The 57,671-nt window shown below is 62.6% G+C and carries 48 protein-coding genes and 1 pseudogene (2 of these 49 running past the window's edge); 21 read left to right on the top strand and 28 right to left on the bottom strand.

Annotated features, from left to right (window positions below; translation table 11 throughout):
• The 4 genes from JMY24_RS24980 to JMY24_RS24965 all read right to left on the bottom strand — a co-directional run.
• Window positions 1-752 carry the 5' portion of an OmpA family protein gene (locus JMY24_RS24980; RefSeq protein ID WP_201703114.1) on the bottom strand. Its footprint begins 214 nt before the window's first position, so only the first 752 of its 966 coding nucleotides appear in the window; it begins with the start codon at window positions 750-752; the stop codon falls past the left edge of the window.
• A 4-nt stretch (window positions 753-756) separates the two neighbouring features.
• On the bottom strand, window positions 757-1,749 hold the full coding sequence (tagF, locus tag JMY24_RS24975) for a type VI secretion system-associated protein TagF (protein ID WP_201703113.1): 993 nt from the start codon (window positions 1,747-1,749) through the stop codon (window positions 757-759).
• Window positions 1,746-5,612, bottom strand: a complete 3,867-nt coding sequence (tssM, locus tag JMY24_RS24970; protein WP_201703111.1) for a type VI secretion system membrane subunit TssM — start codon at window positions 5,610-5,612, stop codon at window positions 1,746-1,748. Before tssM ends, tagF begins: the two co-directional genes overlap by 4 nt.
• 272 nt (window positions 5,613-5,884) lie before the next feature.
• Window positions 5,885-6,730: a M15 family metallopeptidase gene (locus JMY24_RS24965; RefSeq protein ID WP_164853696.1), complete on the bottom strand. Its 846-nt coding sequence runs from the start codon at window positions 6,728-6,730 to the stop codon at window positions 5,885-5,887.
• A gap of 125 nt (window positions 6,731-6,855) precedes the next feature.
• Between JMY24_RS24965 and JMY24_RS24960 the strand changes: the two genes are divergently transcribed.
• Both JMY24_RS24960 and JMY24_RS24955 read left to right on the top strand, forming a co-directional pair.
• Window positions 6,856-7,851: a hypothetical protein gene (locus JMY24_RS24960; protein WP_201703109.1), complete on the top strand. Its 996-nt coding sequence runs from the start codon at window positions 6,856-6,858 to the stop codon at window positions 7,849-7,851.
• Between the two features lie 154 nt (window positions 7,852-8,005).
• Window positions 8,006-9,142 carry a nucleoside hydrolase gene (locus JMY24_RS24955; protein ID WP_201703108.1) on the top strand — a complete coding sequence of 379 codons (1,137 nt, stop codon included), beginning with the start codon at window positions 8,006-8,008 and terminating at the stop codon, window positions 9,140-9,142.
• A 46-nt stretch (window positions 9,143-9,188) separates the two neighbouring features.
• Here JMY24_RS24955 and JMY24_RS24950 read toward each other — a convergent pair whose 3' ends face one another.
• Both JMY24_RS24950 and JMY24_RS24945 read right to left on the bottom strand, forming a co-directional pair.
• On the bottom strand, window positions 9,189-10,145 hold the full coding sequence (locus JMY24_RS24950) for a LysR family transcriptional regulator (protein WP_128596688.1): 957 nt from the start codon (window positions 10,143-10,145) through the stop codon (window positions 9,189-9,191).
• Between the two features lie 839 nt (window positions 10,146-10,984).
• Window positions 10,985-12,037 (bottom strand): NAD(P)-dependent alcohol dehydrogenase, encoded by a 1,053-nt coding sequence (locus JMY24_RS24945; protein WP_201703107.1) that lies wholly within the window; start codon window positions 12,035-12,037, stop codon window positions 10,985-10,987.
• A 342-nt stretch (window positions 12,038-12,379) separates the two neighbouring features.
• Between JMY24_RS24945 and JMY24_RS24940 the strand changes: the two genes are divergently transcribed.
• On the top strand, window positions 12,380-13,369 hold the full coding sequence (locus JMY24_RS24940) for an AraC family transcriptional regulator (protein WP_128592164.1): 990 nt from the start codon (window positions 12,380-12,382) through the stop codon (window positions 13,367-13,369).
• Between the two features lie 10 nt (window positions 13,370-13,379).
• Here JMY24_RS24940 and JMY24_RS24935 read toward each other — a convergent pair whose 3' ends face one another.
• Together JMY24_RS24935 and JMY24_RS24930 are read right to left on the bottom strand one after the other, a co-directional pair.
• On the bottom strand, window positions 13,380-13,721 hold the full coding sequence (locus JMY24_RS24935) for a zinc ribbon domain-containing protein YjdM (RefSeq protein ID WP_128596689.1): 342 nt from the start codon (window positions 13,719-13,721) through the stop codon (window positions 13,380-13,382).
• A gap of 74 nt (window positions 13,722-13,795) precedes the next feature.
• On the bottom strand, window positions 13,796-15,286 hold the full coding sequence (locus tag JMY24_RS24930) for a sensor domain-containing diguanylate cyclase (RefSeq protein WP_201703106.1): 1,491 nt from the start codon (window positions 15,284-15,286) through the stop codon (window positions 13,796-13,798).
• A gap of 181 nt (window positions 15,287-15,467) precedes the next feature.
• On the opposite strand from JMY24_RS24930, the gene JMY24_RS24925 reads away from it, so the two are divergent.
• The 3 genes from JMY24_RS24925 to JMY24_RS24915 all read left to right on the top strand — a co-directional run bounded on the left by JMY24_RS24925 (window position 15,468) and on the right by JMY24_RS24915 (window position 19,477).
• Window positions 15,468-16,400: a 2-hydroxyacid dehydrogenase gene (locus JMY24_RS24925; protein ID WP_201703105.1), complete on the top strand. Its 933-nt coding sequence runs from the start codon at window positions 15,468-15,470 to the stop codon at window positions 16,398-16,400.
• Window positions 16,401-16,622: 222 nt separating this feature from the next.
• Window positions 16,623-17,642, top strand: coding sequence for an ABC transporter substrate-binding protein (locus JMY24_RS24920; protein ID WP_236597499.1), 1,020 nt, complete (start codon window positions 16,623-16,625; stop codon window positions 17,640-17,642).
• Window positions 17,642-19,477, top strand: a complete 1,836-nt coding sequence (locus JMY24_RS24915) for a sensor histidine kinase (RefSeq protein WP_201703103.1) — start codon at window positions 17,642-17,644, stop codon at window positions 19,475-19,477. The genes JMY24_RS24920 and JMY24_RS24915 overlap by 1 nt, the downstream gene beginning before the upstream one ends.
• 54 nt (window positions 19,478-19,531) lie before the next feature.
• On the opposite strand, the gene JMY24_RS24910 is transcribed toward JMY24_RS24915, so the two are convergent.
• Window positions 19,532-22,117: an adenosylcobalamin-dependent ribonucleoside-diphosphate reductase gene (locus JMY24_RS24910; protein ID WP_201703101.1), complete on the bottom strand. Its 2,586-nt coding sequence runs from the start codon at window positions 22,115-22,117 to the stop codon at window positions 19,532-19,534.
• A 214-nt stretch (window positions 22,118-22,331) separates the two neighbouring features.
• Complete coding sequence (locus JMY24_RS24905; protein WP_128586112.1) at window positions 22,332-22,619, bottom strand: DUF3331 domain-containing protein; 288 nt, start codon at window positions 22,617-22,619, stop codon at window positions 22,332-22,334.
• A gap of 362 nt (window positions 22,620-22,981) precedes the next feature.
• Between JMY24_RS24905 and JMY24_RS24900 the strand changes: the two genes are divergently transcribed.
• Window positions 22,982-24,082, top strand: coding sequence for an AI-2E family transporter (locus JMY24_RS24900; RefSeq protein ID WP_128586102.1), 1,101 nt, complete (start codon window positions 22,982-22,984; stop codon window positions 24,080-24,082).
• A gap of 52 nt (window positions 24,083-24,134) precedes the next feature.
• Here the strand turns inward: JMY24_RS24900 and JMY24_RS24895 are convergent, their stop codons facing one another.
• Together JMY24_RS24895 and JMY24_RS24890 are read right to left on the bottom strand one after the other, a co-directional pair.
• Entirely contained in the window at window positions 24,135-25,007 is an 873-nt protein-coding gene (locus JMY24_RS24895; RefSeq protein ID WP_128596691.1) for an alpha/beta hydrolase, read from the bottom strand.
• A gap of 178 nt (window positions 25,008-25,185) precedes the next feature.
• The gene (locus JMY24_RS24890; protein WP_128586104.1) at window positions 25,186-26,295 is read right to left on the bottom strand and encodes an OpgC domain-containing protein; all 1,110 of its coding nucleotides are present in this window, start codon (window positions 26,293-26,295) and stop codon (window positions 25,186-25,188) included.
• Window positions 26,296-26,770: 475 nt separating this feature from the next.
• On the opposite strand from JMY24_RS24890, the gene JMY24_RS24885 reads away from it, so the two are divergent.
• Window positions 26,771-27,931, top strand: a complete 1,161-nt coding sequence (locus JMY24_RS24885; protein WP_128596693.1) for a porin — start codon at window positions 26,771-26,773, stop codon at window positions 27,929-27,931.
• Between the two features lie 115 nt (window positions 27,932-28,046).
• Here the strand turns inward: JMY24_RS24885 and JMY24_RS24880 are convergent, their stop codons facing one another.
• Window positions 28,047-28,376: a hypothetical protein gene (locus JMY24_RS24880; RefSeq protein ID WP_164853697.1), complete on the bottom strand. Its 330-nt coding sequence runs from the start codon at window positions 28,374-28,376 to the stop codon at window positions 28,047-28,049.
• A 270-nt stretch (window positions 28,377-28,646) separates the two neighbouring features.
• Between JMY24_RS24880 and JMY24_RS24875 the strand changes: the two genes are divergently transcribed.
• Both JMY24_RS24875 and JMY24_RS24870 read left to right on the top strand, forming a co-directional pair.
• A complete protein-coding gene (locus JMY24_RS24875; RefSeq protein ID WP_128596695.1) occupies window positions 28,647-29,063 on the top strand; it encodes a hypothetical protein in 417 nt (138 codons plus the stop codon).
• Between the two features lie 483 nt (window positions 29,064-29,546).
• Entirely contained in the window at window positions 29,547-30,482 is a 936-nt protein-coding gene (locus JMY24_RS24870) for a peptidoglycan DD-metalloendopeptidase family protein (protein ID WP_201703099.1), read from the top strand.
• Between the two features lie 15 nt (window positions 30,483-30,497).
• Here JMY24_RS24870 and JMY24_RS24865 read toward each other — a convergent pair whose 3' ends face one another.
• A complete protein-coding gene (locus tag JMY24_RS24865) occupies window positions 30,498-31,316 on the bottom strand; it encodes an alpha/beta fold hydrolase (protein WP_128596696.1) in 819 nt (272 codons plus the stop codon).
• A 440-nt stretch (window positions 31,317-31,756) separates the two neighbouring features.
• Window positions 31,757-32,155, bottom strand: coding sequence for a hypothetical protein (locus JMY24_RS24860; protein WP_128596697.1), 399 nt, complete (start codon window positions 32,153-32,155; stop codon window positions 31,757-31,759).
• 318 nt (window positions 32,156-32,473) lie between these two features.
• Between JMY24_RS24860 and JMY24_RS24855 the strand changes: the two genes are divergently transcribed.
• Genes JMY24_RS24855 through JMY24_RS24845 form a run of 3 tightly spaced genes read left to right on the top strand, consistent with a single transcriptional unit; the run spans window position 32,474 to window position 36,491 of the window.
• Window positions 32,474-32,929: a (2Fe-2S)-binding protein gene (locus JMY24_RS24855; protein WP_128586109.1), complete on the top strand. Its 456-nt coding sequence runs from the start codon at window positions 32,474-32,476 to the stop codon at window positions 32,927-32,929.
• A 1-nt stretch (window position 32,930) separates the two neighbouring features.
• Complete coding sequence (locus tag JMY24_RS24850; RefSeq protein WP_128596698.1) at window positions 32,931-35,183, top strand: xanthine dehydrogenase family protein molybdopterin-binding subunit; 2,253 nt, start codon at window positions 32,931-32,933, stop codon at window positions 35,181-35,183.
• Between the two features lie 12 nt (window positions 35,184-35,195).
• Entirely contained in the window at window positions 35,196-36,491 is a 1,296-nt protein-coding gene (locus JMY24_RS24845; RefSeq protein WP_128596699.1) for a cytochrome c, read from the top strand.
• Window positions 36,492-36,584: 93 nt separating this feature from the next.
• Here JMY24_RS24845 and JMY24_RS24840 read toward each other — a convergent pair whose 3' ends face one another.
• The 7 genes from JMY24_RS24840 to JMY24_RS24810 all read right to left on the bottom strand — a co-directional run bounded on the left by JMY24_RS24840 (window position 36,585) and on the right by JMY24_RS24810 (window position 43,010).
• Complete coding sequence (locus tag JMY24_RS24840) at window positions 36,585-37,241, bottom strand: amino acid ABC transporter permease (protein ID WP_027779333.1); 657 nt, start codon at window positions 37,239-37,241, stop codon at window positions 36,585-36,587.
• A gap of 2 nt (window positions 37,242-37,243) precedes the next feature.
• Window positions 37,244-37,990, bottom strand: a complete 747-nt coding sequence (locus JMY24_RS24835) for an amino acid ABC transporter permease (RefSeq protein WP_201703097.1) — start codon at window positions 37,988-37,990, stop codon at window positions 37,244-37,246.
• Between the two features lie 41 nt (window positions 37,991-38,031).
• Window positions 38,032-38,856 (bottom strand): transporter substrate-binding domain-containing protein, encoded by an 825-nt coding sequence (locus tag JMY24_RS24830; protein WP_128596700.1) that lies wholly within the window; start codon window positions 38,854-38,856, stop codon window positions 38,032-38,034.
• A gap of 66 nt (window positions 38,857-38,922) precedes the next feature.
• Window positions 38,923-39,999: an ABC transporter ATP-binding protein gene (locus JMY24_RS24825; protein ID WP_128592322.1), complete on the bottom strand. Its 1,077-nt coding sequence runs from the start codon at window positions 39,997-39,999 to the stop codon at window positions 38,923-38,925.
• 40 nt (window positions 40,000-40,039) lie between these two features.
• Entirely contained in the window at window positions 40,040-40,930 is an 891-nt protein-coding gene (locus JMY24_RS24820; RefSeq protein ID WP_128592323.1) for an ABC transporter permease, read from the bottom strand.
• Window positions 40,927-41,907 carry an ABC transporter permease gene (locus tag JMY24_RS24815; protein ID WP_413231268.1) on the bottom strand — a complete coding sequence of 327 codons (981 nt, stop codon included), beginning with the start codon at window positions 41,905-41,907 and terminating at the stop codon, window positions 40,927-40,929. The genes JMY24_RS24820 and JMY24_RS24815 overlap by 4 nt, the downstream gene beginning before the upstream one ends.
• A gap of 5 nt (window positions 41,908-41,912) precedes the next feature.
• Complete coding sequence (locus JMY24_RS24810) at window positions 41,913-43,010, bottom strand: ABC transporter substrate-binding protein (RefSeq protein WP_128596702.1); 1,098 nt, start codon at window positions 43,008-43,010, stop codon at window positions 41,913-41,915.
• A gap of 516 nt (window positions 43,011-43,526) precedes the next feature.
• Between JMY24_RS24810 and JMY24_RS24805 the strand changes: the two genes are divergently transcribed.
• Window positions 43,527-44,420: a LysR substrate-binding domain-containing protein gene (locus JMY24_RS24805; protein WP_128591953.1), complete on the top strand. Its 894-nt coding sequence runs from the start codon at window positions 43,527-43,529 to the stop codon at window positions 44,418-44,420.
• A 46-nt stretch (window positions 44,421-44,466) separates the two neighbouring features.
• Here the strand turns inward: JMY24_RS24805 and JMY24_RS24800 are convergent, their stop codons facing one another.
• Window positions 44,467-45,549: a calcium:cation antiporter gene (locus JMY24_RS24800; protein ID WP_128596703.1), complete on the bottom strand. Its 1,083-nt coding sequence runs from the start codon at window positions 45,547-45,549 to the stop codon at window positions 44,467-44,469.
• 484 nt (window positions 45,550-46,033) lie between these two features.
• Window positions 46,034-46,399, bottom strand: coding sequence for a BON domain-containing protein (locus JMY24_RS24795; RefSeq protein ID WP_128592580.1), 366 nt, complete (start codon window positions 46,397-46,399; stop codon window positions 46,034-46,036).
• A gap of 442 nt (window positions 46,400-46,841) precedes the next feature.
• Here JMY24_RS24795 and JMY24_RS24785 point away from each other — a divergent pair, with 442 nt between their 5' ends.
• Both JMY24_RS24785 and JMY24_RS24780 read left to right on the top strand, forming a co-directional pair.
• Entirely contained in the window at window positions 46,842-47,489 is a 648-nt protein-coding gene (locus JMY24_RS24785; protein WP_128596704.1) for a DNA-3-methyladenine glycosylase, read from the top strand.
• A 262-nt stretch (window positions 47,490-47,751) separates the two neighbouring features.
• Window positions 47,752-48,096 (top strand): DUF4148 domain-containing protein, encoded by a 345-nt coding sequence (locus JMY24_RS24780; protein WP_128596705.1) that lies wholly within the window; start codon window positions 47,752-47,754, stop codon window positions 48,094-48,096.
• A 468-nt stretch (window positions 48,097-48,564) separates the two neighbouring features.
• Here the strand turns inward: JMY24_RS24780 and JMY24_RS24775 are convergent, their stop codons facing one another.
• Window positions 48,565-49,008, bottom strand: a complete 444-nt coding sequence (locus tag JMY24_RS24775; RefSeq protein ID WP_027779322.1) for a CBS domain-containing protein — start codon at window positions 49,006-49,008, stop codon at window positions 48,565-48,567.
• A gap of 300 nt (window positions 49,009-49,308) precedes the next feature.
• Here JMY24_RS24775 and ribA point away from each other — a divergent pair, with 300 nt between their 5' ends.
• From ribA to JMY24_RS24755, 5 genes and pseudogenes are all read left to right on the top strand, one after another.
• Window positions 49,309-49,959 (top strand): GTP cyclohydrolase II, encoded by a 651-nt coding sequence (ribA, locus tag JMY24_RS24770; RefSeq protein ID WP_128589968.1) that lies wholly within the window; start codon window positions 49,309-49,311, stop codon window positions 49,957-49,959.
• Between the two features lie 214 nt (window positions 49,960-50,173).
• Window positions 50,174-51,104 (top strand): annotated as a pseudogene (locus tag JMY24_RS39620) (tyrosine-type recombinase/integrase).
• Window positions 51,105-51,532: 428 nt separating this feature from the next.
• Window positions 51,533-52,666 carry an acyl-CoA dehydrogenase family protein gene (locus tag JMY24_RS24765; protein WP_193425271.1) on the top strand — a complete coding sequence of 378 codons (1,134 nt, stop codon included), beginning with the start codon at window positions 51,533-51,535 and terminating at the stop codon, window positions 52,664-52,666.
• A 2-nt stretch (window positions 52,667-52,668) separates the two neighbouring features.
• A complete protein-coding gene (locus tag JMY24_RS24760) occupies window positions 52,669-53,436 on the top strand; it encodes a 3-ketoacyl-ACP reductase (protein ID WP_128596706.1) in 768 nt (255 codons plus the stop codon).
• Between the two features lie 8 nt (window positions 53,437-53,444).
• Window positions 53,445-54,290 (top strand): sugar phosphate isomerase/epimerase family protein, encoded by an 846-nt coding sequence (locus JMY24_RS24755; RefSeq protein WP_201703094.1) that lies wholly within the window; start codon window positions 53,445-53,447, stop codon window positions 54,288-54,290.
• 13 nt (window positions 54,291-54,303) lie between these two features.
• On the opposite strand, the gene JMY24_RS24750 is transcribed toward JMY24_RS24755, so the two are convergent.
• The 3 genes in view from JMY24_RS24750 to JMY24_RS24740 are tightly spaced (at most 14 nt apart) and all read right to left on the bottom strand, a layout consistent with a single transcriptional unit that may run on beyond the window.
• A complete protein-coding gene (locus JMY24_RS24750) occupies window positions 54,304-55,083 on the bottom strand; it encodes an enoyl-CoA hydratase/isomerase family protein (RefSeq protein ID WP_201703092.1) in 780 nt (259 codons plus the stop codon).
• Entirely contained in the window at window positions 55,076-56,671 is a 1,596-nt protein-coding gene (locus JMY24_RS24745) for an acyl CoA:acetate/3-ketoacid CoA transferase (RefSeq protein ID WP_201703090.1), read from the bottom strand. Before JMY24_RS24745 ends, JMY24_RS24750 begins: the two co-directional genes overlap by 8 nt.
• A 14-nt stretch (window positions 56,672-56,685) precedes the next feature.
• Window positions 56,686-57,671 carry the 3' portion of an acyl-CoA dehydrogenase family protein gene (locus tag JMY24_RS24740; RefSeq protein ID WP_128596259.1) on the bottom strand. The gene runs 175 nt beyond the window's last position, so only the last 986 of its 1,161 coding nucleotides appear in the window; its start codon lies beyond the right edge, outside the window; its stop codon occupies window positions 56,686-56,688.

The following is a 57,671-nucleotide window of genomic DNA, read 5'->3' as shown; positions in this document are numbered from 1 at the left end:
ATCGCCACCGTCTTCGTCGCCATTTTCAGCATTGCTGCAGCCATCTGATCGAGAATTGCGCGGCCTTGCGGCGTGAGCGTCGCGCTGCCGGTCTCGAATTCGATCGTACGATTCGCAAGCGTCTGGTCCAGCAGGCCCTGCTCGGATGCGCTGACGCGCAGACCGTTCTTGATCGTATAGGTCGGATTCAGCGCATTCGCCATATCGCTCGCAAGTTGCTGACGCTGCGATTCGTTGCGCACTTCTCCCTTTACGTCGATCTGCGTGCCGTCGATTTTCAATTGCCCCTTGCTGATCTGCTTCAATTGCGGGCCGATCAGCTTTTGCACGTTGGCGGACCAGTTAGGCGGCGTCGCGACATCCGCGACTTCGATCTGATCGACCACGCTGGCGGCGCCGTACGTGTCGCGCAAACGTGCGAGTACGGCCGCTTTTGTCGCTTCGTCCGGCACTTTGCCGCCCACCACGACCTGACCCGGCGCCGCGTTAGCGGGCGGCGGTGAAGCCGTGACCGCGCCGGTGCCCGCGCCGGTCGTGCCGCTCGCAAGGCCTGCCGTGTTCACCGCGGGCCCCGCATTGCCCGCGGCAGCAGACGGGCTGACCGAAGGCGCGGGCAGCGTCGTGGTGCGAATCGAAATGCCGCTGTTGTCGACCGGCGTGACGCGGGCAGGGCCGTCGTTGTCGGCGTGCGCCGAAGCGCTGAGCATCAAGCCCGCGAGCAGTGCGGCGATGCCGGTGCGTGAATTCAGCATTGCATTACGCTCCCGTGAAGGCTTCGCGGAACGTGTCGATGCTGACGCGCAAGGACAGTTGCGGTTGGTCGAGGTAGCTGACAAGCTTGCTGATGCCATGGTCGTTTTGTGCGTGTTCGTCGATCCACTCGGGATCGTCGATATCGATGTTATGTGCTGCATAGGCTTGCGGATCGACCACGCTATGCAGCGTTTTCGCCGACGCGCCGTTAAAGCCGACGATGAGCCGCTCCCGCTCGGCGATCGTGCCGATGAAAATCGCCAGTTCGAAATCCGCCTGCGCGACGAACGGCGCGATCAGTTCGAGCCAGAATGCCGCAACGAGACTGCGATAGAACGGATCGTTGGGCAGCGGCAGTGTGAGTCCGCGTTCCAGATGCGACGAGCCGCTTTGCATCACGGGACGCAGCAGAGAACCGAGCGCGAGCATCGCGCCGCGCAAGCGCACCGGATGGCCGCTTGCTAGCAGCATCTGTTCGAGCCCGGCGAGCGTCTGGTGCTCGACGAAGTCGTTGAAGGTGCCGTCATGCGGATTGCCCGGACCGCCGCCAATCTCGATCGGCACCTGCGTTTCGCCCAGCGCCTGCAATGCGCCGGCCGGCTCGCTTGCGCCGAGCAAGGGCTTCATCTGCGCCGACACGCGCGACCACAAACGCGCGAAAGCGAGTGGGCTATGTGCGAGGAACGTCAGCGGCTTTTCGACTTCGAGTGCGGTTGCCGCAAGAAACGGAAAGCGGCGCGACGACTGATCGTGACTCGCCACCATGTGGCCGGCAATTGCGAGCTTGCTGCGCGAACCGAGGAACGCGAAGTGCATTGGCTTGGCATTTTCATAGACGATCTTCCAGCGCGGATCGTCGGTGAGCAATTCCATGGCCTCGGCGATCCAGCGGTCGAGCGTGGAGAGCAACTGCGGGTTGTGCGCGCTTTTTACGAAGTCGCCTCGCGACGGAATCTTGCCGAAGTACGCGATCTGCGCCTGCACGGTCTGCGTCATTGCGCACTCCCTGGGTTTGACACCGCGGTGGCGGCCGTGGCAGGCCGCGCTGTGGGCGAGGCGGGCGCCGCCGTGTTCGTGGCCGTTGCGGTGACCGAGTTGGCCGCCGCACTCACGTCCGCCACCGACGACGGCAGGCGCGAACCGCGCAGGCTCTGCTGTTGCGGCGCGTCGCTGCTGCCCGATGCTTGCGACGTGCTGATGATGCGCATGCTTACCGCCACCGTCACATTGCCTTGGGTCCATGACAGATCGAAGGTCCCGTCCGGACGACGCTTGCGTTGCGCCGAATTGATCAGCTTCTCCAGACCGTAGCGGCCCGGCTCGTTGACGAGTTGCAGCGTGCGGCCGTCGAAGGTGGTCGCGTTCAACGTAGCGCCCGGCGAGCCCGACGGATTCGGCCACACGAAGTTGGTCCACTGCGGCGGCGTGTTGCGGTAGCGCATCTGCTGACCGTCGATCGCGAGCGTGTACTCGGTCGTGCCGCTGCTCGGTTGCGGCAGAATCTGGAACACGGTCTGCGGTTCGGCCGAGCTTTGGCCCGCCGAGGCACCCGCTGCGCCGCCGGCAAGCGGCGCGACCCAACGCGCGAAGCCGCTGGTGAAGTCGGGCGTAAGCGCGAGGCCCATGTCGCCCCATGTGCGGGCGGTGAGCGTGTCGCCGCGGCGCACCGCGAGCGGCCCGAGCGTGGTGCCGACGAACTTCGCAATCGAACCGTCGGGTCCGAACACCTGCGCAATCTCGCCCGCGCCGGCTTCGACCTTCGCATCGCCGGCAAACGGATACTTGTTCGCAAGCGAACCCTGGAACGTCTGATACACCTGCGCATTCCACACCTTGTTCACTTCGACGCTCGCCGGTTGAATCACCACGGCATACGCAGCCATTAGCGGACGCACGAGCAGCGGTCGCAAGGCCTTGCGTTGTGAATCGGTGAGACCCGTCAACATCTGCTCGTCGACATACTTCAGCGAATCGGCCAACTCGGAGCCGCTGCCGTCGAGCGTCTGCTGCATGAGCTGGCGCGCGCCCGGCCCCGGATCGCCCTGATTCTTGATGACGTTAAAGCGCGTACGGACCTTCGACAGCGTGTCCATATAGCCCTTGAGCATCGAGCCGTTGTCGCCCGTCACGACAATGCGCCCGAGCGCGGAGAACTCCTGCCCGATCGGGCCCATCGGCATCTCAACGGGATTGCCGTTGATGTCGATGTTCGCGTTCAACTGGCCGGTCGGCGCGCGCGCGAACCATTGCTTGAACCAGCTCGTCACGCCGCTTTGCGCGCGTTTCAGGTTCGCGTTGAAAAGCGACGGGTTATCCCACGAGGTCTGGTCGTAAGCAGTTTCGAGTACTTTGCGAATCGGCGAATCCTGCGGATCGCCGAGACGGTTCATTGCGTCCACTGCTTGTCCGAAACTGCCGAAGCTCTGCACCGCAATACCTTGCATGAACTTCTGCCAGTGCATTGCGTACTCGGTCTTATACATTGTGACGAGTGCTTTCTGAATCTGCTCGGGGCTGCCCTCGAGCGTGAGGTCGTCGTGAGCGGAGGTGTTGAGAACCCAGTCTTTCGCCTGTAGTTCTTTCGTCGCGGCGTCGCGGATCGCGGGCTGCACGTACTGGAACCACGCTTCACGCGTGAAAGTGCCGGGAATCGCGTAGCTGCCCGCCACGAGCGCCGTATTGTTTTCACCGACAATGCGCGCAATGGTCATCGGCGCGAAACGGGTCGACGCGCGCGCCTTGATTTCTTCATAGACACGCTGACGCGCCGGCATGCCGCGCACCACGCGGCGCAGGTTTTCGCGCGTCTGGTCGACGAGGCCGAGGTTCTGGTCGATCATCGGCCAGTCGTCGTCGGATACGCGTGACAGGTAGAACGTGATCATGCGCTCCGCGCTGCGGATCATCTCGTCCCGGGGCATGTTGCCGCGATTCGTTTCGAGCCAGCCACGCCAGAAGCGCGCAACCTGGTCGGTCAGGTGAGCCGTTTCCACGTGACGCTTGTCGCTTAGCATCAGGTACGTCTTGAGCGCGTTGTACGCGTCTTCGACGTTAGTTGGCGATGCGTCGCTATAAAGCCCGCCCTGGCTGTTCGCTGCCATGGCAGTGTGAGCCGACACGGGAATTGCGGCGGCGTCCGGTGTGCGATTGAGCGGCGCAAGCCGATCGGGATGCGCGTTGACTTCCTTCAGGAACGACGCGAGGTTCTGCGAAACCGGATCGAGCAGGATCTGGCGTACGCCGTTGTAGTACTCGGTAAGCAGGCGCTCTTCGAGACGATCGCCCTGGTACAGACCGAATGAAACAGCGAGCGGCTTGTCGCGGCGGAACTGTTCCAATTGGTCGATGCGGTCTTCGAGAACGTCCATGGCCTGCAGACGCGATTGCAGGTCGTTGCGGTTCTGCTGCAGGCGCACCACATTGTCGAGGTCGGCCTTCACGTTCTCGGCGAGTTGCTGGTTGCCGATAGTCGACCAGGTCCAGCCGCCAAGCGCGAGCGCCAGCGCGGCGACGAAGCCGAAGAACGTTGCATAGCGCATGCGCGTTTTCGCGGGGCTTGCGAACTGCTTGACCGTTTGCCGGTCCGCGAAAATTACCTTCGAAAAAAGATCCCGCAGAAAGAAGCCGTTCTTCGAGAAGGCGCTATGCGGCTTCGGCAGGCTGTCGGCGCTCAGGCCGAAGCGGTTTGCGATGCGCGTGGCCGCGGAGCTATTGGTTTCGCCTTCCTGCAATGCACTCGTGAAATAGAAGCCGCGGAAGATCGGCTTGTACTGGAACGGGTTCGTTTCAAAGAGCGTAGCGAGGAAAGCACGCAATGCCGGCTTGATCGTCGAGAATTCGAGTGGAAAGCTCAGTTGGCCGGGCGAGAGCTTATTGCCGCGATTGATCGACATTTGCGCGACGCTGATTTCTTTCAGGCCGTCGTACAGTTCTTCGAAGTGCTCGTCGAAAAGCCCCACTACGTCGCGCTTCTCGTCCGGCTCGTAGGGCAGGGTGGCCCCCCACACCCGGTCGTATTCATGACGGTCGCTGCCGCTGAAAAATTCGGTGAAGCCGGTAATCAGGTCGGCTTTCGTGAACATCACGTAGACCGGCGCGAAAACTTCGAGCTTCTCGGTCAATTCCTGCACACGCTGGCGCAGGTTCTTCGCGAGATTGATTGCGAATTCCGGCTTGCTGCTGGTGAGTTCCGCAATGCTCGCCGTCACGATGATCCCGTTGATCGGTGCTTTCGGCCGGAAGCGTTTGAGCAGGCCGAGAAAGCCGAGCCATTCGGTGCGGTCTTCCTCATGCACCGAATAACGGCCGGCGGTGTCCAGCAGAATGCCTTCGGTCGTGAAGAACCAGTCGCAGTTGCGCGTGCCGCCAATGCCGTGAATTACCGCGTTGTTTTTGTCGGCGAAGGGAAATTGCAAGCCCGAGTTCAACACCGCGCTACTCTTGCCGGCGGCGGGGTTGCCGATCACGATGTACCACGGCAACTCATACAGTGCGGAGCCGCCCGAGACCTGACCGATCTTTGAGGTCTTGATGGTTTTGACCGCATCGACGAGGCGCGTGCGCAGCACGTCGAGCTCCGCCTGGCGCGCGGGCGTGGGCGCGGGGCCGGCCTCGGTGCTCTGTTTCTCGGCCTGCTGCTCAAGCATCTCGCCGAGCTTGCGGTTCGCGCGCCGCGCGCGCAAGCGGCGCACCGCCCACACGAGCAGCCATAGCGCGACTACCGCGCCGAGTGCGATGGCCGGCCACATCAGGTCGATCTGCAATGTATCGGCGCCGACGAATAACACAGCAGCGAGCGCGAGCAGGCCGATGATCGAGAGCGTGCGTGGATGGGTCAACACGTTGAGGAAGCGTCGCATAAGCCGTTCAGGTCTTGATGATTGGTGTTGTGGCGCGTGCTGTGGCAAACGGCATCACGCGCGTGCGGCGTTTGAAACTGGAGCGAAAGAAAATGAAAGCCGGTTCGGGTCGAACATGAAAACGGCTGAATTGTTAAATGCGCGAGTGTTGTCGTTGCAAATAGCGGCCGGACGAATGCGCCGATGTGTGGCCGATTGCGGTGCGCATTGCCGCTTTTTGCCAGAAATAATGATTGAACGCCCCATTTCCAACCTCTTGTACCCGTTACGCCTTAATGACCCCGCCCGAGGACGAAGCCGGGTTTGTGATATTCAACGTGCCCGAGATCCATCATTTTCCAGCGGCCACCCCATGTCAGGCCGACCTGTTCGGCTGTTTGCCCATATAACTGATAGCCTCGCATCGCCCAGGGATCTTTTTCTGAAATGACGAGCTTGCCGTCGCGTAGAAACGCATTGTCCGCCGCAAGACCGTATTGGTGATAGCTTTGAAACGCAGCGGCATTGGTGACGTTGCTCCCCATTTGCGCGAGCCGGTTTTGCCGCTCCGGACTGCGATAACCTTCAAGCAAAGCCATTTCGTACCCGTGCTGCTCGTGCATGATTTTGTAGACGAGCAATAAACGCGTTCTGAAATCGGCATCGAGCAGATTCCAGTCGCGGCTCGCATCTTTTAGCGCGGGCCGGATCTGCTCGACTTCCCGCGTGGCAAACACCTCCGGTGGCAGAGGCGGCGGGGGTACGAGCTGTTCCCCGTTCAATAAGGCAGCAATTTTCTCGTCGGGTACCCGTGCAGTTTCATCGAATTGGAATAACTGCCGGCCGCGTAATGCCAATGCCACCAATGGCGGCGTCGCAAGAATACCTGTGGTGGTAAAAATCAGCAAGCGCCGGCGCGCCAGTAATTTCTTCATATCCACCGCAGTAGATTGCGAAATTCTTGCCGAGCGCGCTAATTGACCGCGCGCGACAGATGCGCTACGCGATGCCCTGCGCATAACGCGACCATGAATGGTCAGTGCCGCGCCTAATAAAGAAGCGCGGACCGCCGGCAAAAGCAGCATTGCGGCGATCACAACCGCGACGGCGAAATAGGCAAGAAGTACTACGGCAATCAATGGCGACCCCGGAAATTGGAAACAATTGTATTTTGTAATGCTTGCTCTTAGAATCAGGCCTGCTCGGCGAGGAGCCGGAGCAGTATTATCACGGCGAAATAATCCAGGATTCAATGAGACAGTGAATGAGTGCGCCGGAAAATTCAAATTCCAAAGCCCCGCCTAGCCTGTTATCCGATAAGGCTAAAGGCGCAGATGGCAATGGTTCGCGAATTCTTGCGAATCTGGAAGGCCGCGTCGCGCCGCCTGGCGATAAAACACGCCGGTCAAGAACGCCCTTTGCGCTCGTCGCTCTGCTCGTGATCGCGGCCGGCGGCTGGGGCGCGTGGCACATGCAACAACGTGTGCCAGCGGAACCGCTCGCCGCCGCCGCGCCTGCGAGTGGGGCCCACGTCGCAAGGGCTGCCGTACCGGCCTCCGTTGCGAGCGCAACCGTGCAGGTCGCCGCGAATGCGCAAGCGCCGGCGCCGGCATCGTCGCAAGCGGCGACGATCATCGCCGATGACAGCGACAGCAAAGCCGCGGCTTCTTCTACGTCCGCATCCGCGGGTCTCGCGGAAAGCCGCTTGTCGCGGGCGCTTGCAGACGGCGCGGTGCCGAGCGGCGCTTCGGCGCCGGTTTCGTCGGTCGCATCGGTCGCTTCGGTCGCTTCGGTTTCCTCCGTCGCGTCGGAAACGGCGCCTGCGGTTGCGCCGGCGGCGAAGCACGACAAGAGTTCGACGGCTGTCGCGAGCAGGAACAAGCACGAGGCCGCGGCGCGCGGCAAGAAGGAAACCGTAACGGCAAGCGCAAACAGCCATCATTCAGGCACAACGACCGCCGCTACGCAGACGAAGAAAGCGAAGCCGGGCGCGACGTCGAAAGATGATTCGGACGCCGATCTATTGGCCGCGCTCGTTGCACGCACCAAGCCGGCGGATAGCAAGGCAGGCGGCAGCAATCCGGCTACCAAGGTGCCTACCTCGGCGGTGCCGGGCAATGCGAAGCTTGCCGAACGCGTGAAAGAGTGCGGGCAGCGTGGCTTTTTCGAAGACCAGTTATGCCGCTGGCGCGTGTGCGACGGTCATTGGGGCAAAGACCCCGCATGCCCAGGCTCTGCGCAGCAAGCGCGTCAGCCCTGACTCGTTGCCAGGACAACCGTTCTGTTGGCGAGACGCCTGGCGAGGTTCGCATTATTCGCGGGCCTCGTCGACGCTCCGGTTTGATTTCGGCGTCTATGAGGCTATGATGACTCTCCTTTAGTCGCACACTGATGCGATAGAACAGGAGACATCAATGAAGCGGTTTTTCGTGGCATTGAGCTATGTAGCAAGCGTCGTGACTGCTCTGGTCATTGCGGCATGCGGCGGCAGCGAACTGAATCCCCCCAATCCCCCCAAAGTCATTATCGACAGCGACTACAACACGCTGAGCGACGACGGCCAGCTCGGCGTCATGGCGGCGCAACTACAGGCGCAGGGATCGCTGAAAGTACTCGGCATTACCGTGGTGTCCGGTAATCAATGGTTGAAGCAAGGCGTGGCGGATGCATTGAAATCCGTCGAGCGGCTCGGCGTTGAAAAGCAGATCGGCGTCTATGCGGGCGCAAACTATGCGCTGTCGCATGACTTCGCAACGATCCAGGCAGAAATGGCGCAATTCCCAGGCGGCGACGGCTATCTCGGCGCATGGGGCACACCGGAGCCTAAGTCGGATAGCGACCTCGTGGCACCGCCCGACGGGTTCGCGACCCATACGAAAGTGCAGAGCAAAAGCGCGGTGGATTTCATCGTCGATTCAGTGAAGCAGAATCCCGGAGAAGTGACGATTCTTGCAATCGGACCATTGACCAATATCGCACTCGCCGCGCGTCAGCATCCCGAGATCGTGCCGTTGATCAAGCAGATCATTTATATGGGAGGCGCGATCGACGTGCCGGGCAATACCACGCCAACGGCCGAGTTCAACTGGTGGTTCGATCCGCAAGCAGCGAAAGAGGTGCTGCGTCTGCCGATAAAGCAGGTCGTCGTGCCGCTCGACGTGACAGACACCGTGAAGATGGATAAGGCGCTTTACGACCGTATTGCGCACGATCCGGCGAAGCAGACCATCATTACTCAATTGTTCAAGACATTGAACGGCTATGGTTTCGACGGCAAGAACGGCTTCGAGACGAACCCGAACTACACCACGAACATATGGGACACACTGACACTCGGGTATCTGATGCATCCTTCGTATGCAACCCAGACCGTGGACGAATGGGTGGACGTGGATACGAGTTTCGGCGCAAATGACGGTAAAGCTACTGGCTATGCAAGCTCACCGCCGGCTGGCTTGCAGAAGATGACAATCGTCAAACGCTTCGACAACCAGAACTTCTTCAATTTCTATGTGGACCTGCTGACCCGGCCGGTGCCGCTGCCAGGCTGATCGGATTGTGACTCGTGTACTGCTGCGAGGCTGCATCGAATCCGCTTCACGCGGGATGCAAGCCACGCAGCAATTGACGCACGCGCGAAAGGTCCTGATCGACATGCTCGGCGTTTTCGAACAACTCCGCGAGCCAATCCACGAATGCGCGCACGCGCGGCGACACACGGCGATTCTTCAGATAGGCGACCGAGACAGGCATTGGCACAGGCTTCCATTGCGGAAGTACTTCGCGCAATAGCCCGGAGTCGAGGTACGGTTGCGCGGCGATCCGCGCGGGTTGAATGAGTCCGTGGCCTTGCAGTCCGCAGGTGAGATACGCCTGCTCGTCGCTGACCTTTACGAAGCCATTGACCTTGACGCTTTGTGCTTCGCCGTTCACTTCGAAATCGAAAGCGACTTCGCGGCCGTTATGCGGCGACATGCAATTAACCGCGACGTGCCCGCGGAGGTCGTCGAGGTCGGTGGGCGTGCCGTATCGCGCGAGATAATCCGGGCTTGCGCAGGTCACATGTTCGAGCGTGCCGAGATGTCGCGCGACGAGATTCGAGTCGGGCAATTCACCGAGCTGGATGCTGCAGTCGATCGCTTCGGACACCAGATCCACCGTACGGTTGCTGACGCCCACGGCGAGGTCCAGGTTGGGATAGCGCGTATGGAAGTCGTCGAGCGCAGGCAGCACGATCGCGCTTGCCACCGAGCCGGGCATTTCGATGCGCAGGCGGCCGGTGAGGTTATCGGTGGCGTGCCGGATGCTGGCTTCCATTTCGTCGATATCGGCGAGGATTTGCGCACAGCGTTCGTAATAGGCGGCGCCTTCCGGAGTGACGCTGAGCCGGCGCGTGGTGCGTGCGAGCAACTGCGTGCCGAGCAGGGCTTCCAGATTCTGGACGATGGTAGTCGCCGTCGCGCGCGGAATGTTCAGCGATTCCGCTGCGCGGGTGAAGCTGTTCGTGTCCACGATCCGGATGAATGTGCGCATGGCGGTTATTCTGTCTATCATTCGGTGCCTCTCGTTTGGGTTGGCTTTTTTGCCTCTGCGGCCGGCTTGTTTGGGTGCTGGATTAACTTCGTAGGGGCTCTGTTTTTTTGTTGTTTTCGGCGCAGAGGTTCTGTTTTGGGACCTTTGGCCTTTCCTTGATTTCACGGCGGTCTATTAGCGTTGCCCCTGTGCGGGGCGGCACTTACTTTCTTTGCCGCCGCAAAGAAAGTAAGCAAAGAAAGCGGGCTCACACCGCTAGCTCATAAGTGGGCGCCGTGGCTTGCAACCGGTAGTGGTGCATCTGGAATCCGTGCCCTCGCACATTCCACGCTCGTGACAAAGCAGTCATTCTTCCGGCAGCGCTTCGCGCGCCGTGGCGGCAGTTCGTAAAAACCGTTGGTACATTTGTGCTTCAGGCAATCAAGCCGCGCCGAGAGTTTCGTCCGGAAGCACCGCCTATGGGGCACCCGCCGCAACAACGAAGCACGGTGTTCGGTTTACCTTTCCGGCGAGCGCGCCGCGCGAGGCGGGAAGCATGACTGCCTTGTCACGAGTGCGGAATGTGCGGGAGCACGGATTCCAGATGCACCACTGCCCCCTCTGAGCCGAGGGACCCACTTATGAGCTAGCGGTGTGAGCCGCTTTCTTTGCTTACTTTCTTTGCGGCCGCAAAGAAAGTAAGTGCCGCCCCGCACAGGGGCAACGCCAATAGACCACCGTGAAATCAAGGAAAGGCCAAAGGTCCCAGCCAGAGACCGACCAAATCCAGAAAAAAAACCCAACTACAGAAGCGACAAAAAAAACAGCGCACCGCCCGCAGGCGCGAAAAAAAACCGCGCCGCAGGCAGAAAACAGCAAAATCACTTCCGCAAAGAATCCAGATCAATCACAAACCGATACTTAACGTCGCTCTTCAACATCCGCTCATAAGCCTCATTAATCTTCTGCATCGGAATAACTTCGATATCCGAAGTGATTCCATGCTCACCGCAGAAGTCCAGCATCTCCTGCGTCTCGGCAATCCCGCCGATCAGCGAACCGGCCAGCCGGCGGCGCTTCATAATGAGGTTGAACACTTGCGGCGACGGATGATCGTGCTCCGGCGCGCCTACCAGCGTCATCGTTCCATCGCGCTTGAGCAGGTTAAGGAACGGGTTCAGGTCGTGCGGCGCAGCCACCGTATTCACAATCAGATCGAAGCTGTTCGCATGCGCTTCCATTTCTTGCGCGTTCTTCGAGATCACCACCTCGTGCGCGCCCAGCCGCTTCGCGTCCTCGATCTTCGACGGCGACGTCGTGAACAGCACGACATGCGCGCCCATCGCACGCGCCAGCTTCACGCCCATGTGACCCAAACCGCCGAGGCCGACAATGCCGACCTTCTTGCCGGGGCCGGCGCCCCATGTGCGCAGCGGCGAATACGTCGTGATGCCCGCGCACAGCAACGGCGCGACGCCGGCAGGATCGAGATTTTCGGGCACACGCAGCGTGAATTCCTCGTCGACGACGAGTTGCGTCGAATAACCGCCGTACGTAATCTGTCCGTCGACTCGGTCCACGCCGTTATAGGTACCGACGAAACCGTTCTCGCAATACTGCTCGAGCCCTTCGGCGCAACTTGCGCAAGTGCGGCACGAGTCGACCAGGCATCCGACGCCTACGAGATCACCCGTCTTGTACTTCGTGACGTCCGGTCCCACTGCGGTGACGCGGCCGACGATCTCATGGCCGGGCACCACTGGGAATACGGTGTTCTTCCATTCGTTGCGGGCCTGATGCAGGTCGGAGTGACACACGCCGCAATACAGCACTTCCATCTGCACGTCATGCGCGCGCAGTTCGCGGCGCTGGATTTCAAACGGGGCGAGCGGCGCGCTGGCGTCGGTCGCGGCATAGGCATATGTCGTGCTCATGGGTAGCTCCAGCAAAAGAGGGTGAATGTTGCAAGGTGCCGGCGATGGCGATACATGTCGCCGATGCGGCCAGGTCTTGCGAATGTTTCGGATCAGAGCGTCAAACCACCGCGCGGATCGCAACGCCCGCATGGGTGGCGGGTTCATCAACGTGAACGGCCGACCAGACCGGGGCGCAGCGCGGAAAGGATGATCCGGCAGGGTTCTCATAGTAGGAGCCCGAGGCCAGTCAGTGAATACCTGAATGTCTTGAAGATTTGCCTAAAACTCCTGGAGAAGAGCGCAGCAGGCTGATTGGTGCTAAATTTCAAGCATTATTCTCTTGCGCGTCACTATATCGTCATGTCGCAGCACTCGTCCGAACTGTCGTCACCTATAGCCGAACTTGCAGCGGCCGATGCCGCGCAGCAGCGCCTGATCGAAGTATTCGACAAGCTCGCGCCGAAGCCGGGCATGACGCGTTCGAGCCTGGAAGGCGTGAATCTGATGCGCGCCAACAACCCGCTGCCGCGCATGCCGGTCATGTACGAGCCGAGCATCGTAATCGTGTGCCAGGGGCGCAAGCGCGGCTATCTCGGCGACCAGGTGTTCCAGTACGACGCGCAGCAGTACCTCGTGCTGTCCGTGCCGCTGCCGTTCGAATGCGAGACCGAGGCGAGCGTTGATGAGCCGTTCCTCGGCATCTCTATCCGGGTCGATCTGACCATGGTGGCCGAGTTGCTGATGGCGCTCAACGAAACCCAGGGCGCCGCGAAGAACGAACCGCTCGGCATCTACTCGACGCCGCTCGATTCCGCGTTGAGCAGCGCGGTGCAGCGTCTGCTGGATGCGCTGGTGTCGCCGCTCGACGCGCGCATTCTTGCGCCCAGCATCGTGCGAGAAATCTGTTATCGGGTGTTGACCGGCGAGCAGGGCGACGCGATTCGCGCGGCGCTCACGCATCAGAATCACTTTGGCCGCGTTGCAAAGGCGCTGCGCCGCATCCACGCCGATTATCACGGCGCGCTCGACGTCGATACACTCGCTGCCGAAGCCGGTATGAGCCTCGCAGTTTTTCACGCGCAATTCAAGGCGGTGACAGCGACTTCGCCGATGCAATACGTAAAGACCACGCGTTTGCATCACGCGCGTTTGTTGATGGTGCAGGACGGTTTGAATGCGGGCGCGGCAGCGGCGCGCGTAGGTTATGAAAGCGCCTCGCAATTCAGCCGTGAATTCAAGCGCCTTTTTGGCCTGAGTCCCGTCGACGAAGTGAAGCGCATGCGGGCAATCTACGACTCACCGTCGCCGCGAATCGTGAAGCCGGTCTCGCGCTATGTCACGGCCGTGTGAGCACGCTTCCTCACACCTTCTTCAGATACGCGGCCTTCAACATGAAATTGCCGACGTCCATTTTGCAGTCCACCTCATGATCGCCGCCGACGAGCCGAATGCTCTTCACTTTCGTGCCCATCTTCAGTGTGATCGACGAGCCCTTCACTTTGAGATCCTTGATCAGCACCACGGCATCGCCGTCGGCGAGCGCATTGCCGTTGGCGTCCTTGATTACGCGTTGGTCTGACTCGTCAGCGGATGTGGTGGCGGCGATTCGCCACTCGTGCGCGCAGTCCGGGCAGACATAGTTCTCGCCGTCCGGGTAAGTGTTTTCCATTGCGCATTGGGGGCAGGCGGGAATTGTCGACATGATTTTTTTCAGAAGGCGCGGTGCGCTGCGGATCGGTTGAGGGGCGCGCGAGTATAGCCGACGCCTGCGTCGCGCTATCCCGCTTTTGAGACGCCGCTGGCGTTCACACCGGGACGCAGTTCGTAGTGCGAGCGTTTTTCTTCGTACATCAGCAAGTCCGCGCGCTGCACGCCGGCTTCGAGGCGGTCCCCGCGTTGGCAGGTCGCGGCACCCAGCGAAAAGCTCAGCGGCGAGCCCGGATAGAACTGGTTGTTCATTTCGACGAGTTGACGAATCGCGTCGATCATCGCCGCGCCGCCGCGCTCGTCGGTGTTCGGCATCAGGACCGCGAACTCGTCCCCGCCGATGCGCGCGGCCTGGAACGGCGACTCCATGGCTTTCGCCAGCACTTCGCCTGCGCGGCGCAGCAGCGCATCGCCAGCAGCGTGGCCGAGCTGGTCGTTCACGCGTTTCAAGCCGTTCAGATCGGCCATGATGATGGTGACGGGCCACGGACCTTTGCGCTCGAGCCGGTTCAGTTCGTCCACATAGAATGAACGATTGCGCAGCTTGGTGAGCACGTCGTGCTTGCCGAGAAATTCGAGGTACGCTTCGGCCTTCTTGCGTGCGGTGATATCGGTCAGAGCGACGAGCACCAGGTCCCAGTTCTTTTCGTGGCCAGGCAGCACCGAGAATTGCAGATGCACGTGCACCTCGCTGCCGTCGAGCGCATAGTTGAGCACCTCGCGCTGCTGGAACAGTTTGCCTTCCCACAGGTCGAGTAACTGCTCGCGGAAATGCGGGCCCATGTCGTCGCGGAACACTTCCGGCAGGCGTGCGAGCAGCGTTTTTTTGTCCGGCGCGGCGAACATTTCGAGCGTGTGCCAGTTCACGTCGAGCACGTGAATCTCCTGCATGCAGCGCTCGACGAACTCTGGATGTACATCTGTAAACACACGGAAATCGCTAATGCCGACCGCGCGCGCCTGATCGAGCAGATGCTTGACCGCGCTGAAATCTTCGACCCAAAGCGATACCGGCGAATGTTCGAACAAGCCGCGCGCATATTCCTCGGCGAGCGTCACGCGATGCCGCGCGCCCTCCAGTTCGGTGATGTCTTCCACCGACACCAGCACGCGGTCCCAGCGCTCCTCATGACCCGGCAGCACGGAGCCCTTGAGCAGCACGTCGAGGCGCCGTCCACCGAGCGTGTAGTTCACGGTCTGGCTCGTGAAGTGCGCTTGCCCGGCCCACAACTGACACAGTTCCTCCAGGTGCGTCTTGAGCATGTCGTCGCGGAACACAGTGGCAAGGTTGTCGTTGAGGGTGTCGAAATCAGCGGCCTCGAACTGCGTCAGCGTCTTCTGATTCACCTTGATGACGCGAATGCTACGTGCACATTCGGCGATCCGCTCGGGCGCATCCGCGAAGTGCGCGCGCAGATTGGTCACGCCTTCGGCGCGCCATGCGTCAAACAGATCGCGCACGCCGCTGAAGTCTTCGACCCATAGCGAGACGGGCGCGAGGTCGAACATTTTCGAATCGTCGTTGGCGGGCTTCGGGACGCCAGGCAGAGTATCCAGCATGAGGTTCTCTTAGCGGAAAGTGCGGCTATTTTACGGTCCCTTTAAAGCCGCCTAAAAACAAACGGCTTTCATCGGCTTGCGGCACGGCTTCGCGTCAGCACGCATTTTTCGGTCTTGCTACACTCGATTTCACGCGTTTCGTCCGCCAACCTGCAAACACGCCACCAAGAAAAAGACCGACATGAAGCCTTCTCTGCTGATCCTCATTCATCTCGACGACGCGAGCCGCGCTTGCATCGCGGCAGAATTCGATATCGTCTATGTTCCCGATTCGACGCAACATGCCGCTGCAATCGCCGCTCACGGCGGGACGATCCGGGCGGTGCTGACGAATGGCACACGCGGGCTCAGCGCGGCTGAGATGGACCGCATGCCGAAGCTCGAATTCGTCAGCGCACTCGGCGCAGGCTATGAAAACGTCGCCGTCGACCATGCGCGCTCGCGCGGCATCGTGCTCGTGAACGGAGCGGGCACCAACGATCACTGCGTCGCCGACCACGCGTTTGCGTTGCTCCTGTCTATCGTGCGCGATGTGCCGCGACTCGACGAGGCGACGCGCGAAGGCGTGTGGCGCGACGCATTGCCGATGCGCCCCAACGTCTCGGGCAAGCGCCTCGGCATCGTGGGGCTCGGCAACATCGGCGAGAAAATCGCGCGGCGCGGCGCGGGCTTCGACATGGAGATCGGCTATTGCAACCGTAAGCCGCGCGAAGGCACATCGTTGCGCTATTTCGACGACGTCGAAGAACTCGCGCGGTGGTGCGACTTCCTCGTGATCGCGACGCCCGGCGGTGCGGGCACGCATCACCTGATCGACGCCAGGGTGTTCGAGGCGCTGGGTCCGCGTGGCTTCGTCGTGAACGTTTCTCGCGGCAGCGTGCTCGATACCGCGGCGCTCGCGCAAGCGCTCGCAGCGGGGACGATCGCGGGCGCGGCACTCGACGTTTACGAGGGCGAGCCGCAGCCGCCCGCCGCGTTGCTGAAGCTGCGCAACGTCGTGTTGACACCGCACGTCGGCGGACGCTCGCCCGAGGCGATAGCGGCATCCGTGGACAATTTTCTGCGTAACGCTACCCGGCATTTCGCCGGCGAGCCTGTGTTGACCCCGATCTGACCGGGCGCCACTGTCTTTCGTCTGTCCACGCGGACGCTGTGAACGCCACCGCCTACGCATTTGTCAGAGGTGCAATGGCGTGACGGTACACTCATAATAAGTATCCCGCGTCACAGTCGACCCATTGGTGATATGAAACGCAGAGATGCGCTCGTTGCATGCTCACTAGGCGCTCTGCTGGGCCCGATCAGCCTGGCTCGCGCATCTGCGCGCAGACCCCGTGTGGTTTTCCTCAATCCGGGTGAGGCCGTCGAGCACGGCACCGGGCAGCACTGGCAACTGGTGTCGCAGTTCATGGGCATTGCGGCGCGGTCTTTCGACATGCGTCTCGACGTACTGTACGCAGAGCGGGATCATCTGCTCATGTTGCGTCAGGCCGAAGAAGTCGCGCGCCGCGCCGATCCGCCTGATTACGTGGTGATCGTCAACGAAAAGATGGCCGCGCAGCAGATGCTTCAGTCGCTGGCTCGCTCGTCTTCGAAAGTTATCGTCATTCATAACGACGTCACCGCCCGGCAACGCCGTGAGATCGGCGACGAGCGACAAGCCATACAGAACTGGATCGGAACGGTGACAGCCAACGCGACGAACGGCGGCTATCGTCTGATGAGCTATTTATGTGGCCGGCTGGCCGGCGAACCGGCAAGAGTGATCGGCATCACCGGAGACCCTAACACCCCGGTGTCGCAGGAGCGCGCCTCGGGTGTCGACGCGTTCCTGTCCCGCGCCGGTGGTTCGCGAATCTATCAACTGGTGTTCAGCGACTGGAGCTACGCGGATAGCGAGGAAAAGACACGCGTGCTGCTTGCGCGCTATCCGGACACCAATCTCGTTTGGGCTGCTAATGATTCAATGGCGCTGGGTGCGCTGAACGCGGTCAGGTCGCGCGGCGCGCACGTGCTTGTCGGCGGCATGGGCGCGCTGCGAGGCGCACTGCGCAGCGTCGCCGAGGGCGGGCTCGCCGCGATGGTGGGCGGCGACTACTTCATCGGCGCGTGGGCGATGGTGCTGCTATACGACTACCATCACGGCAAAGATTTTGCGGCATCGGGAGGCGCGCGCCAGACGCTGGATTTTCTGAGCGTGGTTCATCAAGGCAACGTCGAGCGCTTCAGCCAGGCGATCTTCGATCATGGCGACGAACTCGATTTCACGATGTTCTCGAAGGCGCGGCACCCCGGACCCGGCCCCTACGATTTCAGTCTCGCGCGGCTTCTCGGTCCGTTCGCCGGAGGCGGGTGATGCGTCCATTCGCGCTTCCGGGGCTACGCTCGTTGAATCTGCACGCGAAGCTCATGCTCGCGCTCGCGATACTGGTCGCGGTGGTCGCGGGCACGTCGGCTTACCTGCTGATCGAGCACCAGCGCGCGCAGAAATTTTCCGAACTTGAAGAACGCGCCGCGCGCATTTCCGATCTCTTCAGCCGTTCGCTCGCGTTGCCGCTCTGGAATGTGGACCGCGGTGCGATCAGCGCCCAGCTTTCCGCGCTTTCGCCGAATCCGGAGGTCGTGCAGTTCACGGTCACGGCGGTAGGCTATGGAGTCGTGGCCGAGGTCAAGGGCGCACGCCGCGCCGACCCGTCCAGCGACGTGGTGCGCGTACGGCCGATCGAGTATCAGCCGCCCGGCAATGCGCCGCGCGAGAAGCTCGGCGAGGTCCGCGTTCAACTTTCGAGAGCCCCGGCAATGCAAGCAATGCGGGATGCGCGCAACGCGATTCTCGCGACGATAGCCGCCATGGTCGCCACGCTCTACGCCGTCACTCTCGTCCTGCTGAACGGCATGGTGCGCGGCCCCATCAACCGGCTCGAGGAAATGGTGGACCGCATAGCAGGCGGCAATCTCGATGCGCGTTGCGCAGTGGAGTCCGACGACGAGCTGGGTCGCCTCGCTGCGCGCGTCAATGCAATGGCGGACCGCCTGCGCGAATCGACGGCGCGCCTTTACGACAGCGAGCAGAAGTACCGCAGCATTGTCGAGAACGCGCTGGAAGGCATTTTCCGGTTGCACCGGAACGGCTGGCTGGAGGAAGCCAATCCGGCGATGGCGCGTTTGCTCGGCTACGACAGCGCGGCGGCGCTAGTGGCTGCGGGAACCGGCGAGCCGGACAAGCGGCCGTTTTCGCCCAAGCAGGTGGAGGACCTCTTTGCGCGCCTGAAGCGGGACGGCGAAATAGCGGAGCTCGATCTGCGGCTCACGCGGCCTGACGGCACGGCTATCTGGGTACAGCTGAGCGCGCGCGGCGTCGCGCACTCGCACGGCGATATCGTTCGGCTTGACGGCTTGCTCGCCGATGTCACGGCTCGCAAGCATGCGCTCGAAAATCTGCGCCGCCATCGCGACGAGCTTCAGGTTGAAGTCGCCGAACGCAAGCGCACCGAGCAGGAACTGCGGGCTTCACGCGAAGAGCTTCGGCAACTGTCCTGGCACCTCGAAGTGATTCGAGAAGAGGAACGAAAGCGTATCGCACTCGAGATTCACGACGAACTCGGCCAGCTTCTGACCGCACTGAAGATCGACATTTCATTGCTGCAGATGAAACTGGCGGGCAATCCGGACGCGCAGGGCAAGACCGACGCAATGCGCGAACTCGTCGAGAAAACCATGTGGATGGTGCGCAACGTCGCCAATCATTTGCGGCCTGCTGCGTTGAATTTCGGCATTGTGTCCGCGCTCGAGTGGCTCGCGGAGGACTTCAACGGACGCCACCGCATTCGCTGCTCGGTCGTGACGTATGGCGACGAGCCCGTACTCGAGGATTCGCGCGCGACGGCCATTTTCCGCATTGCGCAGGAGTCGCTCACCAATGTGGCGCGCCACTCGCGCGCATCGCGGGTGGTATTGACGCTGCGTTCGGGCGAAGCGTCGATCGACCTGGAGATTCGCGACGATGGTTGCGGTTTCGATCTGAATGCCGTGTCGGCCGGGCACCGCGGCTCGTACGGATTGCTTGGGATGGCCGAGCGCGCCCGGCTGATCGGCGGAGCGCTCTCGATTGCGAGCAGCGCCAGTTCGGGCACTGTCGTCGCGGTGCGCATTCCACTATCGGATGACGTGCGGGCCACGTTCGCGTCGTGAGTTGGCGCGCCGGGTCGTTTTAAACGCTCGCGATACGTAGCGGCCCGCGCCGACTCACCCGCATGCCCCCACTTCGCCGCACGCCGTGCAGAAGTCGCAGCCGTCCTTGCGGATCACGGCGTTCGCGCCGCATGACCCGCATTTGCGCCCCAGCATCGTATGCAGTCCTGGTGGCGCGCCAGGCCGAGTCAATTGCAACGCGCTGGTTTCGGCTTCGTCCGGATGCGGGCGGATGCCGAAGTCCGCGGGCAGCGCGGTTTCCGCTTTCATCTGTCCGCGCGGCAAACGCGCGAGCAGACGCGATGGAACCTGATTGCCCTCGGCATCGAGGAACCCACGGCGGTGCAGGATCTGCTGGATTGCAAAGGCGAGGGCGGCTACTTCCGAATCGTGCCAGCGCGGCGTGCGGTGACCGTCCAGACGCTGCACTTCGCCAAGACGCACTTGCCCGCGATCCCACGACACCTTGCGCATATCCTGCAGATTGCGCGCGACGAACCCGCCCCGCGCGGCGAGCGACAGGGAACGCATGGTCGCCGTGATCCATTGCTGCGATTCGTCGCGCTGACCGGTTGGAATAAAGAACTCGATGGGCCGCTCGATCGTCACGTCTTCACCGCCGAGACGCCCCGTCACTTCGATAAACGAGACCGCGACGTACAGCGATTTCTTGCCGGCTTGCGTCAGATACTCGACCTTCTCGATGATCGCCGGCAACTCGCCTTTCGGCCGATGGTCGATCGCGATGCGCAGCGGGTCGAGATCGGTTTCTGCCAACGTATCGTCGGCTTGCGGCGGGCTCACGCTGAGCACCGCGCCGAGCGTTTCGTTCGGCCGATACGTGGCGAGCCCCTTGAGGCCGCTTTTCCACGCATCGAAATAGAGGCTTTCGAAGGCTCCGAACGGATAGTCTGCGGGCACGTTGACCGTCTTCGAGATCGACGTGTCCACGTAAGGCTGCACGGCCGCCATCATGTCCAGATGATCGCGCGCAGACATTTCGAGTGCGCTGACAAAATAGTCGGGCAGCCGGCTCACGTCGCCGCCCAGTTCGCGATAAAGCCGGTATGCGTAGTCTTCGACATCGAACGATTCGCGGCCGCCGTCGGCCATCACCTTCATGCGCGTGTAGGTCCACGAGAATGCGGGCTCGATGCCGTTGGACGCATTGTCCGCGAATGCGAGGCTGACGGTGCCGGTCGGCGCGATCGACAGAAGATGGCTATTGCGAATACCGTGCCGGCGAATCGCCTCCTTGATGTCATCGGGCAGGCGCGATGCAAAGGTGCCGGCTTCGAGGTAGCGCGCGGCATCGAACAGCGCAAACGCGCCGCGCTCCTTCGCGAGTTCCACCGAAGCGCGATACGCCTCGTCGCGCATCAGCCGCGCAATGCTCACGGCGAAGTCGCGGCCTTCCTGCGAGTTGTAGCGCAAGCCGAGCATCACGAGCGTATCGCCGAGTCCGGTAAAGCCCACGCCGATACGCCGTTTCGCGCGCGATTCGTCGTATTGCTGCGGCAGCGGCCACAGCGTGACGTCGAGCACGTCGTCGAGAAAACGCACCTGCGTGCGCGTGCGCTTCGCGAGACCGTCCCAGTCGAATGACGGCTTGCCGCCTTTCATTTGCGCGAACGGATCGACCACGAAACGCGTGAGATTCAGCGGGCCGAGATTGCAGCAGCCGTAAGCGGGCAGCGGTTGTTCGCCACAAGGGTTGGTCGCGCGAATCGTTTCGACGGCGCGCAGGTTGTTGTCGTCGTTCATCCGCGAGATGAAGACGATGCCGGGTTCGGCGACGTCGTAAGTGGAGCGCATGATGCGGTCCCAGATCTCGCGCGCGGGTCGCTCGCTGTAGACCCACAGACCGTCGTCTCGCTGCCTGACGTCGCCTGCCGCGCGCAACGCCGGCGATGGTTCGGCGCGATGCACGAGTTGCCAGGGTTGATCTTCTTCGACGGCCCGCATGAATTCGTCGGTCACGCCGACGGAGACGTTGAAGTTGTTCCAGCGTCCCTTCGAATGCTTCGCCTCGATGAATTCGAGCAGGTCCGGATGATCGCAGTCGAGCACGGCCATCTGGGCGCCGCGCCGCGACCCCGCGCTTTCGACCGTGCGGCAGGACGCGTCGAACACATCCATATAACTGCACGGACCAGACGCAGACGAACTCGTGGTGTGAACGCGCGCGCCCTTGGGCCGGATCGCCGAAAAGTTGTAGCCGACGCCGCCGCCGCGCCGCATCGTCTCCGCTGCTTGCAGCAGCGCGACGTAGATGCCGGGCAGCCCTTGTTCGTCGACGCCTTGAATCGCGTCGCCGACCGGCTGCACGAAGCAGTTGATCAGCGTGGCCGCGATGCCGGTGCCCGCCGCGCTCATGATCCGGCCAGCGCCGAGCGCGCCGTGCCGCAGGTTGTCGACGAAAAGCGCTTCTACCGATTCGCGCAGTTCCGGCGGCTCGGCCTCGGCGACGCCGCGGGCGACGCGCTTGAAAACGTCGTCGGCGGATTGCTCGTCGCCTTTCGCGTACTTTTCGAGCAGGACGTCGGTGGAAAATTGCTGCGGAGCGACTAGCGGAGTGGGAGGCGCGCTCGCCGCGCGGGTGTCCGGCCGGGTCGACGGCTGCGGCGTGTCTTCTGCCATGGTATGCCCTCAAGCGGCGCCGTGGCGCGTACGGCGCGATAGGTGGATATGCACGTCACTTTACCGCCGCGCGGTGAGCCGGCAGGATGACTTGACGCAAGCAGGTCCACCTTAACGCACGTGGCGAAGGGCCGCAATCGGGGTGCTTTGTGCGCGGCGCGGCCGGGCAACCGCGCAGTCGCGCCGGCATGCAGGCGGGAATACAGCCGAAAAGTCAGGCTTCGGCAGGTAGCGCGCCGACGATTTCGGCGCAGATCATGGCTGAAGCATTCGATGGCGCTGGGCGCTCGGCCGGCTTGAATACCGCGTCGCCGCGTCGAATCTTGCGACGTGTCACTGCGCACGTTCCCGAAGTGTGCGCGGACCTGCGCCGCCAGCGCTGCTCGCCGTAATGACATCGTCCAGGCTCGACCCAGCGGATCACCAGCGTCGTGTCGGAGCGCTCGAGAATTTCGATGCGTATGCCGTTGGTACCGTCAAGGGGGATGGACTCCAGGGTCATCATCGTCGGCTCCGTATTTGTGAGTGTGCCGAATGTAGACCCGCGCGCGCCTGAGAGCCATTGTGTCCCCGTTGAAACACTGTTCCCCAATTAGCAACAATCCGACTTGACTTTAGATGGGGCTTGAACTGGCGGGGCCTGGCGCTGCGCTTGCTCGTGCAAAGTGCGATAGGAGCGCTTTTTGCAACGCAGTGTTGTAACCGCTGAGACACCAAAACGGCGGTCAGAGGCATGCGCGCGCTTCCTTTAAGATGTCGTTGTCATGGTTCGAGCGCGTCCCGCAAGTCTAACAAGTTTGGCTTTTTCGGGTCGGCTCGCGCGCATCCCGGTCTCAACATACATGCATTAATAGAAGAGCTCACATGAATTCACGTCCACCCGCTACCCCGCCAGAGTCGACGCATTCCACGGTGTCGCTGGCGACGCCTGGGCGCCTCAAGAAGCAGAGAGCGGCTTCGCTGGTGCTTTACATCGGGCTCGTGCTGCTGGCGTTGTGGGTCGTGCGCGACTTCATTGCGGTGGTCGCCTGGGCAGGCGTGCTGGCCATTGCGCTATGGCCGCTGCTGCGCAAGGTCGAAGGCAACCGCTGGCTCACCGGGCGCACCACCTTGATCGCGGCCGTGCTGACACTTGCGATAGCGTTGCTCGTGGTGTTGCCGGTCGGCATCGGCATTGCGCAGGCCTTGCGCGAAGCGCATGACCTCAACGAGTGGTTCAAGACCGCGCAGGAGAACGGCATCGCAATGCCGGATTTCCTTCACCGGTTGCCGTTCGGTGCGCAGCAGGTCGCGGCCTGGTGGCAGACCTATCTCGCGCCGCCCCTGCGCGATTCCGCAGCGATGAAGGGCTTGCACAGCAACACGGTCGTCACGCTAGGGCGGCACTTCGGCGCGCGCGCCGTGCATGCGGTCACAGTCTTCGCGTTCATGCTCGTGACGTTGTTCGTGATCTTCCAGGCAGGGCCGCGTCTGTCGAGTGCATTGGCCCGAGGTTTGCGGCGCGGTTTCGGCGAAGACGGCGCGCAGCTTGTCCAGCGTATGGCCACGGCGGTACGCGCCACCGTGTCGGGACTGGTGGTGGTGGGACTCGGCGAAGGCGCGTTGCTCGGCGTCGCCTATTTCGTGACTGGCCTGCCGCATGTGGCGCTGCTCGCGCTCATCACCGCGATTGCCGCGATGTTGCCGTTCTGCGCGCCGATTACTTTTAGCCTCGCCGCGTTGTGGCTGTTTTCGCAAGGGTCGGTGGCGAGCGCGATCGGTCTACTGGTGTTCGGTTCGATCGTGGTGTTCGTCGCCGAGCATTTCGTGCGGCCGGTGCTGATCGGCAATTCGACGCGCCTGCCTTTTCTGCTCGTGCTGTTCGGCATTCTCGGCGGCGCCGAGACGTTCGGCCTGCTCGGCCTCTTTATCGGACCGGCGTTGATGACCGTGCTGATGGTGCTGTGGACCGACCTCGTGCGATAGTTGCATGCGCATTGTTGCGATGCGCGGCTCAGGCATCCGCGCGGCGCCCCGCTCAGGGCCGCTGATTCGACGGATGTTCCTGCGCCGGCAGTCTCGCGCAGCCGAGCGTGGATCTCAATGCACCCGGCAGCAAGGCGCGCCATACGTCCCAGGTGTGGCCGCCGTCGATAATGCGCAGCGCTGCCGGATTGCCTGCTATCCGAAGCTGCGTGTAAAGCAATGACGCATCGGCCTGAATTGCGAGATCGTCGTCGCCGGCGGCGATGAAGATGGGCACGCGATAGGGCCGGCTCATATAGCGCTCCCATTGCGCCGGGTAGTTCAACTCATGCCAGATGCGCGCATCGAACTGGCGCTCGCCGAACACGCCGACACGCCGCGCGGCCGAACCGCGCGGCGGTTCGTTCGCATAGATCGCAGGGCTCAGCAGCAGCGCGCCGCAAAACCGTTCCGGCTGTGTCATCACGTAGCGCAACGCGCCGAAGCCGCCCATCGAGACGCCGCCGATCATCCGCCCCGCGCGCTGCGTCGACACGGCGTAGTGCGTTTCTATCTCGGGCAGGAGATCGTCGAAGAATGCGGTCTCCATCTTCTCCTTGCGATCGACGTACCAATCGGTGCCGCCTTGCGGCATGACGACCGCAACCGGCGGGATATCGTGGTGCTCGATCAGCGCGTCGACCGTGCTTTGCAGATGGCCTTGGGTGATCCAGTCATTCGCGTCGCCATTGTTGCCGTGCAGGAGATAGATGACCGGAATGCGCGCCGCGTCCGGACGATAGCCGGTCGGCAGATATAGCGTGTAGGACCAGTCGCGTCCGAGCGCGGACGAATGGAAGCTTCGATTCGTTACCGTGCTTGCAGAAGACGAAGCGCCGCAAGCGGCGCAAAGAACAGCCAGCACGGAGTGTAGGAATAGACGCATGTCAGGGTAGGAAGCAGCCGCGCCGGATGAGGCGCGGCCGTCATGCTATCAGCATCCGGTGGATCTTTGACCAAAGAGGTTTGCGGCGATCCTCTGTTCTGAATGCCAGGCACGCGGCGGTAGGAGCCGTGCAGAGCGACGCATCCGCGTGCTGCCGTGCGCATGGGCTTCGGGCGCTTTACGGCGACGTGCGGAGCCGCGTGCTGAAAAGACGCGTCACGAGGCGCTTGAGCGGCTCGGTCCCACACGCGACGGCGAAGAGGGCCGTGACCGCGCACGCATCGGCAAGCAGGCCTAGCGGATAGTTCAGATAGCCGTCGGTTGCCGCATACAGCACCGAGTCCACCACGAGCGAGATCACTGCGCCGGCGATGAAGCAAAGCAGCCCCTTGCGTCCGATGACGCCGATCAACGGCAGCAACTCGGCGAGCTTTTTCGCCCAGCCAAGCTCGATCAGGTTGGCGACAAGCCATGCGATGGCGAGGAAGTTGACCGCTCGCAAGTAGGAGAGATTCTGCTTGAAGCTTGCATCGAGCGGCTCGCGTTCAATGAAGAGCTTGTAGTACGCCGCGACCGCCACTATGGAGCACGCCGCGAGAGTCACGAGCCAGCCGAGGCGATGTTCGCTCACTCGCTGATAGACAGGCTGGCAACGCGCAAGCGCGCCGAGCACGAACAGCAACTGCCAGGCGAACGGGTTGAAGTCCCAATGCATGTCGGGTGCGGCCGGCAGATAGGCGTTGACGGCCGGCGCGCCGGCCCACAGCGCGACGCTGCCGGCAAGCAGAAGCCAGGGTTTGCTGCGCGCAAGCGGCAGGATCATCGGCACGAGCAGCGCGAAGAAAGCATACATGGGCAGCACCGACGCAAGGTAAGGCTGGCGGCGAAACAACAGGATGTCACGCATGGCGGCGACGGGCGTGTCCATCAGATCGTCGAGGTCGGTGATCGCGAGATTCGGCGCCTCGATGCTGAATGCGTTCAGGACCGCGCTCACGAGCAGCATCAGGCCGGCGGTCACGAGAAACGCGCGATAGATTTCTAGTGAGCGCCGCAGGAAGCGGTTGCGCGCGATGGTTTCGCTACGCCGCTCGGCGAGCGCCGCGTAGGCCGTCGCTGTGGCAAAGCCGCCGAGAAAGACGAAGACTTCGGCGGCGTCGCACAGCGCGTACGCGTGCAGCGTGACGCGCGACAAAATACTTCCGCCGATGTGGTCCACCACGATGATCAGCAGAACGAGTCCGCGAAAAAAGTCGAGCTCGACTAAACGGGATTGCGACGGTTTCATTGTTTTTATGCCAAAAGCAGCCCCGTGCGACGGCGCGCTCTTTCAGCGCGTCGGGCGTCTCACAAGGCTTTGGAATAGTGGATGAGTACTGAGGCGGCTACGCAACCGCGTTGCCGCTTTCAACCGGCGGTGAAGGCACGGTTGCACGATGCAGTAAAAATGACCCGGGCAGAGCGGCGGAGTTCCGCTGGGGTGCCGCGAAAGTCAGCAATTATATTTCTTTCTGTGACAAGTCTGCTTTGAGTCGTGCACGTGGGACGCGCGCCCGCATGGGTTGTCCGCTCGATAGGCGTTTAAGGACAGTGGAGATTTCGCAACGTTTTGACATATGCAGGCGACACCCAATGGACGGACGGCTTACGGCGTGTGAGGATTTCCCGTAAGCGCGTCAGGCTTCCAGAAGCGCGTTGTCGTAGGGTCAAGAAGAAGGCGTCGGATCGAGTTAGGCCCGTTACTCGAGTGCTGGGGGATCGTCATGAACAAGCAAGTGTTCGCGCTCGCTGTTTCCACCGCTGTGTCCGCCGCTTTTAGCGCACCAGCTTCGGCGCAGACGAGCGTCACGCTGTACGGCGTACTCGACGAAGGTATCAACTACACGAACAACGCCGGCCGCGGGCATGTCTACGAGTTGGCGAGCGGCTATGCGCAAGGCAGTCGATGGGGGCTCAAGGGCGCGGAGGAACTGGGCGGCGGCCTCAAGGCGATTTTCCAGCTCGAGAATGGTTTCGACCTGAGCTCCGGGCGATTCAATCAGGGTGGCCGGATGTTCGGGCGGCAGGCTTTCGTCGGCTTGAGTGCGGAGCGCTTTGGCACGTTGACGTTCGGGCGGCAATACGATTCGGTAGTCGATTATCTGGCGCAGACCACGGCCAATGGCAATTGGGCCGGTTCGCTGTTCTCGCATCCCTACGATAACGACAACACGGATAACACGTTTCGCCTCAACAACACCGTCAAATACACGAGCCCGTCGCTTAGCGGTTTTCAGTTCGGCGGCACTTACAGCTTCAGTAACGATACCAACTTCGGCAATAACCGCGCATATAGCGTCGGCGGGCAGTACGCCTATGGAGGCTTGCTCGTGAGCGCCGCCTATTTACAGGCCAATAATCCGGGCAATGGCGCGAATGGTGCAATTACCGCCAATGACGCCAGCTTTATCGCAACCCGTATGCGCGTATTCGGCGGCGGCATTACCTATAACTTCGGGCCGGCTACGGCGGGCTTTGTGTACAGCAACTCGAATTATCTGAATCCGACCGGTAACGGTTATCTCGGCATTGCGCCGCTGGTACCGCCCGGCGTGTTGCTGAACTCGTTGAAATATCAGAACTTCGAGTTGAACGGAAAATACCAGTTTTCACCGGTGCTGTTCGTCGGGGCCCAGTACGTATATACGATGGAAAACTACGACGCGTCGAGCGGCGGCGTCAAACCGAAAATCCATTCGTTTGGTTTGATGGCCGATTACAACCTGTCCAAGCGCACCGATGTCTACATTCAAGGCGAGTACCAGCACGTGACCGGCGACTCGACGTACTCGATACTCGATGATGCATTCATAACCGGCGCACAAGCGCCGTCGTCGACATCGAAACAGGTCGTGGTGCGCGCCGCGATACGGCATAAATTCTAGATCCGGGTCTCTACGCCGCCGGTAACGACAATGCAAAAGAAAACGCGCCTCGATGAGCAAGTCACGAGGCGGGCCATTTTTGCCGGCCATTCGCACCGGCTGCTTGATTTGATGCTCAGCTCATCAAGACGTTTTGCACCAGAATGCCGGCCATCACGCCTGCGGGAATGCCAAAGGTTCGGCCGCGAAGGGTTGCGCTCAGATCTTCGTCGAGAATAAAGCTGCTGCGGCGCTCGCTCCATACTGTCTTGTACAGAAGCGGCTTGGTGCCGGCGATAAAGAGCGAGATGATCGCTGTCGCAACGACCTGTTCGAGCGCGTGCAGTCTCGCCATGAACGGGGAAAATTCGGCCCCGACGCAGAACAGCACCATGATGGCGGTAGCGATCACGGCGCCAAAGAAAAAACCGCCCATGAAGCGGTTGGCTGATGTAAGAGAATCCACTTGAGCCTCGACTTCTTCATCGTCCGGACGAGGGTTGATGAAGCAAAATATTCTGAAGGGAAGGTATTCCGTTGAGCAACTGGGGAGCTTTTTGGGTGCGCGGCAGTCAGCATCAAAAGAGACCTAAGAATATTTTTTTTATGCTCTTCAACCTATCGTCCGTTTCCTAAACGGGCTTCGGAGAAATCCTAAAGCGCGGGCGCGACTGCGGGCGCCGCCCCGGCTCAGTCAACCGTGGGACATTGGCAAAACTTGTTTGATGGAGATTTCATGAGCAATCGTGCGACGCAAATTCTTCCTCACCATCGCTATGTTCATTCGCTGGGCGCGCCGCTCGCCTGCGTGCAAGGCACAGTCAGCAAAGTATTCGCGAGTCCGGACAACCACCACGGCGCGAATCATCAGCATCTGATCGTCAAGATAGACCAAGTGTTGAAGTTCGATGGCGGCACGCAAAACCTCGTCGGCACAGAAGTGTTCGTGGCGATTCGATTCGGCGACAACGAGGGACTGTCCGAAGAGATTCCCGGACTGCAAGCCGGCCAGCCGATCGAGGTGCAAGGCGAGTACATTCCCGAAGCGAGCGCCTATCCGACCGACGACAATTCCGACCCGGTACTGCCGGTGCTGCATTTCACCCACCATCCCGTCGGCTACGTGCGCTATGCGGGGCAGTACTACAGCTAGCGCTTGCCGGCTCGGCCGTTGTGCTTGGCCCATCGCGTCTTCGAACCGGCAATTCAAGTTCTGACGGCGGCGTGCCGTTAAGCAGATGGCGTCGATCGCGCTGCCCTGACGACCCTGTGCGTTGGCGCACCGTTGCGCGCGCAACGACGCATGCAAGGCCGTGCGTAACGTTTGTATCAGACTGTGTGACGCGCCGGGTTTTCTGTCGAAGCCACTTTACAATTCGGCTGGAAATTTAATCCGGTCTGGCCCCGTCCGCGGAAAGAGTGGCTGCTTTGAGCGCCCTGATCCGCCGCCGAGCGAGCGACGAACCGACAATCCGCCCAGTCGGCGAGGCAAGGCAAGGCAAGGACCGCAAGGGTGCGGGGCGCGCAACGCGGGCTCGCCGGGTCGCAACGCGAAACGCTGCGCGTTGTTGAATCGCGCGCACCGAACGCGGCAAGGCGCCTCCGGCCCGCCAACAAGATAAGTCAGGATTCGAACATGATCGGAAAGCGTTTCGACAGAGCAATAATGGTCAGCGTTGCCGGCGCGTGGCTGGCGCTTGCGATGACCGGTTGCGCGAACGTCGGGCAGCTGGGTGCGCAGGGAGATGCGGCATCGGTACCAGGCGCCGCAAACGTGGCGGGCACGGCGGGTCCGTCTGCGTCGGCGAATACGCCGGCCGTAGCAGGCGCCAATGAAGCCTCACCACTTAAGAAAGCGCCGCCGCTGGTGTATCGGGTCAAGCGCGGCGACACGCTGGCGCGCATCGCGCAGCGTCATCATTGCAGCGTCGGGCAGTTGCAGGCGTGGAACGGTCTCAAGGCATCGTCGCGGTTGAAGCGGGGCCAGGTGTTGCGCGTTGCATCGCCGGAAACCGTGCAAGCGGTCAACGCGGCCGCGGCTGCCGCCAAAGCCACCGCTTCTGCGTCGAGCGTCTCTGCCGCGCAGACGTCCGCGGGCGATGGCGCCGCAGCGGGATCGTCGTCAGCCGCGCAAGCTTCGGCCGGCCCCAGTGCCGCCGAAGCGCGCGAAGTCGCGCAACAAACCATGCGGCACGCGAACGGTGTTGCGCTCGCATGGCCGGCGGGTGGCCGGGTGGTCGAAGCATTTCAGCCGGGCGAGACGCGCGGCATAGAGATCGGCGGCAAGCCCGGCGATCCGGTTCGTGCTGCGGCCGACGGCAAAGTCATGTACGCCGGTACGGGGCTGAACAGCTACGGCAGCCTCATCATCGTCCAGCACAACAAGGACTTTCTGACCGCCTACTCGCATAACCGCAAGCTGCTGGTCAAAACGGGCGACATCGTTCGTCAAGGGCAGCAGATCGCCGAGATGGGCGATCAGAACAACTCACGCGTCTCGGTCGGCTTCGAATTGCGCCGCGACGGCAAACCGATCGATCCAATGCCGTACCTGCCGCAAGGACGCGGCTAGGCGCACCCTGCGGCTTTAGTCGAGCCACCCGAGCGCCGCCGCGACGATTGCTTCCGGCGCATCTTCCTGCACCAGATGGCCCGCGCGCGGCACGGCCTGAAAGCGCGCCTGCGGAATCAGCGCGGCCAGACGACGGCCGCGCTCCAGCGCAATCCACTGATCCGCTTCGCCCCACAGAATCTGCGTCGGACAGCGCAGTTGCGCATAGCGGGGTTCCACTTCATCGGTGTAGCGCTGATCCATTTGCGCGATCTGCCGGTAGAACGCGGCTTGCCTCGTAGCGCCGAGCCATGGCGTCACGTACGGCGCAAGCTCCTGATCTGTGATGTCGCGCGCGATCGCGCCGCGCACATACGCGTTGACCACGGCCTCGTGAATATATGACGGCAGTCCCGCGAATGCGTCACCGTGGCGGCGCACATGCTGAACGAACGGCGAGCCCCATGGCGCGAGCGCGACCGGATCGATCAGCATGAGGCTGCGGTAGTCGCAACCGTTAATCAGATGCGCGCGCAACGACGTGGCCCCGCCGAAGTCATGCGCGATCACATCCGGGCTTTTCAATTGCCAGTGAGCGAGCAGCTCGGCGAGCAACTCATTCTGAATACCAAGAGACACGTCCTGGCCGTCGCACATGGCGGACTGCCCATAGCCGAGCAGATCGTAATAGTGGACCGTGCGGAGTTGCGCGAGATGTGGGGCGATGCGATGCCACACATAGGACGAAAACGGCGTGCCATGTACCAGCACGAGTGGCGGGCCGGTTCCTGTCACATTGAAGCGCACGCTTTGGTCGCGGAACGTAAAGGTTTCGGGTAGTGGCCAGTCGGTCATGGCAGTGAGCGGTCGTGACGAAGTCTGCTTACGTTAGCAGGGCTCTTGATATCGTGCATGACGGTTTTGCGTGGTCTCGCCGGCAGGCGCCGCGATGCACCGCCAAGCTCAGCTCGCCGTAACCACGCACCCGCCCACCCACCTCCCGCAAAAGCTCACCTTCAATTTGTTCAGCAAACCCAGGCAATTTTGCCGATACGTCTTTCATCGCGCTTGCACAGCACGCCCGTCGACGGATCACGCATCTATCATCTTTACGAATCGCGCATGAATGCCCTTGAATTACGGCGATTTTGCGCGGTCACGGTTGGCAAAGCCTGGTAATCGTTGGTTGTCGAAGGTCCGGTCGCATATGAACAACCACGCCGGATAGACGCAAACTCTTCACATCCACCCGCTTGCGAAGGTGAGGAAATCCGGGAGCCGCGGCCCCCAGGTGCCTACTTGGCCTGCGTGCCGCGCAAGAGTTGCGATACCTGGCCATGCAGATGCAATATCGCCGGATCGGCATGCAACAGCGGCAGATAGCGCGGCAGAAAAATATTGTTTGGCTGGTCGGGGGAAAAGAGGCCCGTAATGGCTTCGGCAGCGGCGAACCGGTCGGCGGCGTCGGCTTCGTTGTCGTCGAGAATTTCGTCGACGTTCGCGATGATCGTCGAGAGTGGCGTGAGCCAGCGGAAACCGGTACCGTTGATCAGCACTTGCAGAAAGGCCGCGGGCGTGACCGGGCCGAATTCTTTCTCGTACGACGCGCGCTCATGATCGAGTATGGCCTTATGCAGCGCCAACAATGGTTTGCGGATCTCCGAAAGGAATTGGGTGCATTGCTGGTCGTTCATGATGCGGCTCCTTCGGATAGTCAGTGCAGGGCCCGTCCATGCTAACAAAAATGCGGCGCTTGGGGCCGCTCTGTGCGAGCGCAGCGCAATGGCAGGGGTCCAGGCGAACTTCTTAATGCACGGCTACAATTCGCCGAGCCCTCACAGTCCATTGGCGCGATGCCTGGCGTGCAGTTACGCGACGACGCCTTTGCGACGGCGCACATTGGCATCGCGCATTAGTCGCTGCTGTCGAATAAACGCGGCGTGTCATTGCGTTTGGAGCGCGAGCCGTGACTAAACAGCCTGGCAAAAGATAAACCCCACAAGGAGTCGCTCATGACAACATTCAATATCAACGGCGAGACACATACCGTCGACGCGCCGCCCGACATGCCTCTGTTGTGGGTCCTTCGCGATCTCGTCGGCTTGACCGGCACGAAGTTCGGCTGCGGTATCGCTCAATGCGGCGCCTGCACCGTTCATCTCGACGGCGTCGCGGTGCGCTCGTGCGTATTGCCGGCGGCGGCTGTCGGCGACAAGAAGATCACCACCATCGAAGCGGTCGGCAACACGCCCGCGGGCCAGAAGGTGCAGCAGGCGTGGCGTGAACTCGACGTGGTGCAATGCGGGTACTGCCAGTCGGGCCAGGTCATGTCGGCGGCCTCGCTGATTGCGAGCAACCCCAATCCCACCGATGCGGACATCGACGCCGCCATGGCAGGCAACATCTGCCGCTGCGGCACGTACAACCGCATTCGCGTCGCGATCAAGCATGCAGCGAAGGGAGTCTGATATGTCGCAAGGATTGCTCGATGCACAGAACGGCGCAACGTCCTCACACGCCGAGGCGAACGGAAAGCGCGGCGTGTCGCGCCGAACGTTTCTCAAGCTGGGCGTGACAGTGGGCGCGGCGGCGGGCGGCGGATTGCTGCTCGGCTTCAGCATGCCGGCCGTCAGCCAGGATCAGAAGGCCGGAAAGTCGGTAATCGGCGGCGATGCAAACGAAGCGGCGCAGAACGGCGTGTTCGCACCCAATGCGTTCATCCAGATCGATACGGCAGGCAAGGTCACGCTGGTGATTCCGAAGGTCGAGATGGGTCAGGGCGTCTATACGTCGATTCCAATGTTGATCGCCGAAGAACTCGAAGTGCCGCTCGACACCGTCACGCTCGACCACGCGCCACCGGACGAGAAGCTCTTCACAGATCCGCTGCTCGGCGGCCAGCTCACCGGCGGGTCGACGTCGATCCGCTATGCATGGGAGCCGATGCGCAAGGCAGGAGCCACCGCTCGCATGTTGCTCATCGGCGCGGCCGCGCAGCAGTGGCAGGTGGACGCCGAAAGCTGTCATGCGAAATCCGGGCAGGTCATTCACGCGGCGAGCAATCGCAGCATCGGCTATGGCCAACTTGTGGATGCCGCGGCCAAACTGCCGGTGCCGCAGAACGTGCCGCTAAAGGAACCGAAAGACTTCAAGATTATCGGCACGGCTGTGAAGCGCCTCGACTCGCCGGAAAAAGTGAACGGCACCGCGACGTTCGGCCTCGACGTGCGAGTGCCCGACATGGTCTACGCGGCCATCGCGAACTGTCCGGTGTTCGGTGGCAAGCTTGCGAGCGTCGACGATACCAACGCGAAGAAGATCCCAGGCGTGCGTCAGGTCGTCAAGATCGACAATGCGGTCGCCGTGATCGGCGATCACACGTGGGCGGCCAAACGCGGGCTGCAGGCGCTCGACATCAAATGGAACGAGGGCACGGACGCGAAGCTTTCGATGAAGCAGATCGTCGACGATCTGGCCAATGCGTCGCAGCGCAACGGCGCGGTCGCACGCAAGGACGGCGACGTGGTGCACGGCTTTTCGAACGCGAAGACGCGAGTCGATGCCGTCTATCAGCAGCCGTTTCTTGCGCATGCCACGATGGAGCCGATCAACTGTACGGTGCATGTGCGCCCCGATGGCTGCGAAATCTGGCTCGGCTCGCAGGTGCCCACGCGCGTGCGCGACGCGGCGATGGCCGTGACCGGCTTGCCCGCCGACAAGATCGTCGTGCATAACCATCTGATCGGCGGCGGCTTCGGTCGGCGGCTCGAGTTCGATATGGTCACGCAGGCGGTCAAGATCGGCAAGCAGGTGTCGACGCCTGTCAAAGTGCTGTGGACGCGCGAAGAAGACATTCAGCACGACATGTACCGGCCGTACTACTACGACAAGATTTCCGCCGGTCTCGACGCGAATGGCAAGCCGCTCGCGTGGCAGCACCGGATTGTCGGTTCGTCGATCATGGCGCGCTTTGCGCCGCCCGCGTTCAAGGACGGGCTCGATCCCGACGCGGTCGAAGTCGCGTCCGATCTGCCGTACGACTTGCCCAACCAGCTTGTCGACTATGTGCGCCAGGAGCCGCACGCAATTCCCACTGCGTTCTGGCGCGGCGTGGGCCCGACGCGCGGCACGTTCGTAGTCGAAAGTTTTATCGACGAACTCGCGGCCGAGGCCAAGGTGGACCCGGTCAAATACCGGCGCGATCTGCTCGGCAAGACGCCGCGCGCGCTGAACGTGCTGAACACCGCCGTGCAGGCGGCCAATTGGGGCAGCGCGGTGCCGAAGGGGCAAGGGCGCGGCGTGTCGGTCATGCATGCGTTCGGCAGCTACTTCGCGATCGTCGTCGATGTCGCGGTCGATCAGGGCGAGGTGGCGGTCAAGCGCGTGGTGTGCGCGGTCGATTGCGGGATGGTCGTGAATCCGAACACCGTCGAAGCGCAGGTGCAAGGCGGCATCATCTTCGGCATTACGGCGGCGCTTTATAGCGAGATCACGATCAAGGACGGCCGCGTCGAGCAGAACAACTTTACGGACTACCGGATGCTGCGTATCGACGAGACGCCGCCTATCGACGTGCATATCGTGAAGAGCAGCGAGGCGCCGGGCGGCATCGGCGAGCCGGGAACAGCGGCGCTCGCGCCCGCGCTGACCAACGCGATTTTCTCGGCCACCGGCAAGCGGCTGCGGCAATTGCCGGTCGGCAGCCAGTTGAAAACCGCTTAACGGGAGCCCGACATGAAAAACACTCTGAAGGGTTTCGGTGCGGCGCTGTGCGTGGCGTTGCCTTTTCTGACCCAATCGTCCACGGCAAGCGCGGCGGCATCCGCAGCCGACCAGGCGCTCGTGCAACGCGGCGCTTATCTGGCCAAGGCCGGCGATTGCGCCGCATGCCACACGGCGCCGAAAGGCAAGCCGTTCGCGGGCGGCTTGCCGATGAACACGCCGATGGGCCAGATCTACACAACCAACATCACGCCTGACCCGCAAACCGGCATCGGCGGCTATACGGAACAGGACTTTGCCCGCGCGATGCGTGAAGGTGTCGCGAAAGACGGACACAACCTGTACCCGGCGATGCCGTATCCGTCGTATGCAAAGGTCAACGACGAAGACATGAAAGCGCTTTACGCGTTCTTCATGAGCGGCGTCGCGCCGGTGCAGCAGGCCAATCGCGAGCCCGACATCAAATGGCCGATGAACATGCGCTGGCCGTTGAAGTTCTGGAACATGGTGTTCCTCGAGAAGGGCGTGTACCAGAACAAGCCGGGCAAGGACGTCGCATGGAATCGCGGCGCCTATCTGATCCAGGGACTCGGGCACTGCGGCTCATGTCATACGCCGCGCGGCATTGCGTTCCAGGAGAAGGCGCTCGACGAAAGCGGCAGCGCGTTCCTGACTGGCGGTCTGCTCGACAACTGGTACGCGACGAACCTCACCGGCGAACATAACGTGGGCCTCGGGCGCTGGAGCGATCAGGACTTGCAGGCGTTCCTGAAGACCGGCGCGAATCGTCATGCTTCCGCATTCGGCTCGATGACGAGCGTCATCAACAACAGCACGCAGAGCTTGAACGACGGCGATATCGCGGCCATGACGACGTATCTGAAGTCGCTGCCGGCGGTGGGCGGCAACGGTGCGCCGCCCTATAAGTACGATCCGCAAACGACGAAGGTGTCGCTCAACCGTCCCGCGAACGATGCCGGCGCGCGCGTCTACACCGCGTATTGCATGCATTGTCACGGCGTCGACGGACGCGGTTTCGCGCCGATGCTCGCGCCGTTGGCGGGCAATCCGAACGTGCTGGAGAAGGACGCGTCGTCGCTCATCAACGTGACGTTGAACGGCACTGAGGATCTGGTGATCGGCGGCATTCCCGCGCCGTATCCGATGCCGAAATACGCGCCGGTGCTCAACGACCAGCAGATCGCCGACGTGCTCACGTTCGTGCGTGCCGGCTGGAACAACGGCGCGCCGGCAGTCACGGCCGCCGACGTCACGAAGCTGCGCAAGTTGACTCAAGCGGCGCGCTAGCAGCAGCGTAAAGCGCGAGCGCATGAAAAAGCGTCAACCGTCTTTCGGCGGTTGACGCTTTTTCCATTCTGCAAGGCACGCGGCTCGCGCGGTCTAGCGATGCTGCCCGACCTTCTGCCGCTTCTCCAGCACGCGTGCATACCAGGTCAGCGGAAAGCACATCGCGAAGTAGATCATCGCAACCATACCGTAGATCGGAAACGGCCGGAACGCTGCGTTCGTGATCATCGTGCCGGTCTTCGTCAATTCAGTGAAGCCGATAATCGACGCCAGCGCAGTGCTCTTGACCACCTGCACGAGAAAGCCGACCGTCGGCGCAACGGCGATTTTCAGCGCCTGCGGCCAGACGATATAGCGCAGCTGCTGGCTGAACGTCATGCCGAGACTCGCGCCGGCGGCCCACTGACCGCGCGGCACGGCTTCGACACAGCCCCGCCAGATGTCGACCAGATACGCGCTCGTGTACAGCGTGAGCGTGACCGTCGCCGCGACCCACGGCGAGACGTCCACGCCGAGGAGCGGCAAACCAAAAAACGCGAGAAAGAGTTGCATCAGCAGCGGCGTGCCCTGGAACACCTCCACGTAGAGCACGACGATGCGGCGCAGCCACGCGAGCGGCGAGACGCGCATCGCGAGCAGGATCAGCCCGACGATGCCGCCGCCGACAAACGCGATCAACGAGAGCAGCACCGTCCAGCGCGCGGCGAGCAGCAGGTTACGAGCAATGTCCCACAGGGTGAACTCGACCATGATCAACGCTCCGCGGGCAGGGTACGGGCGCCGCGCCACATCAGGCGGGCGCGCCAGCTGCGAGGCGCGCTGTCGGCGCCGCGCGCGGTGCGGCCCGCGAACAGGCCGCGTCCGAACCGGTTGAGGACTTGCCGCAGCGCGATGGACAGCAGCAGATACGTCGCGGTGATGATCAGGTAGCTCTCGAACGAGCGGAAATTGCGCGACTGGACGAAGTTGGCCGCGTACGTGAGATCGGGAACGGAGATCTGCGACACCACCGCCGAGCCGAGCATCACGATCAGCACCTGGCTCAGGAGCGCGGGAAACACATTGGCGAGCGCCTGCGGCAGCACGATGTAGCGAAACACTTGCCGCCCATGCAGACCGAGCGCTTGCGCGGCCTGAACCTGGCCGCGCGAAATGGAGTCGATGCCCGCGCGCACGATTTCGATTGCGTAGGCGCCGAGGTTGACGGTCATCGCCAGAATCGCGGCCTGTATTTCGTCGATGTGAATGCCGAGGCTCGGCAAGCCGAAGAACACGAAGAACAACTGCACGATGAACGGCGTGTTGCGGATCAGTTCCACATAGCTCGCCACGACCCAGCGCGCCCATTTTGGTCCGGCCACCGCGACGCTCGCGCCCGCGATGCCGACCACGCCGCCGAGCAAGGTCGAGATCGCCGTGAGCCCCAGGGTGACGGCGACGCCGCGCGCGAGCATCCCCGCATAGAGGCCGAAGCCGCTGAAATCGAACGCATAGGTCATGACGTGGCGCTCATCGTGAGGTCAAACTCCGTACAGGAAATTCAGAGGTCGGCCGGCAGCGGCGTGCGCAGCCATTTCTGCGAAATCGCGTTCATGGTGCCGTCCTTGCGGGCCTTGGCTATGGTTTCGTCGACTTTCTGCTTCAGACGCGGCTCGTTCTTGTTCAAACCGACGTGATCCGGCGAGCTGAACAGCGAGAACTTCTGCTCGGGATCGTTCGCGGGATGACGCGCGAGGATCGTGGCGCCTACGTCGTTGCCGACGACCATCAACTGTACCTGACCAGAAAGAAACGCCGAAATTGCTCCGTTAGGATCGTCGAAACGTTTGATGTTCGCGCTGGGCGGCGCGATCTTCGTCACGCTCAGGTCTTCCAGCGTGCCGCGCGCGACCGAAATGGACTTGCCCGCCAGATCGGCGGCGTTTTTCACCGGCAGTGCTTTCGGGCCGAACACGGCGAGGTAGTACGGCGCGTACGGCTGCGAAAAGTCGATCACCTTCTCACGCTCGGGCGTCTGGCCGACCGACAGCAGCATGTCCGTCTTGCGGTCCGCGAGGTACGCCATGCGGTTGTCGCCCGTCACCTGCACCAGTTCGACCTTCGCGTTGAGCGCACGGCCGATCAGATTGGCAACGTCGATGTCGTAGCCCATCGGCTTCATGTCCGGCCCAATGGAGCCGAACGGCGGATAGTCCATGAACACGCCAATGCGCACGGTGCCCGACTTGGCGATGCTGTCGAGCGCATCGGCATGGGCGGCCGGCGAAAACGCGCTGAGCGCGCCAGCGCCGGTGAACGCGAGGGCCGCGGCGAGCGTGGCGAATGCGCGGCGCGCTGTCGATTGAACGGGCTTGAGCTGATTCATGGTCTGTCCTCTGTCGAATATGTGCAACTGTTGTGTTGGAATGCGATTGAAGTCACTGCACCGCGGTCACTGCACCGCGCGCGCGGCAATCAGCTTGCACGCGTGCGGCGGCAATTCGGCGAGCACCGGCATGCCGAGCGCAAGGCCCGGCGTTTCGCGCGGCGTGGTCGCGGCGGTCAGCGTGAAGCCGGCGCAATCTATCGTCGCCTCCAGCGAGGCGCCGACGTCGCGGATAAACGTGACCGTACCGGCCAGCCGGTTCGGGCCCGCGGCGTCGTCGCTCGCGGATTTCACGCAGACGTCCTCGGGACGGATCAGCAGCCGGATGTCGCTCGTGGACTCCGGAACGCGAGCCGCCTGCGACACTGCAATGCGCACGCCGCCCGGCAGACTCACCGCCCCCACGCCGTCGTAAGTGACCGGCAGAATATTACCCAGTCCGATAAAGTCGGCCACGAACTCGCTTACCGGATCGCGATAGATGTCGAGCGGCTTGCCGACTTGAGCGATGCGGCCTTTTTCCATCACGACGATTTCATCGGCCATCGTCATCGCTTCGCGCTGGTCGTGCGTGACCATGATCGTCGTGATGCCGAGGCGCTGTTGCAGAAGGCGGATTTCAACCTGCATCGCTTCGCGCAGCTTGGCGTCGAGCGCGGAAAGCGGTTCGTCCAGAAGCAGCAGTTTGGGCTGCGACGCAATCGCGCGAGCAATCGCCACCCGTTGCCGCTGGCCGCCGGAAAGCTGCGTGACCGGCCGGTTCGCCATATGCGGCAACTGGATCAGTTCGAGCAGTTCGGCGATCCGGCGCGCCTGTTCGGGCTTCGGTGTCTTGCGCAGCTTCAGCGGATAGGCGACGTTTTGAGCGACGCTCATATGCGGAAACAGCGCGAGCGACTGGAACACCATGCCGAAGTCGCGCTGGTTGGCCGGCACGCGCGTGATGTCGCGGCCCGCGAATTCGATGCTGCCCGAGGTCGGCGTTTCCAGGCCGGCGATCATCCGCAGCAAGGTGGTTTTGCCGCAGCCGGACGGGCCGAGAAAGCACACGAGCTTGCCGTCCGGCACACTCAGATCGACGCTGTCGACAGCATAGGCCGCGCCGAAGCGCCGGGTCACGGCCTGCAAGGTCAGATGAGTCATCGGATGCTCCAGCAAGAAGGCGTCGAAAAAGCACAAGCGGTCACAGCGCAACTCCTTCGTCGCCGATCAGCTTTTCGAGCAGCCAGATCAGCGCGAAATCGATCGCGACGATAAACACCGCGAAGCAGAACACGGTCGGATCGAGCGACGACACCGTGCGGCTGTAGAGCCACACGGGCAAAGTCATCGTGTCGATGGTGTACAGGAAGAACGTCACGGTGAATTCGTTGAACGACACGATGAACGCGAACAGCATGCCGGCGAGAATGCCGGGCCGCATCAGCGGCAGGATCACGTCGACGAGCGCGCGGCCGGGGCTCGCGCCCATCACGCAGGCCGCTTCCTCGAACTCGGGACCAATCGAGGCGACCGACGCCGCGCAGTTTTTCACAGTGAAGGGCAGGGCCAGAATCACGTGCGCGATGATCAGGCGGAATACGCCGAGTTCGACCGGCAGCACGTTGAAGACGAGCAACAGCGACAGGCCCAGCATAACGAGCGGATAGACGAGCGGCAGCGCGACCAGTTGCTCGACCGCCGGTTTGCCGCGAAAGCGATAGCGGCTCAGCGCGTAAGCGGCGGGCACGGAGACGAGCGTCGCGATCAGCATGGTCGACAGCGCGACGATCAGGCTCGTGCTCAACGCGGCGCCCATCGAAAGCGAATTGGTTGCGTCCGGCGACGCAAAACTCTGCCATGCGGCGCGATACCAGTGCAGACCGTACGCGCGCGGCGGAAATTCGAGCGTGTCGGCCGCGCTGAACGACATCGTGATCATGGTGAGAATCGGCAGCGCGGCGACGAACAGCACGACAGCCGCGAGCAAGGCCGTGGCCTTACCGAGCTGGCCGGGCAGAGCGTTCGACAGACGCGGCGAACGGGGTGGCGGCGACGCACGTTGCAGGCGCGCGGCCGGGATGGGCGTGCTCATGCGTGGGGCTCCTCGGCGAGACGCTGCGTGCGGCGCACGAGTCGTTGTGAAAGCGCCATCACGGCGAGCGTCGCGATCATCAGCACGACGCCGGATGCCGACGCGGCCGGCCAGTTCAGCAAAGGCGCGACCTGATCGTGAACCAGTACCGCGAGCATCGGCACGCGGCGTCCGCCGAGTAACAGCGGCACGGCGAACGCGCTGGCGTTATAGGCGAACACCAGCAGCGCACCGGACACCAGACCGGGCATGGCGAGCGGCAACAACACATGCCGCAACGTTTGCCAGCGCGTCGCGCCGAGCGTCGCCGCGGCTTCCTCGAATGAACTGGAGACGGCGCGCATGGCACTCGAAAGCGGCAGCACCGCAAGTGGAAACGCCGTCTGAATCAGGCCGAGCAGCACGCCGTTTTCACGGTACAGCCACATCAACGGACGATGCATGAGACCGCTGCCGAGCAGCGCGTGATTGAGCAAACCGGCCGGGCCGAGAATGATCAGCCAGCCATAGCCTTGCAGCAGCAGATTGACGAGCAGTGGCAGCAGCACCCCGGCGAGCAACAGCCGCCGCGCGAGACGCGACTTGGTGCGCGCCATCGCAAGTGCGACCGGAATCGCCAGCAGCACCGCGCAGATCATGCTCTGGAACGCGAGCTTCAACGTGAGCCACAACGACCGCATGAAGTAGCCGTCCAGCAGATCGGCGTAGTTCTGCAGCGTGAAGCCATGCCATTCGTTGCCTTGCGTGCCGAAGCTCATGCGTAGCACGACGAGCGCCGCCGCGCCGAGCACGGCGAGAAACAGCAGGATCGGCGCGAGCAGCAGCCATGGCCGAGCCTTCTGCGCGACGCTGGCCGCGGGCGCGTCGGGTGCCGCGCCCCGTGCCGCGTGGAGCGCGGCGCCCATGCCAGGCGCCGCCTCGTGCGCCGTGGCATCGGAGGCGGCCGCTGAAGCACGCCGCGAGAAGCGCGCGGGCATCGTCGTCATGCCGAAAAGATTTCGGTGTAGCGCTTGATCCACGCCGGCTGCACGGCGGCGAGCGCCTTGTCGTCATGCAGCACGGCTTTCTCGGCGATCTGCTGCGCGCTCGGCACGAACGCGCGGCTTTCGGCGGGAATCACCGCTTTCGAATTGACCGGGCCGTTGAGCACGTCGGCGGCCATGCGGCCTTGCACGCCTGCATCCAGCGAGTGGTTGATGAAGGCGTGGATGAGATCGCTGTCGCCGGGATGCGATTTCGGGATCACCGTGAACATCAACTGCGTGGCGAAGCCTTCTTTCATGCCGTACGTGACGGCCATGTTGTATTCGGGCTTGCGAATCTGAGCGGGGAAGAAGGCCGGCGAATAGATGCCGCCAATGTCGAGCGAGCCGGTGCGAAAGAGATCGGCCACCTGATTCGGATTTTCACCGAGCGTCATTACGCGGTCTTTCAGTTGCATCAGTTTCTTGAAACCGGGTTCGATGTTCTGCTGTGAGCCGCCGTTCATCTTCGCGGCGATGATCGCCAGGTCGACCGCTTCGGCCCATTCGGGCGGCGGCAGGAAGAGGCGTCCGGCGTATTTGGGGTCCCACAGCGCTTCATACGAAGACGGCGCGGTTTTGACCGTCGACGTGTTGTAGATCAGACCGTCGGACCACAGCAGATAGCCAATGCCAAAGCCGTTCGCGCCAGTGCGGTATTGCGGCGCCACTTCTTTCAGGTTCGGCAGTTTGTCGAGATCTGGCTTCATCAGCAAGCCCGCATCGCCGAGACCGGCTGCGCCCACGCCCGCCAGCGTGATGACGTCGTAGGTCGGGCGGTCGCCCGCGGCCTTGACCTTCGCGACCATGCCGGAGGTGCCGTCGGCGCGATCGGCGATCACCTTCGCGCCGGTCTTCGCGGTGAACGTGGCGGCGATATTGCGCAGTGCGGCCGCGCCTGTGTCGTCCGACCAGGTCAGCAGGCGCAATGTCTTGCCGCTGAAGTTCTGCTGCTGCTGCGCGCGCAGATTGACGAACGGCATCGGCAACGTGGACGCCGCGAGCGCTGCGCCAATCGTCTTGATGGCCTGCCTTCTACCCCGTTTGATCTCTTGCATGGCGGTCTCCTGTGTTGAACGCCTGTTGCCTGGTGATAATCGCTGTGACCGCTGCCGCCGCATCGCACCGTCCGTTCGCGTTGCGCGGTGCGTGCTGTGAATGCACTCTAGGTTTGCCAAAATCCCTCAACAAACGAAATATGCGCATGGGCGGCATGACGGAATCTCATGCGCGGCGCATCCGGCGAAGTGCCGAGAGCCCGTAACGCGATCGGCTCGAACGTTGAGCCACCGGCGCATTCGGGTTAACGTCCATGCTTTTGCGCGATTCGTACTTGGCCGTAGGTATGAGCAAAGCTCGGTTCTGGTGCGTTCGGGGAGCTTCGTGCCCCGCAGCAGTGCGCGGTCCGCACTTTCGACGCATTTTTACATCGACGCATGAGCGCAGCGCATGCCACTGAGCGTTGCCACGACTCGTGCGGCGACGCGCGATGGCGTATCCTGTTGGCTGGTGACGAGTATCGACATCGATTCCGTCTCGCCGCCTCAATGATTTTTTCTGATCCGGATACTTCGATGCGACGCCTTCCGCCGCTCAACGCGCTGCAGATTTTCGAAACGGTTGCGCGCCACCGCAGCTTCACGCGTGCCGCCGATCATTTGTGCCTCACGCAAGGCGCGGTGAGCCGGCAGATCATCGCGCTCGAGGACTACTACAAGTTTCCGCTCTTCAAGCGCCATGCGAAAGGGCTGACGTTGACCGCCGAAGGCGAGTTGCTGCTGCCGGCAGTGAAGGAAAGCTTCGCGCGAATCGAGGAAATTTCGCTGCGCCTGACGCGCCAGCGCACGGACCTCGCGCTGAAGGTGCCCACCTGCGTGATGCGCTGGATGCTGCCGAAAATCATGCGCTTCCAGTCCGAATATCCCGACCTGCATGTGCAGATCACGACGACATGGCAGCACGACGTCGACTTTCAGCTCGAACCGTTCGATGCCGCGATCATCTATGGCTCGTCGCCCGGTGCGGACGTGCAGGCGGTGCCGTTATTCGAGGAGCGTCTCACGCCCGTGTGCGCACCCGATCTGTTGAAGGACAAACCGCTAGCGGCCGTCGAGGATCTCGCGCGGCATACGCTGTTGCATCCCACGCGCGATCACCGTGACTGGAAAATGTGGCTTGCCAAGGTCGCCGAAGCAGACGCGGCCAATGCGCGCGAGATCGACGCCGAGCACGGGCCGAGCTTCGACACCCTCGACATGGCGACCAACGCCGCGTTGCAGGGCTTCGGCGTGGCCATCAGCGACCTGGCGCTGATCGACGAGGACGTGGCCGCGAGGCGTCTCGTGCGGCCCTTCGATATGGTCCTCAAAACGGGTTGGCGCTACTACTTCGTGTATCCGGATTCGGTCGCGCATCAGCAGAAGCTGAATCTGTTTCGCGACTGGATCGCGGCGCATTGGGAAGAGTAGGCGTCAACGGCCCGCGCGTTGGAAGGTGGGCAGTAGAGTGCAAACTTCACGGCGCGAACGACAGGAACAGATACGCGGCGAACAGCGACAGATGCACCGCGCCCTGAAGGATCGTCGTGCGACCTGTGCTCAGCGTCAGTGTGCCGACAATCAGCGTGAGCACTAGCAGCACGGTCTCCTTGCCGTCTAGGCCCAGCACGAGCGGTTGCCCCGTCGTCAGGAACACGGCGGCCACGGTTGGAATGGTCAAGCCGATACTCGCGAGCGCGGAGCCGAGCGCCAGATTCAGGCTGTTTTGCAAGCGGTCGGCGCGCGCCGCGCGTACGGCGGCCAGGCCTTCTGGCAGCAACACTAGCGCGGCGATGATGATGCCCACCACCGCCGGCGGCGCGCCCGCATTCTGAACCGCTGTCTCGACGACCGGCGACAACACTTTCGCGAGCAGCACCACAGCGACGAGGCACACCAGCAGCAAGCCACCGCTCGTAAGCGCGAGTCCGGCGCTGGGCGGCGCGGCGTGCACGTCTTCGTCGGGCACGTCGGCGAGAAAGTAATCGCGATGGCGAACCGTCTGCACGAATACGAATACGCCGTACAGCACCAGCGACGACACGCCGGCGAAAGCGAGTTGCGACGGCGACAGCACCGGGCCGACCCTTGTTGTCGTGTAGTTCGGCATGACGAGGGTCAGCACCGATAGCGAGGCCAGCACGGCGAGAGCCGCAGCCGCGCCGCGGCTCTGAAAATCCTGCTCGCGATGGCGAATGCCGCCCACCAGCAGGCACAGTCCGACGAGCCCATTGCAGACGATCATGACCGCGGCAAACACGGTATCGCGTGCCAGGCCCGCTTTCTCGGGGCCTGAAGTCAGCATGACCGAGACGATGAGCGCGACCTCGATCACGGTCACCGCCACAGCGAGCACCAGCGTGCCGAACGGTTCGCCGACGCGATGCGCGACCACTTCCGCGTGATGTACGGCCGTGAACACCGCGGCGCAGAGCGCGATGCCCACCAGCACGAGCAGAAACTGGTTGCCCGGCAACGCGTAGGCCGCGCCCAGCACGATCCACGCAACCAGCGGCACGGCGAGAGTCCAGCGGGGCAAGACGGTCGGCGGCTTGGTCATCGGGCTTCCTTTTGTCTGGTGCTTGTTCCTGGTCGTGCGACGACGGGGGCTTCGGAAAGGGGGCGGCGACGAACTAATCCGATGCGTTAGGAGGATGGCGCAACGGTTTGAATGGTAGAGCTTTTTGTCAGGCGCGGGGAAGGACTGTTCATGGCGGTGCGGGTCCTAGCAGCGCAAGTTGGGGCTGGGGGTTGCCGCGCCGGATTGCGAAGTCGGGATTGACGACTGCGGACTGTGACCTGCGGATTGCGGACTGCGGACTGCGGACTGCGACTTCGACCTGCGAAAGGGCAGCCCCGAACTGCGACCGGCCAACTGTGGACTGCCAACTGCGGACTGCCAACTGCGATCGGCCAGCTGCGACGCCTGCTGCAAGAGTCGCCTAAAAGCCCGTTACACCCGGCAGAGTGCCAGCATCAGGCAACTCGACGCCAGCACCCGCCTATGTTGCTGCCGGCGCCACGAGAGCGCCGGCTTCTGCTCGTTACTGGCCGACCGGACGAACCGTCAATGCGTTCTTCACCGACGTCACGCCAGCCACGCCTTGCGCCGCTTGCGTAGCAAGGTCGACTTGCGACTGGTCGGGCACCGTGCCCGCCAGCGTCACCGCGCCTCCGCGTGCACGCACGTTGATGTTCGCGACGCTCAAGCCCTTCGTCTTGGAGAGCGCGCCACGGACCTTGCGTCCGAGCGCACGGTTGGCAGCCTTGGCCTGCTTGCCCGTTGCCGCCGACGACGCCGCGGTTGCCGGTGCCGTCGCCGACGCGTCGCTGCTTTGTGCGGACGCGTTGAGCGATGCCAGTACGATCAGCGCGCCGCCGACCATCTTCATTGCCGTGGATGCTTTCATGCGAGTTTCTCCTTGTCGTGAATATGCTCGTCCCCTGGCGGAGACCATGTGTTGCACTACGGGTACAGCGGAATCAAATCGGAAGGACGTGCTGCGGGTCTTGCAAATGCTTGAGTCTGGCAAGCTCATCGCGGCTGCTTCGACGGGCCGAAGCCCGCGTGAGCCGGCACTGGCTTGCTTCGGGCCGGAAGCAAACGATACTCCAATTGGTTCCAGGGTGAATGCGGCGGTGCCCGGAATGAGGCTTTGCTACAACGGTGAAGCCATGATGCGCAAAGCTTTGCTGCATATCCGGGCGCGCTGGTGTAGGTCGCGGCGTCTCGCATTCCCAAAGAGTGGACTAACCAACGGATCAGCCCACGGCCGAACCAACGCACGAACCAACGCACGAACCAACGCACGAACCAACGCACGAACCAACGCATTCAAAAAGGCACGCTGCATGCGCAAACCATTGCTTCCCATCATCCCGTTGTCGCGTGACGATTTGCCCGTCGGGGCGGCGGACCTCGCGCGTTTCATGATCGGCAAATACCTCGTGCACGATGTGTCCGAGGGGCGTATGAGCGGCCGCATCGTCGAGACCGAGGCATATCCGGTGGGCGATTCGACCAGCCATGCGTTCATCGGACGCCGTCCATATAACGGCTCCATGTTTCTCGCGCCCGGCTACGCCTATGTGCGGCTCACCTACGGGCTATCGTACATGCTCAATATGTCCGCCGAAGCGGAGAACGTCGGTGCGGGCATTCTCATTCGGGCGATAGAGCCGCTCGAGGGCCTGCCGCTGATGGAAGCGCGCCGCCCCGGCGTGCCGCTGCGCGACCTGGCGCGCGGACCTGGCCGTCTCACTATGGCGCTGGGCATCGGCCAGTCCTTCGACGGCCGCGATCTTTGTGGCGGGCGCGACCTGTGGATCGGTGTCATCGAGAAAGGCGATGTACCGGTGGGTGTGACGACACGCATTGGCTTGTCCCGCGAAACGCATCGGCCGCTGCGTTTTTTCGAGCCAGGCAGCGCGTTCGTCAGCGGCCCGCGCAAGCTGCTTCTTGCACCTCACGCGGAGCTCGGCGGCAATTCGCAAATTTGACCGTCTCGCGGCAGTGGACCTGGCGGATCAGCGCCGTGGCTGCGAATCCAGCAGGCCAAGCGTTGCATACCGGCAATTTATTACGGCAACGATGCAAGCTGCATTTCCCGTAGCGGCAATTCCGTCTGACTTTTTCGATTACGACAATTATGTATCTCACAATTAGGGGTTTTCCCTCGGTGCGCCGGTGACTAGACTGGAATCACTCGCTTCCACACCGTGTGGCAAGCAGCAAATAAAACCAAATCTGGAGGTAATAATCATGAAATCGCTTATCAAGGCAGTCGCCATCGCAGCCGTTCTCGCCGCTCCGGTCGCATCGTTCGCTCAATCGAGCCAGCAACCTGTGACGCGCGCGGAAGTCCGCAACGAACTGATCCAGTTGGAACACGCCGGCTACAACCCGGCAGTCAGCAATGACCCGAACTATCCGGCCGACATCCAGGCCGCTGAGCGTCGCGTTCAGGCGCAAAACCCGGCAGTCGCGCAAACGCAATTGCCAGTTGCGGACACCAGCGGCTACGGTGGCGTGGCGAACGGCTCGTCGCAATCGGGCGGCGTGCGTGAGCAGATGACCGGCCCGAAGTCGGTGTATTTCGGCAACTAAGTTTCGGCAACCAAGCTTGGGGCAACTAGATTCGGTGACCAGGCCACGTCGACAGCATCAGGTAGGTGAGTCTGCAGCCGGCGGGTCACGTTGATACGGCCGCAGAGCGCAAGATCCACAAGCGCGATGCAGCCGGTCTGCAGCAAGCATTGCGAGTCTGAATGGTGAGCAGGGGAGCGCGCCGCTGGAACATGCGGCGCGCCAGCCTTCCAGACGAAATTAAAGTATCGAATCACGTGGTTCTGAGGCGTTGCGCGGGCTGGCGCAAAGGCTCAAATCCGTGGTCCATAGCCAGTCAGGCAGCGCCGTAGCCCTGCGCGCTAGCAAAGCAGGGCGCCGGCAAAGTGCTGCGCGGTGTCATGCACCGTCCAGAATTCACAGGAACCTCCGCTGCCGCAAGGTAGCTTCGCCCAACCGTTCAGCGATTGGGCTTTTTTTGCGGCTCGTAGACGCGGCGGGCGCGCCGCGTCAGGGGCGCTCGCCGTGGATATAGAACTCCAGTTGCTGAATGGTGAACTGCTGTTCGGCGATGATGTTTTTCACGAGGTCGCCGATCGACACCATTCCCACTAGCCGGTCGTTTTCAATCACCGGCAAGTGGCGCATACGCCGCTCGGTCATGAGCGCCATGCAGTCGTCGGTGGTCTGCTCGGGGCGCACGAAGCGCACGGCTTTGCTCATGATCTCGCGTACCGGCGTGGCCTTCGAAGACCGGTCCATCAGCACGATCTTGCGCGCGTAATCGCGCTCGGTGACGATCCCCGCAATGCTGTCGCCATCCGTAACCACGAGCGCGCCAATGCCTTTCTCGGCCATCAGCTTGATCGCTTCATAGACGGAGTCGTCGGCCCGTATCGTGTAAACGGTCGTGTTGTTGGGTTTGGTTTTAAGAAGCTGTGCAACGGTTGTCATGGAGCGGCTCCGTTTCGCGGTGCAGCACGCCGGCGCGGCGGCTGTCGAGGACCAAGCGATTCCAGTATAGGCGCGCCGCGCCAGCGAGTGTGTTCGGGAATACCTGGAGCGCGCAAAGCGTTTAGTTCGGGTAGCGGCCTCGCGCTGTTTGCATTTGCGGCGCATCGGGCGCTTCGCTGGTGCACGATCCGTGCGCCATGCATGGGCATACGGGTGCGGTTGGCCGATTAGCGGTAAACTCCTGTCCGTACCTTATCCCCGGTTTCATCGGGTTCATGTCCAGCACCATTGCCTAACGCCATGCTCACGTCTCACGATCCGTCGCCCGTAGTAGACGGCGCCATCAACGGCGAATGCGTCGTTCTCGACGCCACCGCCACGCTTCCCACGCGCTACGGCACGTTCACCTCTTACGTGTTTCGCGTGGTCGAAAGCGGCGCCGAACATCTTGCGCTCGTGATGGGCGACGTCGCGAACGGGTCTTCGGTGCTGACACGTTTGCACTCCGAATGCCTGACGGGCGACGTGCTCGGCTCCTACCGCTGCGATTGCGGCGAGCAGCTCGATCTGGCGCTGCGCTATATCGCTGCCGAAGGCTGCGGCGTGCTTCTGTATCTGCGTGGTCACGAAGGCCGCGGCATCGGTCTGTCGAACAAGATCCGCGCTTATGCGCTGCAGGAGCAGGGGCGCGATACCGTCGAGGCCAATCTCGATCTCGGTCTGCCGGACGACTCACGCGAATACGACTCGGCGGCGGGCATCCTGCGCACGCTGAAGGTCACCTCGGTCCGCTTGATGAGCAACAACCCCGAGAAGTTCGACACGCTGTCCAAGCACGGCATTCCGGTCTGCGAACGCGTCGCGCTCGCCATTCCGATGCGCGAGGAAAACGAGCGCTATATCCGCACGAAGCAGCTTAAGTTCGGGCATTACTTCGACGAGAACGAATAGCGCGAATCCGGGATCTGTCTGCGGTCTCCCAAGGAGAGCCAACACAGTCCGCAAGTGATTGAAGATAAAAAGAAAAGTGTCGACGGCGCCAGTCGACGCATCGACGCTGGTCTCCGTATATCTAAACTTGCGACGTAGGCGTAGGTTTTCTCGGCGTGGCCAAGGAAACCTACGCCGGATATTCTCCCTCAGAACAATCTACGCCGAGGGAAGAATGCGCTTCGATGCACGTGCCGCAGCCAGTTTGCCGAGCGGCGATCACATGACCTCCGATGGATTTCCTGGACTGCGCTTGCAAGCGTCTACGAGCCGGAAATCGTGGACGTATCGCTACAAGTCACCGGTCGATAGCCGCATGCGGCAAGTGAAGCTAGATGAATGACCAGCAATGTCGTTTGCTGGAGCCATCGCTGCGTGGGAGAAGAGCCGCGTCGAGCAGGACTCGGGCGCTGAGCTTTTGGCGCACTGCGTCGAATGACGGAAGCAGGGGCTACTCGTCCATCACCGGACAACTACACGTCAGACAGCTGTGTCGCCACTATCTGCAGGGGCACGTAGAAGTCAACCGGAAGACCAAAAGTGCAGTCGAGCTCGCACGTGTATTTAAGGTGATGTTGGGGCCTATCGCGGATAAGCCTGCGACTACCATCACGCGCGCCGAGGCTTTCGATCTGCTCGAATCATATCGATCGACTCCAGTGCTCGCAACTCGCCTTCGCATGGAGCTTGGAGGTGCCTTCCGTGTGCCGCTAGTGGGCCGCGCCGAAGTAATTGTGCGGCGACGGCTCGATCAGGCCAAGGGGACGGTTCTCTTTCCTTCGTCGCGTGGGAAGACGACGGACCAGACCGTGGTCCAGCACGGCGTCTACTATCATCAGCCGTACTGCAAGATTGCACCGAACCATGATCGCCCGCGATTACCTGTGGCGCATTGGTCCGCTTACGAGTTTCGACGCACCCCCCGCACACTGCTTGCAACGATCGGTTGTCCGAACGAAATCGCCGAGGCAGTCCTCGGTCATGTCCAGCCTGGAGTCATCGGTATCTATAACCGGCATACCTACGATAGAGAGCGGCGCGAGTGGCTCACGAAACTGTCACATCGCTTGGAAGAGATTGCGGCGACATATCCTCTAAGGAAGTAACACGATCTCTATGCCGGTATTCGACGCAGGGCAAAATCGCATGGCGGTGGTTAGGCGATAGTATGACTTGCGAGTAAGCATGCGACATCGCGGTGGGCACCGCAACGGATCGAAACTCAGGTGGATGCTTTCCCACCGCCGCTGTATCACCGTTGCGTCTCTCGTGGGATTTCGATCGAACAATTTTCACGAACGCCTATCGACGGGTATGGGCTGACGATCGCTCTGGAAACGCGGTGAACAGCGCGAGCCCTAGGGCCCGATGATAGCCTTTCCCCCCAATCGTAACGCCGTTGACGGACACTTGCTAGATCGATCTAACTAGCTTAAAGTTTCGTGACCGGGTCGGCGATCCATCGAGGCTGATGCGCCGGCGTTGCCATAACCGTATCGCGGCTTTGAAACGCTGCCGCCATGGAGGAGACGAGTTGATTCTGTCCACCGAGCACCAGCAAGTGGCCGACATGGCTCGCCGCTTTTCCAACGAGGTCATCCGGCCGCAGGCCGAGGCGCTCGACCGCGACGAGAGCTTTCCGGCCGACATCTATCGGCAGATGGGCGAGACCGGGCTGTTTGGCATCACGGTGCCGGAATCCATGGGCGGCGCGGGGCTGGATTGCCTCGCATATTCGATCGTGATGGAGGAGATCAGCCGCGGCTATTCGTCCGTCGCCGACCAGTGCGGTCTCGTCGAGTTGCTCGGCACCTTGCTGAGCAAGCACGGCACGCCGGCGCAGATCGACCGCTGGATCGGGCCGCTCGTGCGCGCCGAGTTAAAGGGCGCGTATTGCATCACTGAGGCGGGCGCGGGAAGCGACGTATCCGGCGTGAAGACGACTGCCGTGCGCGATGGCGACGGCTGGTCGCTCAGCGGCTCGAAGCTATGGATACACAATGCACCGGTCGCCGACGTGGCGCTCGTGCTGGCGCGCACCGATCCCGCCGCGGGCAGGCGCGGAATGAGCATCTTCATCGTCGATTGCGCGTCCCGGGGCGTGTCTCGCGGGGCCAAGGAACACAAGCTGGGCCAGCGCGCGTCGCAGGTCGGCGAACTGCATTTCGACGACGTGAAACTGCCGGCGGACGCGCTGCTCGGCACGGAAGGCCGCGGCTTTCACATGATGATGAGCGTGCTCGAGAAAGGGCGCGTCGGCATCGGGGCGCTCGCTGTGGGCATCATGCAGGCTGCGCTGGAAGCGAGCGTCGAACAGGCCAGGATGCGCAAGCAGTTCGGCCAGGCGATCGCCGAGTTTCAGGCGATCCAGTTCATGCTGGCCGACATGGCCAAGGACACCGAAGCCGCACGGCTGCTCGTGCGCTCCGCCGCGTCGAAGCTGGACGCGGGCATCGAGGCGACCGCCGCGGCGTCGATGGCCAAGTGCTTCGCAGGCGATGCGGCCGTCCAGCACACCAGCAATGCGATCCAGATCTTCGGCGGCAGCGGCTATATCCGTGGCTACGAAGTTGAACGCCTGTACCGCGACGCCAAGATCACGCAGATCTACGAAGGCACGAATCAGATCCAGCGGGTCATCATCGCGCGCCAACTGCTGAAGACATGAACATGACAAGAACTGCCGTGGTAACGGGCGCGTCGCGCGGGATCGGGCGTTCCGCCGCGCTGGCGCTTGCCGCCGAAGGCTTCGACATCGCCGCCATCGCGCTCGACGATGAAGAGCGGCTTGATACGCTCACAGCCGAAGTCGAGGCGCTGGGCCGCGTCTGCGTCAGCTTCGATCTCGATATCGGCGATATCGATCAACACGCGAGCGTCCTGAACGCGATCGTCGAACGCTTCGGCGGCGTCGACTGTCTCGTCAACAATGCCGGCGTTTCGGTGCTCAGCCGCGGCGATCTGCTCGACGTGAGCGCGCAAAGCTACGACCGCTGCCTCGACATCAACACGCGCGGCACCTTCTTTCTGACGCAGGCCGTGGCCCGGCGGATGGTGGCGCAGAAGCCGGCGGGCGAGGGTGCGCGCAGCATCATTTTCGTGACGTCGTCGAACGCGGTGGTCGCCACCATCGAGCGCGGCGAATACTGCATGTCGAAGAGCGCACTGTCGATGGCGGCGCGCCTGTTCGCGCTGCGCCTCGCTCCTCACGATATCGGCGTATTCGAGGTGCAGCCGGGGCTAATCCTGACCGAGATGACGGCGCCGTCGAAGGCCAAGTACGACAAGCTCATCGGCGAAGGCATGACAGCGACGCCGCGCTGGGGCCAGCCGGAAGACGTGGCGCGCGTGATCCGCACGATGGCGGCGGGCCTCTTGCCCTATACCGTGGCGCAGGAAGTGCGCGTCGACGGCGGCCTGATGATCCAACGCTTTTGAGGAACACCATGCGCGACTTGAACGGACGCGGCGATCTCTGCTGCATCAACACGGGCACGCTCGGCTATCGCGAGCCGATTGAGGTGACGGCCGGCCGCATCGCCGACCAGGGTTTCGGCTGGATCACGCCGTGGCGTCAGGAAATCGACGAGAACAGGCCGCAGGCCGCCGCCAGCGCGATCCGCGCGGCGGGCCTGAAGGTCAATGCGTATTGCCGCACGGCCTATTTCGCGGCGAACGACGCCGCCGGCCGCCGCGCCGCGATCGATTCCAACCGTCGAGCGCTGGAGACCGCCGCCGTGCTTGGTGCGCCGGTGCTGGTCGCGGTCGTCGGCGGATTGCCGCCCGGTTCGCGCGACATCGACGATGCGCGCGAGCAGATTCTCGATGGCCTCGCCGCCTTACGACCGACGATGAAAGAGACCGGCGTGCGCATCGCGCTCGAACCGCTGCATCCGGTCTACGCCGCCGATCGCAGCTTGCTCAACACGCTCGATCAGGCGCTGGACTGGTGCGACCGGCTCGACCCGTCGCGCGAGGGGCATTTCGGCGTGGCCATCGATGCTTACCACGTCTGGTGGGATCCGGCGCTGATGCCGGCCATCACCCGCGCGGCCGAACGCATCCTCGCGCTGCACGTGTGCGACTGGCTCGTCGAAACCCGCGACCCGTTGCAGGATCGCGGGATGATGGGCGATGGCGTCATCGATCTCAAGCGACTGCGCACGGCGGTAGAAGCCACCGGCTATGACGGCCCCGTCGAAGTGGAGATTTTCTCGAAGCTCGACTGGTGGGCGCGCCCCGCCGATGAAACCTTGCGCATCTGCCGCGAGCGCCTGTTCGAGTGCTGCTGATTTACGCTACCTCTCAACGTCCAACGTAGATCGGCGCTCGCTTGTCCTGAAAGCTGCGGATGCCTTCGGCCGCGTCCTCGGTGCTGGCCGCGAGCGCGCCCGCCATCGCTTCCAGTGTCGAGCCGGTTTCCTCGCCGCTCGCCGCGTTGATCAGCTGCTTGGTCAGTTGCAGCGATATCGGCGCGCGCGACGCCATCGCCAGCGCCAGCCGATGCGCGCGTTCCAGCACGCTCGCGTGCGGCACGACTTCATGCACGAGGCCGCACGCCTGTGCATCGGCGGCCGTCACGCGCTCGCCGCTCAGGGCCAGATATTTCGCCTGGCTCGCGCCGATCATCCGCACGAGCCGCTGCGTGCCGGACCAGCCGGGACAGGTCCCGATCGACGCTTCCGGCAACGCGAAAGCGGCCGCTTCGGACGCAATGCGTACGTCGGCGGTGATCGCCAGTTCCAGCCCGCCTCCGAAGGCATGACCGTTGATCGCCGCGATCACAGGCTGGCGCAGCCGCGCCCACTGGTCGAAGACCTGATGGCCCCGGCGCACCCAATGGCGCCACATGTCGAGCGGCTTGAGCGCGGCCCATTCGTTGATGTCGGCGCCGACGCAGAATGCCTTCGTGCCGCCGCCCGTCAGGATGACGACGCGCGTTTCATTGTCGGCCTCGAGTTCGCGGGCTGCGTCTTCGAGTTGGTCCAGCATGCAGGGCGTCAGCGCGTTGAGTTTGGATGGCCGGTCCACCGTGACGGTGGCGACGGCTGCATCGCGGACGATGGACACGAAGCGATCAGTCATGGCGATTTTCGCGGGGTTTGAGGCGGAGTCCGAAGGGCGCGTCGATGAAAAGCGCCGCATCCATCTGACGCAGATCCGGTGCGACCTTCAGCGCGACCTCTGCCTGATCGAGAATGTCGCGCTGCAAATCGACGCCGGGCGCGATCTCGCGCACCGTCAGGCCGTCGTCGAGCAGATCGACGACGCAGCGCTCGGTGACATACGTCACGCGCTGGCCGCGCTCGCGCCCCACGCGCCCGCTGAACGTGATCTGTTCGGCCGTCCGGACGAACTTGCGCGTGCGGCCTTCCTTCACGATGCGGAGCCTGCCGCCGCCGACTTCCAGCTGCGCGCCGGCGGTGAAAAAGCCCGAGAACACGATTCGGCGCGCGTGCGCGGTGATATCGACGAAACCGCCGCAGCCCGCTGTCAGATACGGTTTCGATGCGAGCCGCGAGACGTTCACGCTGCCGTCGGCATCGACTTGCAGGAAGGACAGCAGCGCGACGTCGAAGCCGCCGCCCTGAAAATAGGTGAACTGATTCGGCGACGCGACTATCGCATCCGCGTTCGATGCGCAGCCGAACGCGAAGCCGAGCAGCGGCATGCCGCCGACCGCGCCCTGTTCGATGGCCCACGTCACTTCGCCGTGCAGGCCTTCCTCCAGCAGGATGCGCGGCACGTTGGCGGAAATGCCGAAGCCCAGATTGGCCGCGCAGCCATGCGCGAGTTCCATCGCGGCGCGTCGGGCGATGACCTTCTCCGGTCCCCAAGCCGTCGGCGCGAACGCATCCATCGGCAGCGTGATTTCGCCGCTGATAGACGGATCGTAAGGCGTCTGCGTGGTCTGCCACTGGTCCGGATCGACGACGACGTAATCGACCAGATTGCACGGCACGCGCACGTCGTGCGGCCGCAGCGTGCCGGCTTTTACCACGCGCTTGACCTGCGCGATCACGATGCCGCCGTTGTTGCGCGCGGCCAGTGCCTGATCGATGCCGCCCAGCAGCGCGCCTTCGTGTTCGTAGGCGAGGTTGCCCGCTTCGTCCGCGGTGGTCGCGCGGATGATTGCCACGCGTGGCGCGATCGCAGGGAAGTAGAGCCAGTGATCGCCGTCGAAGGACACCTTGCGCACGACCGGCCGCGCGGCGGCGGCGGCGTTCATCGCGCAACCCTGGAAGTCGGGATCGACGAACGTGCCCATGCCGACCTTGGTCAGCACGCCGGGACGCTTCGCGGCGGCGTCGCGGTGCATGTCGAACAGGATGCCGCTCGGAATGTTGTAGGCCTCGATTTCGTTATCGACGATCATGCGCCAGACGTTGGGCATCGGCAGCGACGACGGGCCGCTCGGATACGAGCCCGCCAGCGTGCGCGCGAGCAGGCCCGGCCGGGCGAGATGGTCGATGCCCTTGACGCCGTACATGTCGCCGGCGGCGATCGGGTTCAGCGTGGTGAGATCGCGCGGCTGTCCCTCGCGCTCGAAGCGCTCGCCGATGGCCGCGAGAATCTTGTCGGGGCAGCCGAGCGCGCTTGAGGAACTGATGCTGACGACATCGCCGCTACGCACCAGTCGCGCCGCCGCGTCCGCCGTGATGACTTTGCTCATGAAGGATTCCCGTTTTAGCGATGAAGGTCGAACAGCGCCGCGCCGCGTTTCATCGCATTGCGCGCGATGATGCCGCGATGGATCTCGGACGTGCCGTCGAAGATGCGATAGACGCGGGCATCGCGGTAATAGCGTTCGATGGCCAGTTCCTTGCAGAAGCCCATGCCGCCGAAGACCTGGACCGCGCGGTCGACCACGCGGCCGAGCGTCTCGGAGGCCTGCACCTTGACCATCGAAATCCAGTCGCGCGCGTCCTGTCCGGCGTCCATCATGCTGGCGGCGTTGAGCAGCATCAGCCGCGCCGCGTTGATCTCCATCACGCTGTCCGCGATGACCTGCTGGATCATCTGGAAATCGCCGATGCGCGTGCCGAACTGGCGCCGCTCGCCCGCGTACCCGATCATCATTTCGAGCACATGCGCAGCCTTGCCGATGCCGCGCGCGCCGATCAGCGCGAGGCGCACGCGGCCCAGCATGTTCATCGCCAGTTTGAATCCTTCGCCCTGGCGCCCGATCAGGGTCATCGGGTCCAGCGGAACGTCGTAGAAAAAGAGCTCGTGGTGGGGCGTGCCGCGCAGGCCCATCATCTGCTGGTCGCGGCCGAGCTCGAAGCCGGGCAGGTTCTTGTCGACCGCGAACAGCGAGATTTCTTTCTCGCCGGTGCGGGCCGAGACCAGGAAGAAGTCGCTCCATTGCGCATCGCTGATGAAGTGCTTGCTGCCGTTCAGCATCCAGCCACGCCCGGTTTTGCGCGCCGTAGTCTTGATGCCCTGAGCGTCCGAGCCCGCGCCGGTTTCGGTGATCGCAAGGCCGCAGGTACGCTCGCCGGCAATCGCGGGTTTGAGCCAGCGTTCGATCTGCTCGCCCTCGCACGCCAGGAGCGCGTCGTAGACGTTGCCGAAGGCGCGCCGCACCAGAATGTCGGAGCTGTGGCCGAACTGCTCCTCGCACAACATCGAGTCGACCGTGCTCAATCCGCCGCCGCCGAGTTCGGCGGGCA

Source organism: Paraburkholderia kirstenboschensis (genome assembly GCF_904848585.1).
GTDB classification, from domain to species: domain Bacteria; phylum Pseudomonadota; class Gammaproteobacteria; order Burkholderiales; family Burkholderiaceae; genus Paraburkholderia; species Paraburkholderia kirstenboschensis.
The sequence above is the reverse complement of the archived record's forward strand: the minus strand, read 5'-3'. Positions and strand labels throughout refer to the sequence as shown.

Coding starts and splice junctions, on each gene's coding strand:
- tagF (WP_201703113.1), bottom strand. CDS start 1,749: ATGACGCAGACCGTGCAGGCGCAGATCGCGTACTTCGGCAAGATTCCG.
- tssM (WP_201703111.1), bottom strand. CDS start 5,612: ATGCGACGCTTCCTCAACGTGTTGACCCATCCACGCACGCTCTCGATC.
- JMY24_RS24960 (WP_201703109.1), top strand. CDS start 6,856: ATGAGTGCGCCGGAAAATTCAAATTCCAAAGCCCCGCCTAGCCTGTTA.
- JMY24_RS24955 (WP_201703108.1), top strand. CDS start 8,006: ATGAAGCGGTTTTTCGTGGCATTGAGCTATGTAGCAAGCGTCGTGACT.
- JMY24_RS24950 (WP_128596688.1), bottom strand. CDS start 10,145: ATGATAGACAGAATAACCGCCATGCGCACATTCATCCGGATCGTGGAC.
- JMY24_RS24945 (WP_201703107.1), bottom strand. CDS start 12,037: ATGAGCACGACATATGCCTATGCCGCGACCGACGCCAGCGCGCCGCTC.
- JMY24_RS24940 (WP_128592164.1), top strand. CDS start 12,380: ATGTCGCAGCACTCGTCCGAACTGTCGTCACCTATAGCCGAACTTGCA.
- JMY24_RS24935 (WP_128596689.1), bottom strand. CDS start 13,721: ATGTCGACAATTCCCGCCTGCCCCCAATGCGCAATGGAAAACACTTAC.
- JMY24_RS24930 (WP_201703106.1), bottom strand. CDS start 15,286: ATGCTGGATACTCTGCCTGGCGTCCCGAAGCCCGCCAACGACGATTCG.
- JMY24_RS24925 (WP_201703105.1), top strand. CDS start 15,468: ATGAAGCCTTCTCTGCTGATCCTCATTCATCTCGACGACGCGAGCCGC.
- JMY24_RS24915 (WP_201703103.1), top strand. CDS start 17,642: ATGCGTCCATTCGCGCTTCCGGGGCTACGCTCGTTGAATCTGCACGCG.
- JMY24_RS24910 (WP_201703101.1), bottom strand. CDS start 22,117: ATGGCAGAAGACACGCCGCAGCCGTCGACCCGGCCGGACACCCGCGCG.
- JMY24_RS24905 (WP_128586112.1), bottom strand. CDS start 22,619: ATGACCCTGGAGTCCATCCCCCTTGACGGTACCAACGGCATACGCATC.
- JMY24_RS24900 (WP_128586102.1), top strand. CDS start 22,982: ATGAATTCACGTCCACCCGCTACCCCGCCAGAGTCGACGCATTCCACG.
- JMY24_RS24895 (WP_128596691.1), bottom strand. CDS start 25,007: ATGCGTCTATTCCTACACTCCGTGCTGGCTGTTCTTTGCGCCGCTTGC.
- JMY24_RS24890 (WP_128586104.1), bottom strand. CDS start 26,295: ATGAAACCGTCGCAATCCCGTTTAGTCGAGCTCGACTTTTTTCGCGGA.
- JMY24_RS24885 (WP_128596693.1), top strand. CDS start 26,771: ATGAACAAGCAAGTGTTCGCGCTCGCTGTTTCCACCGCTGTGTCCGCC.
- JMY24_RS24875 (WP_128596695.1), top strand. CDS start 28,647: ATGAGCAATCGTGCGACGCAAATTCTTCCTCACCATCGCTATGTTCAT.
- JMY24_RS24870 (WP_201703099.1), top strand. CDS start 29,547: ATGATCGGAAAGCGTTTCGACAGAGCAATAATGGTCAGCGTTGCCGGC.
- JMY24_RS24865 (WP_128596696.1), bottom strand. CDS start 31,316: ATGACCGACTGGCCACTACCCGAAACCTTTACGTTCCGCGACCAAAGC.
- JMY24_RS24860 (WP_128596697.1), bottom strand. CDS start 32,155: ATGAACGACCAGCAATGCACCCAATTCCTTTCGGAGATCCGCAAACCA.
- JMY24_RS24855 (WP_128586109.1), top strand. CDS start 32,474: ATGACAACATTCAATATCAACGGCGAGACACATACCGTCGACGCGCCG.
- JMY24_RS24850 (WP_128596698.1), top strand. CDS start 32,931: ATGTCGCAAGGATTGCTCGATGCACAGAACGGCGCAACGTCCTCACAC.
- JMY24_RS24845 (WP_128596699.1), top strand. CDS start 35,196: ATGAAAAACACTCTGAAGGGTTTCGGTGCGGCGCTGTGCGTGGCGTTG.
- JMY24_RS24840 (WP_027779333.1), bottom strand. CDS start 37,241: ATGGTCGAGTTCACCCTGTGGGACATTGCTCGTAACCTGCTGCTCGCC.
- JMY24_RS24835 (WP_201703097.1), bottom strand. CDS start 37,990: ATGACCTATGCGTTCGATTTCAGCGGCTTCGGCCTCTATGCGGGGATG.
- JMY24_RS24830 (WP_128596700.1), bottom strand. CDS start 38,856: ATGAATCAGCTCAAGCCCGTTCAATCGACAGCGCGCCGCGCATTCGCC.
- JMY24_RS24825 (WP_128592322.1), bottom strand. CDS start 39,999: ATGACTCATCTGACCTTGCAGGCCGTGACCCGGCGCTTCGGCGCGGCC.
- JMY24_RS24820 (WP_128592323.1), bottom strand. CDS start 40,930: ATGAGCACGCCCATCCCGGCCGCGCGCCTGCAACGTGCGTCGCCGCCA.
- JMY24_RS24815 (WP_413231268.1), bottom strand. CDS start 41,907: ATGCCCGCGCGCTTCTCGCGGCGTGCTTCAGCGGCCGCCTCCGATGCC.
- JMY24_RS24810 (WP_128596702.1), bottom strand. CDS start 43,010: ATGCAAGAGATCAAACGGGGTAGAAGGCAGGCCATCAAGACGATTGGC.
- JMY24_RS24805 (WP_128591953.1), top strand. CDS start 43,527: ATGCGACGCCTTCCGCCGCTCAACGCGCTGCAGATTTTCGAAACGGTT.
- JMY24_RS24800 (WP_128596703.1), bottom strand. CDS start 45,549: ATGACCAAGCCGCCGACCGTCTTGCCCCGCTGGACTCTCGCCGTGCCG.
- JMY24_RS24795 (WP_128592580.1), bottom strand. CDS start 46,399: ATGAAAGCATCCACGGCAATGAAGATGGTCGGCGGCGCGCTGATCGTA.
- JMY24_RS24785 (WP_128596704.1), top strand. CDS start 46,842: ATGCGCAAACCATTGCTTCCCATCATCCCGTTGTCGCGTGACGATTTG.
- JMY24_RS24780 (WP_128596705.1), top strand. CDS start 47,752: ATGAAATCGCTTATCAAGGCAGTCGCCATCGCAGCCGTTCTCGCCGCT.
- JMY24_RS24775 (WP_027779322.1), bottom strand. CDS start 49,008: ATGACAACCGTTGCACAGCTTCTTAAAACCAAACCCAACAACACGACC.
- ribA (WP_128589968.1), top strand. CDS start 49,309: ATGCTCACGTCTCACGATCCGTCGCCCGTAGTAGACGGCGCCATCAAC.
- JMY24_RS24760 (WP_128596706.1), top strand. CDS start 52,669: ATGACAAGAACTGCCGTGGTAACGGGCGCGTCGCGCGGGATCGGGCGT.
- JMY24_RS24755 (WP_201703094.1), top strand. CDS start 53,445: ATGCGCGACTTGAACGGACGCGGCGATCTCTGCTGCATCAACACGGGC.
- JMY24_RS24750 (WP_201703092.1), bottom strand. CDS start 55,083: ATGACTGATCGCTTCGTGTCCATCGTCCGCGATGCAGCCGTCGCCACC.
- JMY24_RS24745 (WP_201703090.1), bottom strand. CDS start 56,671: ATGAGCAAAGTCATCACGGCGGACGCGGCGGCGCGACTGGTGCGTAGC.